The organism is Streptomyces sp. NPDC096079, assembly GCF_040303145.1.
Classification (GTDB): Bacteria; Actinomycetota; Actinomycetes; order Streptomycetales; family Streptomycetaceae; genus Streptomyces.
This window is the reverse complement of sequence record NZ_JBEOST010000032.1, coordinates 1-57671: the sequence shown is the minus strand read 5'-3', so window position 1 is coordinate 57671 and position 57671 is coordinate 1. Positions and strand designations below refer to the sequence as shown.

General features: G+C 72.1%; 43 protein-coding genes and 4 pseudogenes (1 of these 47 running past the window's edge). 15 read left to right on the top strand and 32 right to left on the bottom strand.

Annotated elements, in window-relative coordinates:
* From lanKC to ABTY59_RS35240, 4 genes are all read left to right on the top strand, one after another.
* Nucleotides 1–1144, top strand: partial view of a class III lanthionine synthetase LanKC gene (gene lanKC, locus ABTY59_RS35255; protein WP_352023217.1) — the end only. It extends 1487 nt beyond the left edge of the window; only the last 1144 of its 2631 coding nucleotides appear in the window; its start codon lies off the left edge, out of view; its stop codon occupies nucleotides 1142–1144.
* A 45-nt stretch (nucleotides 1145–1189) separates the two neighbouring features.
* Nucleotides 1190–1318, top strand: a complete 129-nt coding sequence (gene ramS / locus ABTY59_RS35250) for a mycelium formation morphogenetic lantipeptide SapB (RefSeq protein WP_352023216.1) — start codon at nucleotides 1190–1192, stop codon at nucleotides 1316–1318.
* Between the two features lie 148 nt (nucleotides 1319–1466).
* Nucleotides 1467–3404, top strand: a complete 1938-nt coding sequence (locus tag ABTY59_RS35245; RefSeq protein WP_352023215.1) for an ABC transporter ATP-binding protein — start codon at nucleotides 1467–1469, stop codon at nucleotides 3402–3404.
* On the top strand, nucleotides 3401–5185 hold the full coding sequence (locus tag ABTY59_RS35240) for an ATP-binding cassette domain-containing protein (RefSeq protein WP_352023214.1): 1785 nt from the start codon (nucleotides 3401–3403) through the stop codon (nucleotides 5183–5185). The genes ABTY59_RS35245 and ABTY59_RS35240 overlap by 4 nt, the downstream gene beginning before the upstream one ends.
* A gap of 35 nt (nucleotides 5186–5220) precedes the next feature.
* On the opposite strand, the gene ABTY59_RS35235 is transcribed toward ABTY59_RS35240, so the two are convergent.
* From ABTY59_RS35235 to murG, 3 genes are all read right to left on the bottom strand, one after another.
* Nucleotides 5221–5835, bottom strand: a complete 615-nt coding sequence (locus ABTY59_RS35235) for a helix-turn-helix transcriptional regulator (RefSeq protein WP_352023213.1) — start codon at nucleotides 5833–5835, stop codon at nucleotides 5221–5223.
* A gap of 308 nt (nucleotides 5836–6143) precedes the next feature.
* Nucleotides 6144–7151, bottom strand: a complete 1008-nt coding sequence (locus ABTY59_RS35230; protein WP_352023212.1) for a GDP-mannose 4,6-dehydratase — start codon at nucleotides 7149–7151, stop codon at nucleotides 6144–6146.
* Nucleotides 7148–8299, bottom strand: a complete 1152-nt coding sequence (murG, locus tag ABTY59_RS35225) for an undecaprenyldiphospho-muramoylpentapeptide beta-N-acetylglucosaminyltransferase (RefSeq protein WP_352023211.1) — start codon at nucleotides 8297–8299, stop codon at nucleotides 7148–7150. Before murG ends, ABTY59_RS35230 begins: the two co-directional genes overlap by 4 nt.
* A gap of 277 nt (nucleotides 8300–8576) precedes the next feature.
* Here murG and ABTY59_RS35220 point away from each other — a divergent pair, with 277 nt between their 5' ends.
* The gene (locus ABTY59_RS35220; RefSeq protein WP_352023224.1) at nucleotides 8577–9239 is read left to right on the top strand and encodes a response regulator transcription factor; all 663 of its coding nucleotides are present in this window, start codon (nucleotides 8577–8579) and stop codon (nucleotides 9237–9239) included.
* Nucleotides 9236–10693, top strand: coding sequence for a sensor histidine kinase (locus ABTY59_RS35215; RefSeq protein ID WP_352023210.1), 1458 nt, complete (start codon nucleotides 9236–9238; stop codon nucleotides 10691–10693). The genes ABTY59_RS35220 and ABTY59_RS35215 overlap by 4 nt, the downstream gene beginning before the upstream one ends.
* Nucleotides 10694–10818: 125 nt before the next feature.
* Here the strand turns inward: ABTY59_RS35215 and ABTY59_RS35210 are convergent, their stop codons facing one another.
* Both ABTY59_RS35210 and ABTY59_RS35205 read right to left on the bottom strand, forming a co-directional pair.
* Nucleotides 10819–11352 (bottom strand): DUF7822 domain-containing protein, encoded by a 534-nt coding sequence (locus tag ABTY59_RS35210; RefSeq protein WP_352023209.1) that lies wholly within the window; start codon nucleotides 11350–11352, stop codon nucleotides 10819–10821.
* 219 nt (nucleotides 11353–11571) lie between these two features.
* On the bottom strand, nucleotides 11572–12153 hold the full coding sequence (locus tag ABTY59_RS35205; RefSeq protein ID WP_352023208.1) for a hypothetical protein: 582 nt from the start codon (nucleotides 12151–12153) through the stop codon (nucleotides 11572–11574).
* A 202-nt stretch (nucleotides 12154–12355) separates the two neighbouring features.
* On the opposite strand from ABTY59_RS35205, the gene ABTY59_RS35200 reads away from it, so the two are divergent.
* Complete coding sequence (locus ABTY59_RS35200) at nucleotides 12356–12934, top strand: hypothetical protein (protein ID WP_352023207.1); 579 nt, start codon at nucleotides 12356–12358, stop codon at nucleotides 12932–12934.
* Between the two features lie 168 nt (nucleotides 12935–13102).
* On the opposite strand, the gene ABTY59_RS35195 is transcribed toward ABTY59_RS35200, so the two are convergent.
* Complete coding sequence (locus ABTY59_RS35195; protein WP_352023223.1) at nucleotides 13103–16570, bottom strand: M28 family peptidase; 3468 nt, start codon at nucleotides 16568–16570, stop codon at nucleotides 13103–13105.
* Between the two features lie 664 nt (nucleotides 16571–17234).
* On the opposite strand from ABTY59_RS35195, the gene ABTY59_RS35190 reads away from it, so the two are divergent.
* Nucleotides 17235–18086, top strand: coding sequence for a sulfurtransferase (locus ABTY59_RS35190; protein ID WP_352023206.1), 852 nt, complete (start codon nucleotides 17235–17237; stop codon nucleotides 18084–18086).
* 70 nt (nucleotides 18087–18156) lie between these two features.
* Here ABTY59_RS35190 and ABTY59_RS35185 read toward each other — a convergent pair whose 3' ends face one another.
* Nucleotides 18157–18960: a CPBP family intramembrane glutamic endopeptidase gene (locus ABTY59_RS35185; protein WP_352023205.1), complete on the bottom strand. Its 804-nt coding sequence runs from the start codon at nucleotides 18958–18960 to the stop codon at nucleotides 18157–18159.
* 1590 nt (nucleotides 18961–20550) lie between these two features.
* Between ABTY59_RS35185 and ABTY59_RS35180 the strand changes: the two genes are divergently transcribed.
* From ABTY59_RS35180 to ABTY59_RS35170, 3 genes and pseudogenes are all read left to right on the top strand, one after another.
* On the top strand, nucleotides 20551–21228 hold the full coding sequence (locus ABTY59_RS35180) for an SMI1/KNR4 family protein (RefSeq protein ID WP_352023204.1): 678 nt from the start codon (nucleotides 20551–20553) through the stop codon (nucleotides 21226–21228).
* 287 nt (nucleotides 21229–21515) lie between these two features.
* A pseudogene (locus tag ABTY59_RS35175) lies at nucleotides 21516–21929 on the top strand (transposase); the annotation flags it as partial.
* Nucleotides 21930–21939: 10 nt separating this feature from the next.
* The gene (locus ABTY59_RS35170) at nucleotides 21940–22287 is read left to right on the top strand and encodes a transposase (RefSeq protein WP_352023203.1); all 348 of its coding nucleotides are present in this window, start codon (nucleotides 21940–21942) and stop codon (nucleotides 22285–22287) included.
* Here the strand turns inward: ABTY59_RS35170 and ABTY59_RS35165 are convergent.
* From ABTY59_RS35165 to ABTY59_RS35130, 8 genes and pseudogenes are all read right to left on the bottom strand, one after another.
* A pseudogene (locus tag ABTY59_RS35165) lies at nucleotides 22244–22543 on the bottom strand (hypothetical protein); the annotation flags it as partial. The gene ABTY59_RS35170 and the pseudogene ABTY59_RS35165 sit on opposite strands and share 44 nt — an antisense overlap.
* Before the next feature lie 680 nt (nucleotides 22544–23223).
* On the bottom strand, nucleotides 23224–23529 hold the full coding sequence (locus ABTY59_RS35160) for a hypothetical protein (RefSeq protein WP_352023202.1): 306 nt from the start codon (nucleotides 23527–23529) through the stop codon (nucleotides 23224–23226).
* 573 nt (nucleotides 23530–24102) lie between these two features.
* A pseudogene (locus ABTY59_RS37740) lies at nucleotides 24103–24411 on the bottom strand (helix-turn-helix domain-containing protein); the annotation flags it as partial.
* A 22-nt stretch (nucleotides 24412–24433) separates the two neighbouring features.
* Nucleotides 24434–24556: pseudogene (locus ABTY59_RS35150) on the bottom strand (IS5/IS1182 family transposase); the annotation flags it as partial.
* A gap of 101 nt (nucleotides 24557–24657) precedes the next feature.
* Nucleotides 24658–25506: a methyltransferase domain-containing protein gene (locus tag ABTY59_RS35145; RefSeq protein ID WP_352023201.1), complete on the bottom strand. Its 849-nt coding sequence runs from the start codon at nucleotides 25504–25506 to the stop codon at nucleotides 24658–24660.
* 747 nt (nucleotides 25507–26253) lie between these two features.
* Nucleotides 26254–27501 (bottom strand): glycosyltransferase, encoded by a 1248-nt coding sequence (locus ABTY59_RS35140; protein ID WP_352023200.1) that lies wholly within the window; start codon nucleotides 27499–27501, stop codon nucleotides 26254–26256.
* A 19-nt stretch (nucleotides 27502–27520) separates the two neighbouring features.
* Nucleotides 27521–28297, bottom strand: coding sequence for a MerR family transcriptional regulator (locus ABTY59_RS35135; RefSeq protein ID WP_352023199.1), 777 nt, complete (start codon nucleotides 28295–28297; stop codon nucleotides 27521–27523).
* An 86-nt stretch (nucleotides 28298–28383) separates the two neighbouring features.
* Nucleotides 28384–29640, bottom strand: a complete 1257-nt coding sequence (locus tag ABTY59_RS35130) for an MFS transporter (protein WP_352023198.1) — start codon at nucleotides 29638–29640, stop codon at nucleotides 28384–28386.
* A gap of 134 nt (nucleotides 29641–29774) precedes the next feature.
* Here ABTY59_RS35130 and ABTY59_RS35125 point away from each other — a divergent pair, with 134 nt between their 5' ends.
* Nucleotides 29775–30656 carry a winged helix-turn-helix transcriptional regulator gene (locus ABTY59_RS35125; RefSeq protein WP_352023222.1) on the top strand — a complete coding sequence of 294 codons (882 nt, stop codon included), beginning with the start codon at nucleotides 29775–29777 and terminating at the stop codon, nucleotides 30654–30656.
* 66 nt (nucleotides 30657–30722) lie between these two features.
* Complete coding sequence (locus ABTY59_RS35120) at nucleotides 30723–31148, top strand: type II toxin-antitoxin system Phd/YefM family antitoxin (RefSeq protein WP_352023197.1); 426 nt, start codon at nucleotides 30723–30725, stop codon at nucleotides 31146–31148.
* 46 nt (nucleotides 31149–31194) lie between these two features.
* On the opposite strand, the gene ABTY59_RS35115 is transcribed toward ABTY59_RS35120, so the two are convergent.
* From ABTY59_RS35115 to ABTY59_RS35105, 3 genes are all read right to left on the bottom strand, one after another.
* The gene (locus ABTY59_RS35115; protein ID WP_352023196.1) at nucleotides 31195–31614 is read right to left on the bottom strand and encodes an MmcQ/YjbR family DNA-binding protein; all 420 of its coding nucleotides are present in this window, start codon (nucleotides 31612–31614) and stop codon (nucleotides 31195–31197) included.
* Between the two features lie 190 nt (nucleotides 31615–31804).
* On the bottom strand, nucleotides 31805–32332 hold the full coding sequence (locus ABTY59_RS35110) for a nucleoside deaminase (protein ID WP_352023195.1): 528 nt from the start codon (nucleotides 32330–32332) through the stop codon (nucleotides 31805–31807).
* Nucleotides 32329–33783 carry a purine-cytosine permease family protein gene (locus tag ABTY59_RS35105; protein WP_352023194.1) on the bottom strand — a complete coding sequence of 485 codons (1455 nt, stop codon included), beginning with the start codon at nucleotides 33781–33783 and terminating at the stop codon, nucleotides 32329–32331. The genes ABTY59_RS35110 and ABTY59_RS35105 overlap by 4 nt, the downstream gene beginning before the upstream one ends.
* A 173-nt stretch (nucleotides 33784–33956) precedes the next feature.
* Between ABTY59_RS35105 and ABTY59_RS35100 the strand changes: the two genes are divergently transcribed.
* Nucleotides 33957–35498: a PucR family transcriptional regulator gene (locus tag ABTY59_RS35100; protein WP_352023193.1), complete on the top strand. Its 1542-nt coding sequence runs from the start codon at nucleotides 33957–33959 to the stop codon at nucleotides 35496–35498.
* 12 nt (nucleotides 35499–35510) lie between these two features.
* Here the strand turns inward: ABTY59_RS35100 and ABTY59_RS35095 are convergent, their stop codons facing one another.
* Nucleotides 35511–39938, bottom strand: coding sequence for an nSTAND1 domain-containing NTPase (locus ABTY59_RS35095; RefSeq protein ID WP_352023192.1), 4428 nt, complete (start codon nucleotides 39936–39938; stop codon nucleotides 35511–35513).
* Between the two features lie 76 nt (nucleotides 39939–40014).
* The gene (locus ABTY59_RS35090; protein WP_352023191.1) at nucleotides 40015–40461 is read right to left on the bottom strand and encodes a CU044_2847 family protein; all 447 of its coding nucleotides are present in this window, start codon (nucleotides 40459–40461) and stop codon (nucleotides 40015–40017) included.
* 111 nt (nucleotides 40462–40572) lie between these two features.
* Between ABTY59_RS35090 and ABTY59_RS35085 the strand changes: the two genes are divergently transcribed.
* Nucleotides 40573–40839 carry a hypothetical protein gene (locus tag ABTY59_RS35085; RefSeq protein WP_352023190.1) on the top strand — a complete coding sequence of 89 codons (267 nt, stop codon included), beginning with the start codon at nucleotides 40573–40575 and terminating at the stop codon, nucleotides 40837–40839.
* A gap of 220 nt (nucleotides 40840–41059) precedes the next feature.
* On the opposite strand, the gene ABTY59_RS35080 is transcribed toward ABTY59_RS35085, so the two are convergent.
* From ABTY59_RS35080 to ABTY59_RS35025, 12 genes are all read right to left on the bottom strand, one after another.
* Nucleotides 41060–42736 (bottom strand): PucR family transcriptional regulator, encoded by a 1677-nt coding sequence (locus ABTY59_RS35080; protein WP_352023189.1) that lies wholly within the window; start codon nucleotides 42734–42736, stop codon nucleotides 41060–41062.
* Nucleotides 42733–43650, bottom strand: coding sequence for a serine hydrolase (locus tag ABTY59_RS35075; RefSeq protein ID WP_352023188.1), 918 nt, complete (start codon nucleotides 43648–43650; stop codon nucleotides 42733–42735). Before ABTY59_RS35075 ends, ABTY59_RS35080 begins: the two co-directional genes overlap by 4 nt.
* Entirely contained in the window at nucleotides 43647–44753 is a 1107-nt protein-coding gene (menC, locus tag ABTY59_RS35070; RefSeq protein WP_352023187.1) for an o-succinylbenzoate synthase, read from the bottom strand. Before menC ends, ABTY59_RS35075 begins: the two co-directional genes overlap by 4 nt.
* On the bottom strand, nucleotides 44750–45640 hold the full coding sequence (locus ABTY59_RS35065) for a GNAT family N-acetyltransferase (protein ID WP_352023186.1): 891 nt from the start codon (nucleotides 45638–45640) through the stop codon (nucleotides 44750–44752). The genes menC and ABTY59_RS35065 overlap by 4 nt, the downstream gene beginning before the upstream one ends.
* A complete protein-coding gene (locus ABTY59_RS35060) occupies nucleotides 45637–46716 on the bottom strand; it encodes a M20 family metallopeptidase (protein WP_352023221.1) in 1080 nt (359 codons plus the stop codon). Before ABTY59_RS35060 ends, ABTY59_RS35065 begins: the two co-directional genes overlap by 4 nt.
* Nucleotides 46717–46810: 94 nt before the next feature.
* Nucleotides 46811–48187 carry a serine hydrolase domain-containing protein gene (locus ABTY59_RS35055; RefSeq protein ID WP_352023185.1) on the bottom strand — a complete coding sequence of 459 codons (1377 nt, stop codon included), beginning with the start codon at nucleotides 48185–48187 and terminating at the stop codon, nucleotides 46811–46813.
* Between the two features lie 281 nt (nucleotides 48188–48468).
* Nucleotides 48469–50466, bottom strand: a complete 1998-nt coding sequence (locus ABTY59_RS35050; RefSeq protein ID WP_352023184.1) for a S9 family peptidase — start codon at nucleotides 50464–50466, stop codon at nucleotides 48469–48471.
* Nucleotides 50463–51221: an ABC transporter ATP-binding protein gene (locus ABTY59_RS35045; protein WP_352023183.1), complete on the bottom strand. Its 759-nt coding sequence runs from the start codon at nucleotides 51219–51221 to the stop codon at nucleotides 50463–50465. Before ABTY59_RS35045 ends, ABTY59_RS35050 begins: the two co-directional genes overlap by 4 nt.
* Nucleotides 51218–53116 carry a dipeptide/oligopeptide/nickel ABC transporter permease/ATP-binding protein gene (locus tag ABTY59_RS35040; protein ID WP_352023182.1) on the bottom strand — a complete coding sequence of 633 codons (1899 nt, stop codon included), beginning with the start codon at nucleotides 53114–53116 and terminating at the stop codon, nucleotides 51218–51220. Before ABTY59_RS35040 ends, ABTY59_RS35045 begins: the two co-directional genes overlap by 4 nt.
* A 2-nt stretch (nucleotides 53117–53118) precedes the next feature.
* Nucleotides 53119–54288 (bottom strand): ABC transporter permease, encoded by a 1170-nt coding sequence (locus ABTY59_RS35035; protein WP_352023181.1) that lies wholly within the window; start codon nucleotides 54286–54288, stop codon nucleotides 53119–53121.
* 4 nt (nucleotides 54289–54292) lie between these two features.
* Nucleotides 54293–55879: an ABC transporter substrate-binding protein gene (locus tag ABTY59_RS35030; protein WP_352023180.1), complete on the bottom strand. Its 1587-nt coding sequence runs from the start codon at nucleotides 55877–55879 to the stop codon at nucleotides 54293–54295.
* Between the two features lie 135 nt (nucleotides 55880–56014).
* Nucleotides 56015–57376 (bottom strand): serine hydrolase domain-containing protein, encoded by a 1362-nt coding sequence (locus ABTY59_RS35025; RefSeq protein ID WP_352023179.1) that lies wholly within the window; start codon nucleotides 57374–57376, stop codon nucleotides 56015–56017.
* Between the last annotated feature and the right edge of the window lie 295 nt (nucleotides 57377–57671).

Genomic DNA, 57671 nt, shown 5'->3' with positions numbered 1-57671 from the left:
GTTCCTGCCCATGGAGCCGGGCGACTGGCCGGACAGCCGTGACTCCATGGTGGGCGCGATCCTGGCGTCGGCGACGCCCGAGAGGGAGGATCGTTTCTTCCCCGGGGACATCGCGCAGTTCGCCACGGCCGGCGGGGGCATGACCGTCGGACACGGCACCGCGGGAGTGCTCCACGCCCTGCACGAGAGCGGGGCACCCCGATGTCCGGAGGCCGAGGACAGGCTCCTCCGGCACGCCAAACAGCCCGACTCCGGCACGCCGCTCGGCTTCTACGACGGGCTCACCGGTGTCGCGTGGACCCTCGAACGGCTCGGACACACCGCTGCCGCGCTCGAACTGGCCTCCCTCGTCGCCGAACAGGACCACGAGGGCCTCGCCCCCGACCTGTACGGAGGGACGGCCGGTGTCGGCCTCGCCCTGGACGCCCTGGCCACCGCCACCGGTGAGAGCGGCTTCCACACCGCGGCCCTGCGCTGCGCCGAGCTGTCGGCCCGCCCGCTCCGGTCCTCCGCCCGGCCGGCGGGAGCGGTGGGCAAGGCGCGCACGGGGCTCCTGTACGGCTCCGCCGGTCGGGCCCTGCTGTTCGTACGGCTCTACGAACGCACCCGGGACACCGCCCTGCTCGACCTCGCCGCCGAGGCGCTCCACGACGACCTGAGCCGCTGTGTCCGCGGCGCTTCGGGGACCCTGCAGGTCGACGAGGGCTGGCGCACGATGCCGTACCTCGGCGCGGGCAGCGTGGGCATCGGCATGGTGATCGACGACTACCTGCTCCACCGTAGCGACGACGACCTGGAGCGGGCGCGCCGCGAGATCGTGCGGGCGGCGCAGGCCACGTTCTACGCCCAACCAGGTCTCTTCCGGGGCGTTGCCGGGATGGTGCTCCACCTCGCCCGTACGAACGTCGGCGGGCCCGGCACGACGCCGGGAGACGTACGCCGCCAGGTCGGTTGCCTGAGCTGGCACGCGATGTCCTACCAGGGCCGGCTCGCCTTCCCCGGCGAGCAGATGATGCGCCTCTCCATGGACCTGTCCACCGGTACGGCGGGCGTCCTGCTCGCCCTCTCCGCGGCCCTGGGCGACCGCCCGGCCCACCTGCCCTTCCTTCCGCCGCTTCCGCGGCCCCACGAACCGGCCCCGTGACGGGGTCGTCCCGCACCACCCGTCCCCCAACGAAAGGAAACGATCATGAACCTCTTCGACCTTCAGTCGCTGGAGACCCCCAAGGACGAGGCCATGGGCGACGTCGAGACCGGCAGCCGCGCGAGCCTCCTGCTCTGCGGTGACAGCAGCCTCAGCGTCACGACCTGTAACTGAACCGATCCGGCTTCCCGCACGGCGCCCCGAGCGCCGGTGAGGAGTCACGGGGCCCCGGGAGCGCTGCTCCCGGGGCTCCGGCCGTCCGGGCCGGACACCGGAGGCCCGGCGGGAACGTTGCTCCCGAAGGGGAAAGAGAGGAGGTCGGATGGGCACGCCGACCGGTTCCGACCGGTTGCTCCGCGGCGCCGTACGGCACACGGCGGGCACCACCGCGGCGCTGCTGCTCTGCTCGGTCGCCGGCGCGGCCTGCTCACTCGCCGTACCCGCGCTCGCCGGCAGGACCCTGGACCTCCTGCTGCGTCACCAGCCGGCGGCGGAGTCGTGGTTGCTGTGGACCGCCGTACTGCTCGCGGCCGAAGTGCTCCTGGAGACCGGCTCGGTGCTGCTGACACAGCTCGCCAACGCCCGCGCCACCGCCTGGATCCGGTTGCGCGCCCTGGGCGGTCTCCTCGACACCGCGCCCCACCGGGCAGCACCTCACTCCGGTGGCGACGTCGCCGCCCGGCTGTGCGTCAACGCCACCGACAGCGGCACGGCCCCGGCGGCACTCGCGACCTCCGTGTCGTCCGTGCTCATACCGGTCGGCGCACTCGTGGCCCTGGCACTCGTCCACCTCTGGACCGCCGCCGTCTTCGTGGCCGGTGTGCCCCTGCTCCTGCTGCTGCTCCGCGCGTTCGCCACCCAGTCCTCCGACTCGGTCGGCCACTACCAGCGGGCACAGGGCGCCGTCGCCGCCCGGCTGGCCGAAGCGCTGGGCGGCGCCCGTACCATCGCCGCCGCCGACACGGCACGGCACGAGGAGGAGCGCGTCCTCGCCCCGCTGCCGGAGATGACACGGCACGGCACCCGCATGTGGCTCGTCCACGGCCGCGCCGTGGCCCGCAGCGGCGTCCTCCTGCCGCTGCTCACCACGGCGGTCGTCGCGGTCGCGGGGGTCGGTCTCGCCGCGGGCGAGGTCAGCGTGGGCGGTCTGCTCGCCGCCTCGCGGTACGCGGCGCTCGCCGCCGGGATCGGAGGCATCGCGGCACCGCTCGGCACCCTGGTCCGCGCACGCAGCGCAGGACGCCGCACCGCCGAACTCGCCGACCTGGCACCGATGTCGTACGGCTCCGCGGCCCTGCCGCCCGACGCCCCCGGGACCCTGGAACTGCGGGGAGTGCGGGTGACGCGGGGCGGCGTCACCCTGATCACGGACGTGACGCTCTCGATCGGCGGCGGATCGACGGTGGCCGTCGTGGGCCGCTCCGGAGCGGGCAAGTCGACCCTCGCCGCCGTCGCGGGCCGGCTGACCGACCCCGACGCCGGGGCGGTCCTCCTGGACGGAGTGGACCTGGCGGAACTGTCCCGCTCGGAGCTGCGCGGGGCCACTGCGTACGCCTTCGCGCGTCCCGTCTTCGACGGCGGGGCCACCCCCACGGTGGGCGCCGCGCTGGCCGCCGGGGCCGGGCCCGCCAGGAGCCCGGCCCCGCCGACGAGCGTCCGGGACGCCGCGACGGATGCCTGCGCCGACACCTTCGTCCGACTGCTGCCGCTGGGCTACGACACCCCCGTGGACGACGCCCCGCTCTCCGGCGGCGAGGCCCAACGCCTGGGTCTGGCACGGGCGTTCGTCAGCCGGGGTCGCCTGATGATCCTCGACGACGCGACGTCGAGCCTCGACACGGCCACCGAACGACAGGTGGAGGCCGCCCTCGCCACGCCCTCACGGGCGTGCACCAGGCTGATCGTGGCCCACCGGGTGTCCACGGCCGCCCGGGCGGACCAGGTCGTCTGGATGGAGGCGGGCCGCGTGCGCAGGTCCGGACCGCACAGCCTGCTCTGGGAGGAACCGGAGTACCGGGCGGTGTTCATGGCGGAGGCCGGGCCCGTGGACACCCCGGGCCGGTCGACGGGGCTGCCGGATGTTCCGTCGGAGATCGCGGGGGCCGGCGCCGCGCCGGAGACCGCGCGGACCGGCGCCGTGCCGAAGACCGCGCGGACCGGCGCCGTGCCGAAGACCGCGCGGACCGGCGCTCCGTCGAAGACCGCGCGGACCGGCGCCGTGCCGTCGTCGGCCGTCCCGAGGGCCGGAGCGGGCGAGTGACGCCCGCTCCGGCCCCGCACGTCACCCGTCCGGCACCGGCCGCCGCCGGCCACCCGGAATCGGCCCGGCGCGTCACGGCCTTGCTCCGGTCCCTCCTCGTGCGTCGCAAGGGCGTCCTGGTGAAGCTGGCGGCCTGGTCGGCCGCCGAGTCCGCGCAGACGTTCCTCGGCGGGTTCTGCGTGGCCCGCTCCCTCGACGACGGCTTCCTGAGGGGCGCGGCCTCGACCGGGCTCCTGTGGCTCGCCGGGGCCGCCGTGGCCATCCTGCTGGGCGCTCCCGTCGTCCGGGGCGTCTTCGCCCAGCTCCCCCATCTCACGGAACCGCTGCGCGATCAGCTCGTACGGGGCTCGGTGGTACGCGCCCTGCGCACCGCCACGACCACGGGCGGGAGCGTGGACGCCACAGCGGTGTCCCGGCTGACGAGTCAGACCGAGATCGCCAGGGACAGCTTCGCCGGACTGGTCCTCGCCGCGCGCTCGTTCGTCTTCGTCTCCGTGGGAGCCCTCGTCGGCCTGCTGTCGCTCGCCCCGCAGTTCCTCCTCGTCGTCCTGCCTCCCCTGGGCCTCGGGCTCGTCCTGTTCACGGCCTCCCTGCGCCCCATGGCACGGGCCCAGCACCGGTACCTCGACGCGGACGAGGCCGTCGGCCGGCGCGCCGAGATCACCCGCACCGCCCTGCGGGACACCGTGGCCTGCGGCGCCCAGGAGGCGACCGCCGCGCAGAACCGCCGTGCCGTCGACGAGGCGGCCGCCGCCCAGCGCGCCCTGGCCCGCTGGGCGTCCGTCCGTACGTTCTCGGTGGCGACGGCCGGGCAGCTGCCGGTACTCCTGCTGCTCGCCGCGGCGCCGTGGATTCTCCGTCAGGGCGTCACGGCCGGGGCCGTGGTAGGCGCGCTCACCTACGTCCTCCAGTCACTGCTCCCGGCGCTGCACACGCTGATGACCGTCCTGGGCGCCGCGGGCGCGCGACTCTTCGTCGTGCTCGACCGACTCACCCAGCCGCTGCCCCCAACCCCTCCCCTTGCCGCCTCCTCACCCGGCCCGAGCGACCCGGGCAGGGCGGCCACGGCCCTGGAGCTGCGCCGCGTGCGCGCCGCCTACGGCCCCGGGGCGCGCCCCGTACTGGACGCGCTGGATCTGACCGTCGAGCAGGGGGAACACATCGCCGTGGTCGGCCCGAGCGGCATCGGCAAGTCGACGCTGCTGCACGTCGCGGCGGGCCTGCACAGCCCCGATCGGGGCGACGTACTGCTCTTCGGCCGCGCCGTCGCGGTCTGCCCGCCCTCGGAGCTGACCGCCCTGCGCGTCCTGCTCCCCCAGGAGGCGTACGTCTTCACGGGCACCCTGCGGGACAACCTGCGCTACCTGCGGCCCGGCGCCGATCGGTCCGCCGTCGACCGGACCGTGGACGCGCTCGCCCTGGAACCGCTGATCGACCGGGTGGGCGGGCTCGACCGTACGCTGACGCCCGACGCCCTGTCCCTCGGCGAACGCCAGCTGATCGCCCTGGGACGCGCCCATCTGGCCCCCGCCCCGCTACTGCTGCTCGACGAGGCGACCTGCCACCTGGACCCCGTCGCCGAGGCCACGGCCGAGAGGGCTCTGAGCGCGCGGCCGGGAGCCCTGGTCGTGGTCGCCCACCGGTTGTCGTCAGCGCTCCGAGCCGACAGGGTCCTCGTCCTCGACGGCACCCAGGCCCAGTACGGAACGCACGACGAGCTGCTCGCGCGTTCCGCTCTCTACCGCGATCTGGTGGGGCACTGGAGCCAGGTCCAAGGATGAGCGGACCATGCCGGCGAGGACGTCGGGGGCGGTGCTCAGGTCCACCCGGCGCCCTGGGCTATCCGGATGGCGTCCACGCGGTTGCGTGCGCCGACCTTGCGGATGACGCTCGCCATGTAGTTGCGGACGGTTCCCTTGGTCAGGAACAGCGTCGCGGCGATCTCGGCGACCGGCGCTCCGTCGGCGGCCAGCGAGAGGACGCTCAGCTCTCGCCGCGTCAGGGGCATCTCCGCGGCCTGGAGGAACCCGAGCGCGAGCGTGTCGTCGATGAAGCGCTCCCCCTTGGCCAGACGGTGCACGGCCTCCAGTAATCGGCCCTTGGGGGCGTCCTGGTCGACGAAGCCGGCCGCTCCCGCGGCATGAGCCCGTCGCAGTACCCCCGGCCGCTGCCCAGGGACGAGGGCCAGCAGCGGCGGACGGGCACCCGAGCCCTCCCTCGGGAGCGGTGCGGCAGCGGCCACGGGCGGCGTCGCCGAGGACGGCAGACACTCGGCGTCCGCGACGTACACGTCGGGTTCGGACTTCCCCGCCGCCGGGCCGTGCGGCCATCGGGGCAGCGAGGAGACCACCACGACCCCGCCCGATCTCAGCAGTTCGACCAGCGCGGTCCGCAGAAGCTGCGCCTCGTAGACCACCGTCACCCGTGTCATTCCCACCCCTTCGGTCCTCCGTCGTGCCAGGGGTGCACGACGTGAGCTGCCACCCCACCCCTCTGCCCTTGCCGCACCGGGCGGAACACAGCACGGGGTGCATGGGGGGGCGCACTCCGGAGCGCCTCGGCCGGATCCGGTTTGTCCCTTCGACGGCGAAGCAGGCCGACGGCGTGTGACGCGGGCCGCGCCGAACGAGGAATGTCCAGATCGAACCCGTACGCGGAAGGGGCGCACGCCGGCTCGTTCCGTCGACCCGCGCTCGTTGCACGAGGTTGCACATGCGTGCGCCGTTGGCGCGGGCTCGCTCAGACCTGGTAGCGCCCCGGGGCGAAGAGGTGCAGGTGATCCGCGACCCAGGCGGAGGTCCGTTCCAGGCCCTCCTCCAGGTCGACCTCCGGTTCCCAGCCCGCCCAGGTGCGGGCCCGTGTGTTGTCCGACAGCAGTCGGTGCACCTCGCTGCCGGAGGGCCGCAGCCGGGCCGGGTCCACGACGACCTCCGCTTCCCGGCCCGAGGCGGTGATGAGGGCCTTCGCGAGGTCTCCGATGGAGATCTCGCGCCCGGTGCCGAGGTTGACGCTCTCCCCCAGGGCCCGGTCGCAGCCTGCCAGTGCCAGGAAGCCGGCTGCCGTGTCGGTGACGTACGTGAAGTCGCGGGTCGGGGTGAGCGAGCCGAGGCGGATCTCCCGTGCCCCGGCGTGCAGCTGGGCGAGGATCGTGGGGATGACGGCGCGGGCCGACTGACGGGGCCCATAGGTGTTGAAGGGCCGTACGACGGTCACGGGCAGCTCGTAGGCGTGCCAGTGAGACAGGGCCATCATGTCCGCGCCGATCTTCGATGCGGAGTAGGGCGACTGCGGCTGGAGGGGATGGTCCTCTCCGATCGGGGCGGTGAGCGCGGTCCCGTACACCTCGCTGGTGGAGGTGTGCAGGAGGCGTCGCACCGAGTGGCGGCGGCACGCCTCGGCGATGTTCTCGGTGCCGACGACGTTCGTGCGGACGTAGGCGCCCGGGGAGTCGTAGCTGTAGGGGATGCCGATGAGCGCGGCGAGGTGGAAGACGGTGTCGCAGCCCTCGACGGCGTCCATGACCCGGCCCGCGTCGCCGACGTCCCCGGCGATGAACTCGACCGGCCCGTGCGGGTCGTCGAGGTAGCGGGCGAGGTGACCCTTGTCGGCGTACGGCTTGTAGTGGACGAAGGCCTTGACTCGGGCACCGCGCTGGACGAGCAGGTCGACGAGTGTGGAACCTATGAAGCCCTCGGCTCCGGTGACGAGGACGGTGCGGCCGGTCCAGTCGATGGTCGTGGCTGTCATGGGGTGAGCTCCTTTGTGGTGGTGGGCTGTCCGGCGAGGCGGATGACTGTCTGTGCCAGCAGGTCGGCGGCACGGGCGTGGTTCCCCGGGTCTGCGGCGCGCCCCATCACGGCGAGCCGGGAGGGGCGGCCGAGGAGGGGGTCGATCAGTTCGGCGAGCCGTCCGGGGGTGGTCTCGGCATCGGGGAGGAGGTGGGCGGCGCCCGCGTCGGAGAGGACCCGGGCGTTGTGGGTCTGGTGGTCGCCGGGTGCGTGCGGGTACGGCACGAGCACGGCGGGCACCCCGGTCGTGGCGAGCTCGGCGATCGTGGCGGAGCCGGCGCGGCAGACCACGAGGTCGGCGACCGCGTAGGCGAGGTCCATCCGGTCGAGGTACGGCACCGCTTGCGCGACGGCCCCCGCCCCCGCTTCGATGAGCTCGCGCCGGGCCTGTTCGAGGGCCGCCGGACCGGTCTTGATCAGGAGATGGACGTCCCTGCGGCCCTGCCAGCGGGCGGCGAGGCCCACGGCGGCGGCCGTGAGGCGGGCCGCGCCGAGGCTGCCCCCGTTGAAGAGGACGACCCGCGCGCCCTCGGGTATCGCGAAGGCGCGCCGTGCCTCCCCGCGCAGGGCCGGCCGGTCCAAGGCGGCCAGGGACTCGGCGATCGGCATGCCGACGGTCTGCGCCCGCTCACCGCCTGACAGGTGGGCGCGGCTGCCGTCGAAGGCGACGGTGAGGTGCGGGGTGAGACGGGCGGCGAACTGGTTGGCCCGGCCCGGGACCGCGTTGGACTCGTGGATCACGCTGGGCAACCCCGCCATCTTCGCCCCGACGATCGCCGGGGCGCTGGGGTAGCCGCCCATCCCGACGACGATGTGCGCCTTCTGCCTGCGCAGGACCTGGCGGGCCTGGGCCCCGGAGCGCAGGAGCGCAGCCGGGAGGAGGAAGCGTTTCGCGCCGAGCGCGGGGTCGAAGGGGATCATGTCGACGGTGTGAAGCCGGTATCCGGCCGCCGGGATCAGAGTCGTCTCCAAACCGCGTTCGGTGCCGATGAAGGAGATGACCGTCTCGGGATCGGCACGGCGCAGGGCCTCGGCCAGGGCGAGACCGGGGTAGATGTGGCCGCCGGTGCCGCCCGCACCGATCACGACGGAGAGTGGTGTGCGCATGGCCGCCACTCTCACGAAGCGGGTTAAGAGGGTTCTAAGAGTCCGGTTTGGCAGGCTTCACGCTATGAACGGCATGAGCGGCGTGGGCGGTGTGGGTGGCATGAGCGGTGTGGGTGGTGTGGATGGTGTGGGTGGTGTGGATGGTGTGGGTGGCATGAGTCCGGTTGGCGGGAGCGGCCCGGGCGACGGGAGCCGCTCAAGCAGCGCGGGCGACGGCACCAGCAGCAGGAGCGCCACCGGCGGCGCGAGCGGTCTGTGGAGTACGGGCAGGATCCTGGTGGCCGAAGACGAGCCGGACGTACGGGCTGCCGTCGAGGACGGGCTGAGCATGGAGGGGTACGAGGTCCGGAGTGTCGGCGATGGCCTGGCGGCGCTGTCGGCGGTGGCCTCCTGGCAGCCGGACGCGCTGGTCCTGGACGTGATGATGCCGGTACTGGACGGGCTTGCCGTCTGCCGGAGGCTGCGGGCGGTGGAGGACCGTACGCCGGTGCTGGTGTTGACCGCACTGTCGTCGGTGAGCGAGCGGGTGGACGGGCTGGAGGCCGGCGCTGACGACTACCTGGTGAAACCGTTCGCCTTGGACGAGCTGGTGGCACGCGTGCGGGCGTTGCTGCGACGGGCCGCACCGCCCGCGCCGGGCGGGGACCTGGCCTTCGCGGACCTGACGCTGGACCCCGTGACGCGCACCGGGCGGCGGGGCAGCCGCCCGCTGGAGTTCTCCCGCACCGAAGCCGCTCTTCTGGAGCTCCTGCTGCGCCACCCGGGCCAGGTCCTGCCGCGCGAGGTGATCCTGCAGCGGGTCTGGGGCCAGGACTTCGGCCCCGACTCCAACTCGCTCGCGGTCTATGTGGGATACCTGCGGCGGAAGCTGGAGGCGGGCGGCGAGCCGCGCCTCGTCCACACCGTGCACGGTCTCGGCTACCGGCTGGATGTGGCATGAGCGGGGTACGCAGACTGGGCGCCCGCTGGCGGCGCAGACGACCGCTCCGTACCCGGCTGGCGCTCGCGACGTCGGCGGCGGTGGCGCTGGTCGCCGTCGGGGTGTGCACGGCGGCGTTCCTCGTCATCCGCTACGAACTGCTGCACCAGCTCGACCTGTCCCTCACCCAGTCCGCGACCCGTCTCATCCAGGCCAACCGGGACGAGGGCCCGCAGACCCTGGCGGGCGAGTGCCGCTACCTCTCTGCTCCCCCCTGCGCCCAGATCGTCCCCGCCGACCCGGCCGCGGACCCCGACGACCCCTACCTGCTGCCCGTCACCACCCCCGTACGCGACGTCGCGGCGGGCAAGCGCGCCCCGTACTACAGCAACGTCGAAGGGTTCGGGCAGCCGCTGCGGATGCTGACCACCCCGTTCGGCAACGGGCAGGCGCTCCAGGTGGCGCTGCGGGCGGACCCGGTGGACAAGGGCGTGCGGCAGGCGGCCGTACTGCTGGCCGGGGTCGGAGCGGTGGGGGTGCTGCTGGCCGGGCTGCTCGGCTACGCCGTCTCCCGCACAGGTCTCGCCCCCGTGGCAAGGCTGACCGCGACCGCCGAACGGATCGCGGCAACCCGCGACCCGCGCCATCGCATCGAGCTTCCGCCCGGCCCACCGGGCCGGCAGGACGAGGTGACCCGGCTGGCAGCTGCCTTCAACGCCATGCTCGGCGAACTCGAGCAGTCGGTGGCCTCCCAGCGTCGGCTGGTCGCGGACGCCTCCCACGAACTACGGACCCCGCTGACCGCGCTACGCACCAACGCAGAGCTCCTGGCCCGCGGCGACCGACTGGCACCCGCCCAACGCGATCGGGCCGCGGGGGCGCTGGAGCGGGGCATCCGGGAAGTGACCGGGCTCGTCAACGACCTGATCGAGCTCGCCCGGGACGAGGAACCGCTACCGCTCCTGGAAGACGTGCGCATCGCCGAGTTGGCCGAGCACGTGGTGGGCACAGCCCGGACACACTGGCCCCGGACCCCCTTCGTCCTGGAAGTGGAGGCGGGCGCGGCGCACGCGGTCCGGCCGGGAGTCCCGGCGCGGCTCGCGCGGCTGCTGACGAACCTCCTCGACAACGCAGCCAAGTTCAGCCCGCCCGGCACCCCGGTCGAGGTGACGCTGAGCACGTACCGGAGCGGCAGGAGCACGGGCGACAGCGGGACCACCACGGGCGGACTGACACTGACGGTCCGGGACCACGGCCCGGGGATCCCCGCCGTCGACCTCCCCCATGTCTTCGACCGCTTCTACCGCGCCGAAACCGCGCGTGCCCTGCCCGGCTCCGGCCTCGGTCTGGCCATGGCCAGGCAGATCGCCCACGCACACGGGGCGGAGCTGACGGCCGGGGCGGCGCCGGGCGGCGGAGCGCTGTTCACGCTGACGTTCGCCCCGACGACCCCACCCCGTGGCGGCAGGCCGTGACCGGCAGCTCCGAAACCGGTTCCGGGTGGATGACCCCGATCCGCGCGACCAGGTGAAATCCGCGCCCGCACGGCTCGACCTGCCGGCCGCGCCACGCGTACCCGCACCCGCACCCGCAAGCCGGGTCAGCCGGGAAAGGAGAAGTAGAGCGCGTCGCTGTAGAAGGATGCGAAGTGCTGCTGCCAGTCGGCCCGGACCGCGACCAGCCAGTCGTCGTTGCGGCCGGCGATCGCCGCCTCGGCTTGGGCGACGGCGTCGGGGATGTCCCCGGACACCAGACGCCGCACACTCGCTGCCGGATCGTCGTCCGTCATCGAGACGATCTCCCCTGTCTCGAGGACGAAGTACTTCGCCTGCTGTTTCTCCAGGTGAGCCTGAGTCCTGGCAACGCATTCGGCGAACTCGACGTTATCCGCCAGGCCCTCGCCGACCACGCGCATGAGGTCGCGGAGCAGGGCCGCCCCGTCGGTGTAGTCCGCGGCGATGCCGATCGGAGGATTCCAGATCATGGACGGGACGACCGTGGTCCCGCGTCCCACCAGGAGCTTGTGCGCAAGCGGGATGTCCCAGTTGTGCTCAGATATGCACCGGATCTGCTGAGGAATCTCCGCCTCGCTCGGTATCGAGTCCGCAGCGTAGAGATATGAACGGTTTGCCATGACGGCGACGCTAACACCGGCCACCGACAACACCGGCGCCATCTGTCCGCGCACTGCGCAGAGCGCGGAGCCCTTCGGGCCCGGCAGGTTCGAGAGCTTCCTCGGAGCCGATGTCCTTCGCCGTGTGGGCCCACACGGCGTGCGGGTCCGAAAGCCGAGCGGTCACGCGTGCCTCGCCGGGGCGTCGTTACTGTCGTCTGCCAGGCTACGCGGCCGCCGTCAGGCCGAGGGCGTGGTGTGGGTACGGGGGCGTTCGGTGGACAGCACCGCCCACACACGTCGCCCCTCGTCGGACGTGTCGGTGCCGCAGCTCGCAGTACCGGGAACGGCGGCGAGGTCGGCGAGGACCTTGTCGTCGGCGACGGCGGCGGTGTGGCTGAGGACGACGATGAGCAGCATGCCGTCCTGGTCGGCGAGATGGACGCTGATCCGCCTGCCTTCGTCGGAGGCGGCCGTGTCGACGAGGAGCCGTACCGCCCGCTCGAGGGCCTGGTCGTCGGGGTGGACGTACCCCCAGCCGCGGACCGTTTCGGTGAGCTTCCGGACCGCCTGGGCCGCAGTCCAGGGGTAGGCACGCAGCGCCCAGTTCGCGGCCCGCCGGTCCTTGATGGCCATCCGGGGCCGACGGGTGGCAAGTCGAGCCTGCTGAGGTCCGGGAAGCGGGAGCGCGGAGGAGACGGGCTTCGTCGACGGCTGCGGCCGCGGCACCTCGACGGGCTTCTTCTGCGGCGGCGGGGTCCGGGGCGGGTAGGTCGGCGGCACCTTCGGGCCGTTGTCGTCCCTCGGCAGCGGATCAGTCACGGCAGCCTCCTCGCGCTCCCAACCATGCTGCCAGCACAGTTCGGTGCGGCAAGGCTGATTCCCCCGTTTGCCGATGAGAGTGATCCCCCGACGGGCTGGCCCGCTCTTCTGGGCAGCGCGGTGGCGCTGAACCGGTGGGCGCGGCCGCCGCGCTAGTCCGCGAGGCAGGGACGTTGTCAGTGGTGGTCGGTACGTTGCCGTCATGGGTGTCTATCTGGTGAGTGTCACCGCACAGGACTGGTCACAGGACGGGGAGGACGGCTACGGGGAGGTCGCTGCCGCGCTGAACACCGAGCTGGAACGGCGCGGGCTGCCCCCGTACGAGCTGCCGCAGACCGCACAGGAGGCGCCGGGCTGGTTCGAAGAAAAGGTCAGCCCGCCCATGGACGGCTTCGTGGCGCTGTGCAGGGCGCAACTGACCGATGCGGAGTTGTCGACCCTCCTCGACTGGAGCGTACTGATACCCCTCACGCTGGAGGAGCAGATCGTGCTCCCCCTCGGCACCGCCTATTCCGGCGACGAGACAGTGGTCGCCGGAGCTCCGCAGGTGCTCGCCCTGGCCGAGCGGCTTGCCGGTTCCGTCGAACTGCCCGTGGACGCGATCCCGGCGGGCGAGAACCTCGCAGTGAGCCTGTGGTTCCTGGAGGGCGGGGCGGAGCGGACCGTCCCGGCGCGGCCCGGACCGTGGGCCGAGGACCTGGACGCGGCCTTCTACGTGGCTCTCTACCTGCGCGCCGCGCAGTACTCCCTACGGCACGGCTGCCCCATGACCTATTCCTGATCCGTATCCGCGACATAGGGCCGGGGGTGGTTTCCTCCGTCCGCCCGGGACACGTGGTCTACGGGACATCGCCACGTTGCAGCGCTTCCGGAAACCCGCACTGCCGGAGGCCCGGCCCCCGCCTCCGGGGGCCGGGCCGGGCTCACTGGGTCGGATGGGCGTCGGGTCTCAGCTCACCTGGATCGAGACGTCGTCCAGGACGAACGAGGTCTGCAGGGACTGGTCCTCCACCGAAGTGAAGGCGAGGGTGACGGTCTGGCCGGCGAAGGGCGAGAGGTCGTACGACTTCTCGACGTAGCCGGCGGCCGCGTTCAGGTTGGAGTAGGACGCCAGCTGTTGGCCGCCCACCTTGACCGTGGCCACGTCGTAGGCGACGTTCTCGGTCTCGTCCGTGTCGATGTGGACGAAGAAGGAGAGCCGGTACGAGGTGCAGCCCGAGGGGATGGACACGGACTGTGCGGCGTTCTCCGTGTAGCTGGAGCCCCTTCCGCCCAGCCACGCCTTGTAGCTGCCCGCGTGTGCCGCCTGCCGCGAGTCGTTGGTGATCACGCCCGCGCTCGCGGTCCACGGACTGCTGCCGTTCTCGAAGCCGCCGTTCACGATGAGCTGGCGCGGCGTGCAGGATCCGCCGCCGCCCGTCACGGTCAGCGTGTACGTGGTGGTGTGGCTGACGGTGCCCGAGCCGGTGACGGTCAGGGTGTAGGTCCCGGGCGTGGTGCTCGCGCCGACCTGCACGGACAGGGACGAGGAGCTGCCGGACTGGACGGACGTCGGGCTGAGCGTGGCGGTCACGCCGGCCGGCGCGCCGGAGACGGAGAGGCTCACGGTCTGGGCGGCGCCGCTCACCGTGGCGGTGTTCACCGTCGCCGAGAGGGACCCGCCGGGGGCCGTGCTGCCCGCGGACGGGCTGACGCCGACCGAGAAGTCCTGTGCCGGGGTGGTGGTGCCGACGGCCTGCTTCCAGAGGGCGTAGGCGATCCCGTCGGCGCTGCGGTTCAGGACCGTCGCGTTGATGTTGCTCGTGGTGTCACAGGCGCTGTGGTAGCAGGAGTCGTAGGCGGTGTTGGCGGAGCCGCCCCACTTCTGCGCCTGAGCCGAGGTCTTGCGGGCGCTCGCTCCGGCCGCGTATCCGGAGGTGGGGATGCCGCCCTGCTGGAAGGAGTAGTCGTCGCTGCGGCCCTGGCCCTCGGTGTTCTCCTCGGGCGCCAGGTTGAGGGAGGTCCAGTACGCCTTGAGGGGCGCGGCGGCGGTGGAGTTGAGGTTGTTGATGAAGTAGCCGCCGTTGGTGGAGCCGACCATGTCGAAGTTGTAGTAGGCCTTGACGGCCGCGCGCTGCGTGGCGGTGAGCCGGTTGACGTAGAACGCGGAGCCGTTGAGGCCCTGCTCCTCGTCGGTCCACCAGGCGAAGCGCACGTGCTTGGTCATCGTCGGGTTCTTCTGGGCGAGGACGAGGGCGTTCTCCAGAAGGGCCGCGGATCCCGAGCCGTTGTCGTTGATGCCGGGGCCCGCCGAGACGCCGTCCAGGTGCGCGCCGAACATGACGACCTGGTCGTCGGGGCCGCCGGGCCAGTCGGCGATCAGGTTGTTCGAGGGGTAGGTGCAGGACGTGCAGTTCTGCTCGGTCACCGTGTATCCGGCGGCCTGCAGCTTGCCCTTCACGTAGGCCAGCGACTGGGTGTATCCGGCGCTGCCCGCGCGGCGGTTGCCGCCGTTCTGGCCGGCGATCGTGTTGAACTGGGTCAGGTGTGCCTGCACGTTGGCGACGTTGACGTCCGGCGGGTCGTTGCCGGGCTGGGTTCCGCCGATGTTGAGCGTGTAGTCGGTGGTGTGCGACAGCGTGGTGCCCTGTCCCCTGACGACGACCGTGGACGTGCCGGGTGCCGCGTTGGAGGTGGCGGTCAGCGTCAGTACCGAGGACTGTCCGGCCTGTACCGTCGCGGGGTTGAAGGAGGCGGTTACGCCGGAGGGCAGGCCGGTGGCGGTCAGCGTCACCGACTGGGAGCCGCCGGTCGTGACGGCGGTGCCGACGGTGGTGGTCACGGAGCCGCCCTGCTGGACGGTGCCGGACGCGGGGTTGAGCGACATCGAGAAGTCGTCGTTCTGGCCGCTCGGGGTGCAGGTCGGGTCGGCGGACTGGGCGGGCACGCTGATCGCGTCCCAGGCCGCCTTCGTCTTGAGGAAGAGGCCGCAGGTCGCGTCGAGCGACTTCGCGGAGCTGAGCGTCGCGGTGCGGTACTTCTTGTAGCTCATGCTGCTGGTCTTGAGCAGCATGCCGCCGTAGAAGATCTTGCCGGCGGTCTGTATCCCCACGCCCGTGAGGGTGCTCTGGTTGCAGGTGCTGCTGCTGGGCTTGCCGCCACTGGGGTTGGTGCCCTCGGAGAGCAGGTAGAACCAGTGGTTCAGCGGGCCTGCTGCGGCGTGCACCTCGGTGCCGGGGATCGCCGAGCTGTAGCAGGCCGGGTCGTTGTTGACGGCGGGCGGGTTGTACATGTTGCGGATCGGGCCCCGGCCCTGGAGGTTGATGACCTCGCCCACCGTGAAGTCGGGGACGTCGTAGGGAGCGGGCTGGTTGATGTACGCCTCGGTCAGCGCGCCGAAGATGTCGCCGGTGCTCTCGCCGAGTCCGGCCTCCTGACCGCTGGTGCCGCCGGGGGTGTTGGAGTCGATGGCGTGCCCGTACTCGTGGGCCACCACGTCCACGCCGGCGATCCACTCGTTGGCGCTGTTGCGCCCGATGGTCACCGAGCTGCCGTCCCAGTAGGCGTTGAGATCGCTCAGCCCGACCTTGCCGGGGAAGCTGCGGCCGTTGCCGTTGACGCCGTTGCGGCCCAGCCACTGGCCGAGCATGTCCCACTGCTTCTGCGCGGCGAACATCAGGTCGACGCAGCCGGTCTCCTTGCTCGTGGGGTTGCCGGTGCCCCAGGAGTCGGAGGACTTCGAGAAGACCGCGTTGGTGCTGTAGTCGGCGCAGCTCAGGCCGGTACGGTTCGGGTCGCGGAGGGAGTAGGTGGAGCCCGAGGCGGTGGTGTCGATGGTGATCGGGCCCGGACCGTTCCACTTGCTGTTGCCGGTGCCCGCGACCACGTCGTCGTAGCTGTCGACGACGGCACCGGTACGGGCATCGACGAAGACGTGCAGCTTGCTCGGCGCGGTCTCGGTACGGCCGCGCAGCACGGTCTCCCAGGCCAGGACCGGCTTGTCGTCCTTGAGGCGGACGACAAGTCGGCTGCTCTCGACCTTGTCGACCGAGGCCAGTCTCTTCCGCGAGGCGGCCTCGGCCTTCTTCGCGTGGACCGACGGCCGCGTCGCCACGTCGATGCGCACGGAGGAGGCGGACTGGAGGGCGCGGATCCTGCCGGAACCGTCGGCAAGGACGACGGCGTCACCGCCGACGACCGGCAGGCCTCGATAGCTGCGCTCGTACGAAACCGAGTAGAGGTCCTTCAGCCAAGGAGTGACGAGACGTCGCTCGTACTGTTCCTGGGCCGAGTTGACCAATGTGTCGAGACCGCTGTCGACTGCCAGGTCCGCGGCCGCGACCGCGCGGGTCACGGGGCTGTCCGTCTGGGCCGGTGCCGGCTGCGCCGCCGACGCCGTTCCGGCGAGGGTTCCGGCGAGGCTCGCGGACAGCGCCATCGCTGTCACGGCCGCCGTCCATCTGGTGGGCTGCACAATCCACTCCGATCGTGGGGGAGCTCGGGTGTCGTCGCCGCCGAGTATGGGCGTGGACATGACGAGCGAGAGCCATCCCTTCGGGCATAAGACCCGCGTTATGACCCGCCGACAGCCCCCGCGCGCGCCGGAAGCGGCCGGTTCCGGTCTGCCTGGCCGTCGAGAGCCCGCCATGCCGGTCAGGGAAGGCCCTGTCATCCCCTGATCTCCCGTGCGCCCAGCCGGCCGGCTTAGCCATGCCGTTTGACGACACCCTGGGAGGGGTGATCTGAGTGCTGCCGAGTGGGACGGGATCCGACTATTGCTGCCGGTCAGCAACGGGCGTTGTGGCGGATGGTGGCACCACCGTCAAGTGGTCGAAGGGGTTCTGCACTGGTACGGACCGGGAGCCCTCGGCGAGACTGCCCGAGTTGTGTCCTCAGGCGGGGCGTGCCGGGACTCGTGAAGCTCGGTACCGGAGCGCCGGGGTAGACGTAGCCGCACCTGCCGGAGGCGGGTGGCGGGCCCCCGTACTGCTTCGTGAATGTCGTTACCGGCTCCCAGTCCAAGGTCACAGAACCCGCGGGATCGGAGTAGCCTGGCCGGAAAAGACCAGCCATGCTGCGCCAACGACCGGGAGAAGGCTCTGATGGACTTGCAGCCTCCCGGTAGCTCGCTGGTCACGCCCGACTGGCTTGCCGAGCGGCTCCATCACCCCGATCTGGTCGTCCTGGACGCGAGCGTCGGAGCGCACCGGGGTGCGGCGGAACGGATTCCGGGCGCGCGGGTCTTCGACATCGACGGAACGATGTCGGACACGACGAGTCCGCTCCCGCACACCATGCCTGACCTGAATGCCTTCGCCCGCTCCCTGCGGGCGCTGGGCCTGCACGACCACAGCGTCGTGGTGGCCTACGACGCCGCCGGCCTCTACTCCAGCGCTCGCGCGTGGTGGATGCTGCGCGTGGCCGGTTTCGACCGGGCTGCCGTCCTCGATGGCGGCCTGCCTGCCTGGAAGGCCGGCGGCCTCGGTTGCGAGCCCGCCTCGGCGTCGACGGTGCCCACGGCGGCTGGGGACTTCATCGCGAAGCCGCGGCCCGAGCTCCTCGCGGACAGCGTGACCGTGACAGCCGCACTCTCCGACGGCGCCTCGGCCGTGCTCGACGCCCGCAGCCGCGAGCGCTACGCCGGCCAGGTAACGGAGCCCCGGCCGGGACTGCGGCGCGGCCACATGCCCGGCGCGGTGAACCTGCCCTTCACCGACCTCCAGGTAGATGGCCGGATGCGCGCATCGGACGAGCTTCATGCCTTGTTCAGCGCCGCCGCCGGCCCCCGCGAACGCCTGGTGTTCAGCTGCGGATCCGGTGTCACCGCCTGCGTTCTCGCCCTCGGCGCTGATCTGGCCGGCTACCACGACCTGGCCGTGTACGACGGCTCATGGAGCGAGTGGGGCCTGCCGTCTGACTTCCCGGTCGAAACGACAGACCTGGCCATCAGCTGACCGGGCCCGAGGCTGACGGGACCGCCCGGCGGGAGGTCTCAGTGGCTCGGACAACACCGGTAGATCACAGTCAGGGTGTCGGGCTCGGTGTACGAGTGGGGATTCCGCGTCGGTCGGCGAGTCGAGCAGCTATCAGGCAGAACGCCGGCGCGAACAGCAGCTCGGCCACGAGGGCTTCCCAGGGTGCATCCGCAGCGGTGCTCTCATCGGCCAGCTCTCCGAAGACTGCGGAGAAGGAGAAGGCAATCAAGTTGTTCACCGTATGGACAGCGATGACCGCCTCCAAACCGCCCGTGCGAATGGTGAGCCATCCCCACCAGGCCGCCGAGTAGCACAGCAGCAGGAACCCAGACATCTGCCCGAAGCCGTGGGCCAAGGCAAACAGCAGGGAGGCCACAGCCACCCCAGGCCAGGGCGAGCGAAGAAATCCGCCGAAGAACTGGACCAGCCAACCGCGGAAGACGAACTCCTCTGCAGCAGCCTGGAAGGGAACGAGCGCCCACAGCACCAACAGACTCAGCAGAAGTTCGGACCAGCCGGGCATCTCCCCGGTCGCGGACTCAGGACCATCCTGGAACAGGCCCCAAACGATCAGCACGACGTTCTGGATGACGAGCACGACCGCAGCCAGTCCGAAGCACCATCCCAGCCACCCCCACCGCAGCCGTCCGGTGACGGACGCGAGCGTGCCTGCGGGCCGTTTCCCGCATACGCGGACGGCAAAGAGCACGGCCGGAATCCACAAGGCGAGGCCCACCAGCAGGATGGCGGCGTCCAGCAGCGGATCGGCGAAGAAACTGTCACTGTCGGCTGGAGCCGATTCCAGTCCCAGTAGCGTGCCGGCGACGGCAGCGCCGACGAACACAAGAATCATCCCGGCCACCATGAGTGCAAGGACCAGGAAGAACTCCCCTATTCGCGCCCAGGTACGCTGGCGCCCATTGCGCCCTTGCTCGTGGTAAGCGGATCCTGGTGGTGGGGTCGTCAGTCCAAGTGGACGGGGCGGCAGCATGAGACCCTGTGGGCCCCACACGCCCGGTGGCATGGGCCATGGCTGTGCAGGGGGCACTCCATCCTGCGACGGAGGCGCCCAGGAATGCGGGTCGCGGTGCGGAGGCCCTGGTATCGGATCGGACATCGTCTGCTTTCTCAAGGTACGCGTGGACGGAACACTTCCCTGAAGTCTGTCACTCCGCTCCCGACCATGAAGTCTCTGTCATGCGCCACGCGATTCAGTCGACCGCTCAGGAACCCGTGGCAACGGGGGTGATCGGCTGTGCCCGCCTTTGTGCGCACTACGACCTGGTCGAGCGGGGGTTGGTCCGTAGCGCAGGTCACGTCGCACACGAAGAGGGAAATCGGATCCCACCTCGGGCAGCCCGCTCTTCCGTGGGTCCCGGAGCCTGATCCGCTCCGCACTGCACGTGCCTCTCCCTGCTGCACCGGCTCAAGCCGGTCTGCAGAACGTCTGGGCTCGCAGATCGTCCTCAGCACGCTCGGTGCCCAACGGCACGTGCAGCTGCTGCGCGGCCGGTCCTCTGTGTGGCCGGTCGGCTCCCTCCGGAGTCGGCTCTCCTGCTCAGGACGCCGGGGCGGTCACGTCCCACACGATGTAGTGGAACTGCCGTTGGCCGTTCTCAGCGGGACCGAGATATTGCAGGGCCGCCACGTGCCCGGCACTGGTCGGCAAGCAGAACCAGGAGCCCATCGGGGCCATCGACTCCGAGCCTGCGGAATAGTTGCGGATGAGCTTCGCGCAGTGGGTGGGAGTTGCCCCCTCCAAGGAGCGGGCGACCCGTCCGTTCATCGCTGCGAAGCTGTCGTCCCCGCCCCACGATATGTCCGGGCTTACTACCGTCTTTCCTGCAGTGCCGTGCTCGAGATCGGCGCTGTCCATTGGGCTGAGAGCGACGTTGCCTGATCTGAGAACGACTGGGGCCGCGCTCGTGGAAGGCGACGGCGAGGCAGCATCCGAGGTCTGTCCGGCCGAGGCGGGCGGTGGTGTCGCCGGTGTAGTGGTCGACGAGACAGGGACTGATGTGTGCCCGGCCGGTGGCCCTCCATTCGGCGGGGCGGATCGTTGCTGGGTAAGCACCGTGACGACGAGGCCCAGGACCGGGATCAGGATGCCGACTACCCACCACGCCCAACGTGGCGGCCCACTGTGGACGGCCGAGGGGGCATGCGGCGGCGGCTGAGAGGGCTGTGGAGGAACGGGCGGCAGCGCACCGTTCGAGTCGTTCGTCATCCAAAGTCCCCCGACTGCGAGCCGACCTGCCTTTCCGCGGGCAAGATCTGCACCGTATCCCGTACGTCGAGTACATGCCACCGATCTTTCTCCGGTGAGTGGCTGTTGTTCTACCGATCTTGATGGTCGCGAGTTCGACGGCGGCGCTTCCGTTCGTCGTCGGTGTCACCACCCCAGGCAGGCTGAGCGCCTGGGTCGCCGGTAGGGTCGGACTCCATGACCGACTGGACCGGGGTGCGCGATCGGGTTCTGGCTCTGGCCGCAGTGCCAGGCGGCGACAAGGTGTTCGGGGCGAGGGCGCACGGCTTGGCCCTCGATGCGCCTCTGACTGCCACCGAGGTGGCGGACCTCGAGGCATGGCTGGATGTTGACCTGCCCGAGGACTATCGCTCGTTCCTCTTGCATGTCGGAGCGGGAGGGGCCGGGCCGGCTTACGGCATTCTCCCGGTCATGCGGCGTGAGGGTTCCGCAGGCTGGCACTGGGTCGGAGAGCTCATTGAGGAGGTCGAGCCGGGCATGTTCGCTGAGCTGTTCCCGGGAGGGGCGGATCCAGCGGCGACGGTGAGGATCCTCGCTGAGCGGCCGGTGGAGGAGGAGTTCGACGACCTCGCCGATCTCGCCGCGGCCGTTGAGGAGTGGGAGGAGCGTCTGGGAGAGGTGCAGTACGATCCGCGCCGCACGGCCGGGGCGCTTTGCCTGTGCGATGAGGGCTGCGGGATGGTGGTCTGGCTGGTCGTTACCGGGCCGGAGCGAGGCCGGATGTGGCGTGACGATCGCATCAATGGCACGGATCTTCAGCCGATGCGCGACGCCGACGGCTCTCCTCTGGACTTCGCCAGTTGGTACCTCGGCTGGCTCGCAGACGCCGAAGCTGCCTGCAACCAGGCCCGATAGCAAGAAGTCCGCTGCCGATCACGGCAACGCAGGACACTGCGCTTGTCGCCCGGTTGGGGGATCTGCAGCCCGTGCGCGCATGAAGACAGGGCCTCCTGAACAGCTCGCGGGTGTCGAAGTCCACGTGCAACAGGAGGCCCTGTGCCGCAGTCTTCCGTGTCTCCCTCAAATCCGTCCAACTCGGGTGCCCGACGGTGTGATTGCCGTGGTCGGCCGCGTACGGGAACGCGGCCGACCACGGGTCACGTGTGCGACGCTACCCCTCCGACATGACCGACGCCGAGTGAGTGGCGGTCCGGCCGCTGCTGCCGGTGCCGCGCTGGCTTCAGGGCCGAGGCGTCCAGCCGGAGGCGTACTGTCACCGAGCGCTACTGGACGCGATCCGCTACCTGGTCGACAACGGCACGAAGTGGCGGGCCAGGCCGGTCGACTTCCCGCCGTGGGACCGGGTCTACGCGTTCTTCCGACGTTGGCGCGACCACGGCCTGGTCCGCGAGTTCCACGACCGCCTCCGCCGCCAGGTCCGTGAGCAGGCCGGGCGGGATCCGGAGCCGAGCGCCGGCGTGATCGACTCCCAGTCGGTCAAGGCGGGCGCCGTGGTCGGATCCGACAGCCGGGGCTTCGACGGCGGCACGCTGAACAACGGCCGCAAGCGGCACGTCGTGGTCGACACGCTCGGCCTGCTGCTCACTGTAATGGTCACCGCCGCGGATGTCGGCGACCGTGCCGCCGCCCAGGTGCTGCTCGCCCAGGTCGCCGCCGAACCACCTCCTCGCTCTGGTCTGGGCCGACGGCGGCTACGCCGGAAGCCTCGTCGAGTACAGCCTCGCTGTGCTCGCCGTGGTCCTTGCCATCGTCAAGCGCAGCGACGACATGCGCGGCTTCGTCGTGCTGCCGAAGCGGTGGACCGTGGAACGGTTCTTCGCCCAGCTGATGCGAAGCCGCCGATTGGTACGCGACTTCGAGCGCTCCACCAGCAGCGCGGAAGCGATGATCTACTGGTCGATGACGACGCTCATGACCCGCCGCCTTGCCCGGTCACGTTCTTCGCGAGCGTGAACCGACCCGGCGCCGACTCGACCAACCAACCCCGGGCCACCAGTCGCTTCGCCTTCGACCGCAAGGCTTCCACCTTCCCCGGCACCGGGTCCAGGCCGAAGCAGGCTGCCATCTCCTGGCACGTCAATGGGCCTTGACCGAGCCGGTTCCGGTCCGCGAGGGATTGCAGAATGCGCCGGTAATCCGCCGACAGGACCGACCAGGCCAGTCCCGCCCGCCACATCGGCACCACCTACTTCGGCTTCGCCGCTCCCTCCGGCCCGGACCGCACCGGTTGTCCACTGGGAGCCGGCAGACCCGCGGATGCGGCGGGGCCAACCACGGCATCGTCGCCGGGGGCCAGCACCTCACCGACACACCACTGCCACAGGCCCGCCGACCCTGTTCCTGACCAGCGGAAACAGAGCCATCAAGACCGGAAGGACAACAACCACTGAGACGAGCGCGAAGGTCACCACTGCCGGCGCCTGCCTCCGATCCCGCATCCGTGACGGACGCGGAGCGAGCGATCCGGTCGACGGTGCCGTGAGCCTCGGCCCCGTCGAGGCGACCGGCGCGCAGTCTGCGCGAACTCCTGAGGTCGGCGACTGCCATCGTTCCGCTTTGGGGCCAGGGGGCCCAAGAGCCCGCCGCCCGTCGCCCTTGCCCTGTGAGGCGACTCCGAGCGGCGGGCCCTGCACCGCCAGAGCGCCATAGCGTGTCGCCGCGTCGAGGGCGTCAGCCGCTATCGGGTCTGCCAGGACCCGCACCATCAGCGGCCGCGCCCTCAGTTCCGCGTCTTCTTCGATCGCGCCAACGCCGTTGCGACCGGCTCGTACTCGCATCGCGGTTTCGCCAGATTCACGCCCGGATCTGGCGGAGACAGCGGAGGCTCCCTCATGCCTGTCTCGAACCTCGCGCAGGATCTTCACACTTTCAACAAAATGCGTATCTTGATCACGAGTCAGATCTTCTCAGCATCAAGGAGTTCTCCATGGCCAGATCGCTCGGCAACCAGATGAAGGCCCTGAAGAGGCGCCACATAGGTGTCGTCACCGTCATCGCCGCCGTCCTGTCGCTCGCCGCTTGCGAACCGGCCACGCCCGCCAACACCCCCAGCGCCCCAGCCACCGCCAGCGCGAGCACCAGCCCCTCGGTAACACAGAGCCCGGGTCCCAGCGTCACCCCCACCCCGGCGACGCCGACCTCCTCAGCCCCCTCCGTCGCGCCCACCACCCATGCCCCCGCCCCGGCCACCACCAAGCCCGCCCCTGCCCCTCCGGCTCCTACCCGCACGCGCACCCAGGCCCCCGCGCCCGAGCCCACCCAAGAGGCCAGCAGCTGCTATCCCGTGTCCAACGCCGGCAACTGCTACCGGGCCGGCCAGATATGCCGGAAGGCCGACGTCGGCACCTCCGGACGCGACGCCAAAGGCCGCGCGATTCACTGCCGCGACGACGACAGCGTGGGTCAGCGCTGGGGCTACTAAAGGGTGTTGCAGAACGTCGGATTTCGGCGGGCCGAGGTGAGGTCTGAGCTGCTGGTTCACCGGTTCATGGCGAGGGCTCTCTTGCGGTGCGGGACGACCAGGCCGGTGCCGAGGTAGGCGCCGTCCGATGACCGTCGTCCCGGCCGCCAGGGTCGTCGGCAGATCCGACTCCCGCCAGACGTGCGCGTCGGCCTTGTCGCCCGGTGCCGGCCCGGCCGCCGCGATGACCAGGCGGGTGTCCGCGTCGATGACGACCTGCACGTTCGCCGAGAACCGGTAGTTGCGGGAGGAGGCGCCGACCTTGCGGTCGCGGACCGGAATGTGTCGGCCACCGGCCGCGGAGCCCGCTCAAGCGCCAGCAGCGAACCAAGCCGCTGGATGACCCGGCACACCGTCGCCGGCGACATTCCGAACAGCGGGCCCAGCTCCCGCATGGTGAGGTTCGTGCGGGAGTACACCGCCACCAGCAGCACCCGGTCCGGCAGCGGCAGACACCACGGCCAGCCGCCACCGGGACCGTTCCCGCCCCGCTCCTTGACTACTGTCACCAGCTTCGCGAACCGGTCGATCCGCAAGCCCGTGAACGTCTCCACGCACACCGGCTCAGCCCGCAGCACCCCACCCTTACAGGAGAAATGCCTGGGACTGAGCCTCAGGTCGTGTCTCTCAATTCCGTAATCAGGCGATGATCGCCGCCCGTACAGCTGCGGAGCGGTGGACGATCGCGGGTCTGTCGTAATGGGTGGCCAGGCCCCGCCACTGCTTGAGCAGGTCGAATGATCGTTCCGCGCGAGGTCGTCGCGGACCTTTGCCCAGCAGGAGAGGGAGTACCTGCACGTCAGGTCGCCACGCGATCTGTCTCCATTGCTCGTCGGTCAGCAGGCGCATGCGCCCGCTCGTGGTCACCGGGGTCGGTAGGCGGTGGCCAGCACGGAGACGGTGATCTGATCGGGCAGGACGCCGTCGTTGAGGTCTGCGCGGCTCACATGGCGTGCGCTCGGTGTCATCCCCACCAGATCCAGGACATCCAACTTGGTCAAGGGAACGGAGTACTCCACCCGCTCGGTGACGACGGCCTCGAAGAAGGGGTTGAGCGCCCGGTGCAGGCGCTGTTCCTTGGCCGGGTCGATCATGACCATCGCAGGCACCTGGCCACGCAGCTCGGCCAAGTGCCGCCCGGAGGGGCGGACCACGATCAACCGACCGGTCGGACGCAGCACGCGGTGGAACTCGGCCGGGTTGCGTGGGGCGAACACGTCCAGCACGACATCGGCCGCCCCGTCGGCCAGCGGGAAGGGACGGAACACGTCCCAGGCCACCGCAGCAGCTCGGTCGTGGGCACGGGCCACCAAGCGCAGCGCGCGCACCGATGTCTCCAGCCCCAGACCACGGGCGCCGGGCAACTGGTCGAGTACGCCGGCCAAGTAGTAGCCCGTGCCGCACCCCACATCCACCACCGTGCCCTGCTCAGGCACTGCTTCAACCGCCAGGCGGGCCCCGACCTCGCGGATGGGCGCGTAGGCGCCGGTGGACAGAAACCGGTCCCGGGCCTCAACCATGGCCGCGTCGTCGCCGCTGGTGGCGCGGGTGCCCGTCAGCAGGCTGGCACAGCCGTGACGGGCGATGTCGAAGGTGTGGCCCACCGGGCAACGCAATGCACCGCGGCCGGGGTGCAGGCGGCGCGTACGGCACGTCGGGCAACGCAGCAGGTCGAGGGACAGATCGAGGGCAGGGGGAAGCGACACGGGCACGAGGCACTCCTGGCAAGGGGTGAAGGGAAGGGATCGTGCCTGCGCGGTCAGAGCGTCACTGCCTCAGATAGACGGGCAGCATCGGGACGGGACTCTCGCGGCAGGCACACCGAGGAGGGCGACGCCGTCCGGCATCGCCCTCAGCGGCTTCCCATCACAGGAAGCAGCAGTGCGGGGTGCTCATGAATGCCACGTCATAAGTCTACGAGCACGGCGGAGACCCTCATGCCTCAGTACGCAAGCGCGTCTGAGTGGTCCAAGGGCATGGCCGTCCGGCTAGCCGGAGCACCTTCCGGACGGTGCAGACCGTCTCCCAGGTACCGTCAGCAGCGGCCCCGGACGCGGATGCAGCCGTGGGACGACTGTCGCACCAGCGGCGCCGAGCGCGCCCCCTACGCGCGGACAGCTTTCACGCCCCCGGCCGCCGGAGTGCGGTCGTGCTACGTCCGTCGCCCTCGTGCCTGCCCGCGAGCGCCGGGGCAGCGTCGCGGCCCTGCATCTCCCGGGATCCCCAGACAAGGTCGCCACCGGCTCTCTCGGGAGCGGAAGGACCAGAGCAAACAGCTGATTCTTTGGCGGAGTTCCTTGTCTACCTTCGTTTGGAAGACACGGGGGCGCGAGGGCACCTTCGATCACGCACGACGTCGGCGTCACCGCCCGCACTCGGCGGACGCGGGGCGTCCCCCTCAAGCAGGTCCCCATGCCCACGCACCCTGGTCACCGCCAGCGCACCGCGCCGCGACGAAGTCAGTCCCGCGGCGTCGGGCGTTGCCGCGTCTCGCCCTGGTCCGCGAGTCGTTTCACGGCCGCGACGACGGCTGCCGCCGACTTCTCCGTGGCCATGTGGCGCTGAGCCGCCGTCGCGGCCCTCGTGTACGACGGGTCGCGGGTCGCCGCGGACAGTGCGGCGGCGAGGTTGTCGCCGGTCAGCGTGGAGAAAGGGAGGGGGGAAGGCGCCGCGCCCATCATGGCGAGGCGTGCCGCCCAGAACGGCTGGTCCGCGGTGACGGGCACGGTGACGGAAGGCAGCGCGGCGCGCAGTGCCGCGGCGGAGGTGCCCGCTCCGGCGTGGTGGACGACGGCCGCCAGACGCGGGAACAGCGCGCTGTGCGGTACGTCGCCGATGGTCAGGATGTCGTCTCCTGCGGCGGCGAGTGAGGCGGCGCCGGACTGCAGCACACCCCTCAGCCCGGCCTGCCGCAGGGCCTGTACCGCGAGGGCGCTGAGCCTGGGTCCGTGTCCGGTCGCCATGCTGCCGAAGCCGACCAGTACGGGGGCGGGGCCCGCGGCCAGAAAGGCTTCCAGCTCAGCGGGCAGCGGGAGCGCCGGATCGGTGTGCGGCCACCAGGAGCCGGTCACCGTCAGATGGCTCTCCCAGTCGGACGGGCGCGGCACCAGCGCCGTACTGAAGCCGTGGAAGACGGGCCAGCGGGCTTCGTTCTGCCGTCGGCGCATCTGCCCGGGGGTCAGGGCGGGCAGGCCCAGCCGGGCCCGCAGACGTGTGACAGCGGGCGCGTACACCCGGTCGGTCATGCGCAGCGTCAGCTGTCCGGCGGCCCGGTTGCCGAGCCTTCCCAGCGAGCGGGCGGCGCCGACGGGTGGAGCGAAGTCGGCGGTCGGTGTGGTGGGTTGGAGGTACACGCCCATGCTCGGTATTCCTCTCGCCTCCGCCACGTGCCAGCCGAGCGGAGCGGTGGTCGTCGACAGAAGCAGCAGATCGGTGTCCTCGTCCACAGCAGCCGCGAACCCCTCGCCAAGCTGGGCGAGGAAAGCGGAGGCGGCCCGCAGCAGGTGCCGGTTGCCGCGGGCGTCACCATGCGCGCCGGGGTCAGCCGGCAGCGGCCGGAAGTCCAGCCCGGCCGACGCCGCCATCGCCGCGAAGGAAGGGGTGGCGGCGAGGACGACCTCGTGTCCGGCGTCGCGCAAGGAAGCGCCAAGTCCCGTGTACGGGGCGACGTCACCGCGTGATCCGGCCGTCGCGATCAGCACCTTCATGGTCCTCCGTTCGTGGTGGTCATGCGTCGGTGCGGCGGGCCGCGTTCGCGTCCACGGCACGGGCCAGGTACGACGCGAGGCCGGGACGCTGCTGCGACGGCGGCACGAGCAGCGCGAAGGCGCGCGGGTCGGCGGCGAAGTCCTCTGTGATACGGCGGTGCATGGACGGGGGGCACGGCGTGAACCAACGGCTGACATGAAGCCGGTGCCACTCGGCCAGGTCCATCGCCCGCCCGCCGTCGGCCGGCTCGCCGTCGTCGAAGGCGGCGAGCAGTTCCTCCCGCCACACGGCCGCCTCTCCCATGAGGCGGCTCCAGTCCTCCTTGGAATGGCCCGCGGCCCGCGCCATCGCCTGCTGATGCCCAGGACTGTCCTGCCACTTCGCTTGCGTCTGCGTGGCATAGGTGAGGTCGAACGTGATCTCGCCGAACACCTCGAAACGTTCCTCGGGCGTCAGCTGCACACCGGTCCGCTGGACCTCCACCGCCCGCTCCGCCACCGCGGCCAGTCCCTGCAGCCGGCGTATCTCCTCCTCCAGCCGCCGCTGCCGCGCCCGCAGGAACTCCACGGCATTGGCTTCCGGATCCCGAAGGATCTCGGCGATCTCCTCCAGGGGGAATCCCAGCTCGCGGTAGAAGAGAATCTGCTGCAGGCGAGCGAGGTCTGCATCGTCATAGCGCCGGTATCCCGACCCGCTGCGGCCGCTGGGTGACAGCAGCCCTTCGCGGTCGTAGTGGTGCAGTGTCCGCACCGTCACCCCGGCGAAAGCCGCGACCTCGCCCACCGAATACCCCATGTCCCTGCCCCTCGTTCATCGGCATCCTCAACCCTGACGCAACGTCAGGGTCAACCGGGACGTGCCCGTCCCCCGGTGCCGACGCGTCAGACGAGGTCGCGGTGGCGGCCCACCGCGGTGGACAGGAGGTAGAGCGGGGGCACGAAGGCGGCGGCGCAGACGGCCCACAGGGCGGTGTGGGCGCCGATGTGGGTGGCGAGGAGGCCGGCGGTGAGGGCGCCGAGCGGCAGCGCGCCCCAGGAGACGAAGCGGACCGTGGCCATCACGCGGGACAGCAGCCGCGGGGGCGACTGGGTCTGCCGGTAGGTGCGGGTGGTGATCGAGCCGATGACGGTGCCGAACGCGAAGCCGGCGTTGCCCAGGGCGAACCAGTAGGCGTCGCCCGCCGACGTGGTCAGCGGGGCGAGCAGGAGCAGCGTGCCGCCGGCCAGGTCGGCGGCGATGATGCCCCACGCGGTGCCCAGTCGCGTGGTCACCCGGACCGCGACGGCGGCGCCGGCGAGCGCGCCGACGCCGTCCATGGCCAGGACGAGGCCGAGCTGCACGGCGTCCAGGCCGGCCTCGCGGACCAGGTAGAGGGGGGTGAGGGCGACGAGGGCCGCGTTGAGGAAGTTGGCGGCGGTCGCCCAGATCATGCAGGGGCGCATGACCGGGTGCCGGGTGACGTACTGCCAGCCCTCGCGCATCAGCCGCAGCGGGCTCTCACCGGTGCGGGGTGCGGGCCGGGTCTCGGGGAGGGTGCGCAGGAGGACGGCTGAGGCCAGGTAGCTGGCGGAGTCCACGACGAGCGCGCCGACGGGGCCGGTCACGCCGATCAGGACTCCGCCGAGTGAGGGACCGCCCGTGTCGGTGACGGCGTGGGTGCCGGACATGACGCTGTTGCGGGCGGCCAGCTGCCGGGAGGGGACGACAGCGGGCAGGAAGGTCGAGTTGCCGATGTCGAACAGCACCGTCGCCGCGCCGGTGACGAGCGCCGAGAACAGCAGGTGCGCATACGTGAGGGTGCCGAGCCACCAAGCCAGGGGCAGCGATCCGAGCGCCGCGAACCGTACGAGGTCGAGTGTGACCTGGAGCCGGCGCAGCGGCACACGCTGCGCGACGACGCCTGCCGGAAGGCTGAGCAGCAGCCAGGAGACCTGTCCGGCCGCGGCAAGCAGGGCCACTTCGAGAGCGGTGGAATCGAGGACGGTGAGGGCGACCAGCGGCAGGGCCAGAGCGGTGACGGCGCTGCCCGCGCCGCTGACGGTGGCGGCGCTCCAGTAGCGCCAGAAGACGCCCGGCGGAGAGGTCTCCTGTTCGTCGTCACGCTGCTCCTGGCCCTGGATCGCTCGTGCCCCGCTCATGCGGCATCCCCCTGAATTGGTTAGTCTCTTTTCGGAACCCACTCGCTCCGAGTGAGTTTCTATCGGGAACTAACCTCATGGCGCAAGATGGACCCCATGCGCGCCGCCGTGCGCGCAGGAGTGGAGACATGGTGATGAGGTCGGTGCCCGAGCGGGACGCCGCCTGCGCGATCGCGCAGGCCGCGGCGGTGATCGGCGACTGGTGGAGCCTGCTCCTCATCCGGGAGACCGCGCGCGGGCACCACCGGTTCGACGCCCTCCAAGAGGAGCTCGGCATCTCCCGCAAGGTGCTCACCGAACGCCTGGCGCACCTGGTGGAGACAGGAGTCCTGGAGAAGGTCCCCTACCAGGACCGGCCGGTGCGCCACGAGTACCGGCTGACCGAGAGCGGCCGGGCGCTGCTGCCGGTGCTGCTGTCGATGCAGGACTGGGCGGACCGCTGGATCTTCGGCGACGGCTCGCTCAGCGGCACCGCCGACGAAGCGAGCGCGGAGGCCCGGCGCGTCGCGGGCCTGGCGGGCGAGCGGCTGCCGGACCTGAAGCTGCCCGGCCACCGCGACGGCGCACCGGTGGACCCGGTCGCCGACACCGCAGCCACCGTCCTGTTCTGCTACCCGGCCACCGGACGCCCCAGCCCCCTGCCCGACAGCTGGTCCACCATCCCGGGCGCCCTCGGCTGCACCCTGGAGAACCGGCTCTTCAAGAACGCCTACGAGGACATCCGCGCGGCCGGCGCCGAAGTCCGCGGAATCAGCACTCAACGCCCCGAAGAACAGAGAGCGTTCGCAGTCGAGGAGAACATCCCGTTCACCCTCCTGTCCGACGTCGACCTCCACCTCGCCGCCGCCCTGCGACTGCCCACGTTCCGCGCCGGACAACTCCTGCGACTCAAACGAGCCATCCTGGTCGTGGACCACAACCGCACCGTCCGGCACACACACTTTCCCGTCACAGACATCCCTGCCGCGGTCGACGAAGCGCTGACGCACGTACGACGCCTGACAGCACAGAACTGACGCCCCTGCCCCACCGCCCGCCGGGCCAGGGCCGCCACCGACGGGCACGACACGTACGGTGGTGACATGAAAGGCAGCGAATTACCGGAGCCCACCCCTGATTTCGGGCCGCTGGTCGCCCTGGTCGAAGAGACCGGCGAGCGTGTGACCATCACCGAGGACGGGGCGCCGGCGCACGTGCTGATCGCGGCCGCCGACCTCGCCGAAACCGAGCACTTCGCCCAGCGCTACCACGGGCCTCTGCCGGTACCGGTAGCCGCCGAGGAACGGCCGCCCGGCCCCGAACAGCACGGCGACTACACCCGCTACATCCACGCGGACGGCCACCGCGCCACCTTCACCCGCGGGCACCTGGTCGTCGCCGAGCTGCGTCCGGCCGCTCACGTCGCCTGGCTGGACGAGCAGGCCATGTACGGCCGGCAGGAATACATGGACCCGAAGCAGGCCGCGGCATTCGCCGAGTTCCTTGCCCGGCAACCTCCGGTGAACTGACCGGAGCCCCGGGCGGTCCAATGTTGCGTAGCCGAGCACCCACAGGTCAGCGGAGCGGTGGGAGGAGAGGGAGTTGGGCGGCGAGGAACTTCGGAGCCATACCGCGGTAGCTGTCGGTGATCAGCTCGGCGAGCTCCGTCCAGTCGGTGTGCTCACCGAGAACGGCGACGACGGCGTTGTGGCCCCAGCCGGCCCGGAAGAACGGAAACCCGGGGGCGGTCAGGCCGAGCAGGTCGTCGGCGGGCACCCGGAACGTCATCACGACCAGCTCCTGGCCCTCGGTCGCGTACGGGGCGTAGAACGGGGAGCGGTCCACGTCCGGTGCGTAGACGTGCGCGAACGTGCGCGTACGGATCCGCCAGCGCACGCCGATCCAGGCTGGTTCCTCGTAGGACTCGGGCAGCTGCCGACAGATCGACCGCAATGCGTCGAGGATCTCCGGGGGCACGTCTCCTGGACTGGACATGCACCGACACTACCGATCCGCCCCCTCCCCCGCGAACCCCGCACGGCCCCCTCCCGGGAGTCCCTGACGGCTCCCGGGAGGGGGTTGGGCGGGCCCTATCGGAAGGTGCCAAGCTTCCGATAGGACCCGCCGATGGCCCTCCCGGAGGTCCCTGACGCCTCCGGGAGGGAGCATGGTGGGCTTGCGGAGGTCAGTTCCAGAAGCCGTTGTGGATCTCGCGCGCCTCGGGGAGGTCGACCGGGCCGATGACCGGGAGGTCGCGCTGGCCGGCCTTGAAGACCTCGCGGCACGGGAGGGACATCGTGGGGTTCTCCTCGTTGGCGCCGGTCAGGGCGAGGAGTTCGTCCTCGCCGAGCGCGTAGACGACACGGCCGATGTTGCCCCAGTAGATGGCGCCGGAGCACATCGCACACGGCTCGGTGCTGGTGTAGAGCGTGCAGGTGCGCAGGAAGTCGGCGTCGTACTTCTGGGTGGAGAGGCGGACGAGGTTGGTCTCGGCGTGGCCGGTGGCGTTGCGGTCGGTGGTGACCGTGTTCTCCGCCTCGAGCAGGATCTCTCCGTCGGGGCCGGCGAGGAGGGCACCGAAGGGGTGGTTACCGGCCGCGCGTGAGCGGCGGGCGATGTCGACCGAGGCGCGCAGACGGGCGAGGTCGGTGTCGGTCGCGGAGGTCGTGGGGGTCGTGGCGGTCGCGGGGGTCGTGGCCGGGACGGTGGTCATGCGGGGATCTCCTTGGGAGTGTCGGTGTCGGTGTCGGTGTCGGTGTCGGTGTCGGTGTCGGTGGGGTTCTGGGTGGAGTGGGTGGTGGCTCGTGCCCTGGAGTTGCGGGTGAGCGCGTAGTGCAGGAGCCCGGCCGTCAAAAAGGCGACGGCCGCGGCGCACGCGCCGAGGGCGGGGTGGCTCTCGGCGATCGGGCCCACGAAGACGCCCGGCTGGCTCATGAAGGGGACCGCGGCGAGCAGTCCGAGGAGCCAGGCGGCGAATCCGGGCCCGACGTTGCGGGGTGCCTCCTCGTCGGGGGTGGCCCGGACGAGGAAGCGCTGGACGAGCATCACGGCGAGCCAGGGGGCGATCCAGTTGCCGAGGATGATCAGGAAGTTCTCGAACGACTTCCAGTAGTCGCCCTGGCCGGCGAACCAGCCCATGGCGCTGCCGAGTCCGCCGACGACCAGGACCGCCTGCCAGCGGGCCATCCGCACCCCGGCGATCAGCCAGGCCAGGGCGCCGGAGTAGCAGTCCAGGCAGCTGGAGGTGATCGTGGAGACGCCGAGGGCGAGCATGGTGACGGTGGCGAGCGCGCCGGGCAGGACCTGGCCGACGAGATCGGTGGGGGTGCCGATGAAGGCGATCGTGCCGATGGCGGCGCCGAGACTCGCGATCCACACCGAGCCGAGCCAGGTGCCGGTGAAGGCGTACAGGAACAGTGTGCGGGGCGGGGTGTCGACGGGCATGTAGCGGGTGTAGTCGGCGGCGTACGAGGAGAAGCTCAGCGCCCGTGCCGCCTGGATGGCCACCACCAGGGCGAAGGCGCCGGCGAAGCCGAGCGGGCCGGCCTTGGCCGGGTCGAAGCCGGAGCCGAGGTCGCTCTCGGTGTATCCGTACAGGGAGACGCCGATGAAGAGCAGCGGCAGGACGAGCGCCATCGCCTTCTGCACCAGGTGGATGAAGCCGTAGCCGACGAGCGCGATCGCCACCTGCGCGAGGGTGACGACAGCGAAGGCCGGTCCGAAGCCGGTGCCGATCAGGGTCTGGACGGCGAAGGCCCCGAGGATCGAGTTGACCGCGAACCACGCGCACGCCTTGAAGAACACCAGCACCGCCGGGACCGCGGCGCCGCGCCGGCCCAGGGGGAGCCGGGTCTGCACGAGCAGCCCGACGCCCTGGGGCGGGCCGAAGGTGGACGTGATCCCGATGGCCGCCGCACCCACGGCGCTGCCGAGCACGATCGCGAGCAGGGCCTGCGCCCAGCCCAGGCCGAAGGCGGCGGTGGCGAGCATGCCGCCGGTGAGGCTGGAGAACTGCACGTTGGAGCTGAACCAGAGCGTGAACGAAGAGCCCGGTCCGCCTTCGCGGTCGTCGGCGGGTATCGGTTCGACGCCCGAGGTCTCCACTGTTGTGGCGGAGCGCACCGCGGCGGTGAGCCGCTGTGCGAGAGGGCCTGATGAGATCATGGTGTGCCCCCTTCCATCATTCGTAGGAAGTCAGGGATGCCGGAGTGCTGCAGCAACGGCAGTACACACCCGTCGGCCAGGTCACCGACAGCGTCCATCGGTGCGAAGCGGTGGCCAAAATCCGTCCTCGTTTCCTACGATCGTCGGAAACCAGGACCGGAAGGCGGAGCGCCGTGCGCGTACAGGACCTGCTCGGGGAACAGGGGCTGCGGCTGAAGCTGCTGACCCCGGATGTGCCGCTCGACCGTGAGCTGCGCTGGGTCTACACCACCGACCTGCTGGAGCCGAACGCCTTCCTCACCGGCGGCGAACTCGTCCTGACCAGCGAAGGCTGGTACCGCACACCCGCCGACTGCGAGACCTTCGCCGCCTCACTCGCCCACGGTGGGGCCGCCGCCCTCGTGGCCGGCGACCTCCTGCTCGGTGAGGTGCCGGCGCTTCTGGTCGAGGCGTGCGCGCGCCGCGGCATCCCGGTCCTGGCGGCCGGGCCCGAGATCTCGTACGGGGCGCTGTCCCGCACCGTGATCGAGCGGATCAACCGCGAGCGCGGCCGGGAGCTCGCCGAGGTGCTGGGCCGTCACCGGCGGCTCGTCGCCGCGCTCGTCGAGGGCGCCGACCTGGGCGGCCTCGTCGCGATGCTCGCCACCGAACTCGACACCGACTGCTGGGCACTGTCCGTCGCCGGGCGCCTCCTCGCGGGTCCCGACGACGCGCTGCCCTCGGCCCTGCGCGCACAGCTGGCGGTGCAGGCGCTGCGTGCGCAGCAGCAGCCCGCCTCCACCAACGGATACACCGTGCTGCCGATAGGACGGCACGGCGCCGGCGGCGGCCACCTCGTCATCCGCGGCACACCGGCCGGCCTCGGCCCGGACGGCCTCGGCACCGCCGAACAGACAGCCGAACTCCTCGCCCTCGGCGGCGCACGGCGCGACGAACGCCGCCGCACCGAACAACGCTTCCACGCCGACCTGATCGCCCTCGTCGACGGCGGCGCTCCCCCGGGAACCGTCCACGCGCGCCTGCTCACCGCAGGCATTTCGCCGGACCGTCCACTGCTCGCCCTCACCGCCCTCACCCGCGGCGCCCTGCGCCCCTGGGACCTCGCCGCCGACCTCGCCGAGAGCGTCGTCGACGAGACGTCCCGTGCCAAGGCGGTCGTCGCCGGCGGCCAGCACGGGCTCACCCTCCTCGTCTCCCTGGACCAGACGGACGACGGCGAACACCTGGCGGAGCTCCTGCGCATCCGCCTCGCCCTGTTCGAACCCGCCGCCGACGGCGGCCGGATCGCCTTCGGCCTCAGCGCCGCCGCCTCCCCCGCGTCCGGTCTGGAGCGCGCCCTGGAAGAGTCCCGTCACGCCGCCCGCCTCGCCGCCCTGCGCCCCCAACGCCTCGCCCTGGTCACCGCGGCCGAACTCGACTCCCACCTGCTGCTCCTCGCCGGCGTCCCGGCCGAGATCCGTGCCTCCTACCGCCACCGACTGCTCGGCCCCCTGGAGGCGTACGACTCCGAGCACGGCGCCGAACTCGTACACACCCTGACGGCGTTCCTGGGCGAGAACGGCGCCTGGCGCACGACCGCGGCCGCCCTCCACATCCACGTCAGCACCCTCCATTACCGCATCGGGCGCATCGAACGCCTCACCGGCCGCGACCTGTCCACCGCCCGCGACCGCGTCGACCTCTACCTCGCGTGCACCATCGGCCAGAACCCCTGAGCCCTGTACGGATCAGTCGGTGCAGATCTTGTCGGGCAGCCGGCCGGGCAGGCTGCGGCGTTCGTCGTCGGTGAGGTCACGGCCGATCACCTTGCACAGGTGTCGCTTCCACAGGGTGGGGTCCAGCCGGGTCAGGGAGAGGGGCGTTCTCCCGAACCCATCGAGTGAGGAACCGCCGGCCACGGGAGAGCCGAACAGGGCCATGCCGTCCCTGGTGGCAGAGATGACGCGCTGGCTCTCGGCGAACTCGTAGGTCTCCCGATACGACGGATCGTCGGCTTTCAGGAAGGTCACGGAACTGTCGGCAGCCAGGAAGTACTGTGCTCCGCTGGGGTTGCCCACTGCCCATTCGCCGGGGCGCAGCGGCTTGGGGAAGGCAGCCACTCGGTGTGTCCGTTCCTCCGGACCGACGGACCACAGCTCCAGGATGCGTCCCGAGGTCAGTACGGCCATGTAGCGCGTGTCCTTGAGGAAGTACGCGGTGAGGAAGTTGTCGGCGAATCGAATGCGGAGGTCCTCCCTCACCCGGCCTGTCCGCAGGTCGACGGCGTGCAGGTCCGGCTCGTCGTCCACGCTGACCGCCAGCAGGTCCGGGTCGCGGTGGGGAGTCACGTGGTACTCCGGCCGGTTCCGGGATGTGAGCCGGAGGTCGTTCAGGTCGATCGAGGAGAGGCGACGCCCCGTGCGGGCGTCCCACAGTTCGACGCGGGAGCCGACGACCGTCACGAGCCGGTCACCGGGGAGGAAGACGAGGTCGATGGGTTCCAGCTCACCGTCGTCGCCGGGCGGGGAGAAGAGGTCGTGGGGATCCCAGTCGACGACGGGCGGTTCGGCGGCCGTGCTGAACTCTGACAGGACGCGCAGGGAGGGTAGTCGGCGGACCGTCACCCGGTTCTTGTCCGCCACGTCCGCCATCAGTGTCTCGGCGCCGTTGACGGCGATGACCTGCTCCTTGGCCGGCGGTACCTTGGCCTTGACGGACACTTCGGCCCGGGCGCGATTGTCGCCCTCGGTCTCCATGACGCGCAGGGTCTCGCCTCTCTTCCCGAGGCGGACCACCATCGTGCGTCCGTCGCCGAGCAGTCTCGGCACACCATAGGCGGTGGCTCCATCGGCGCTCACCAGGGTTCGTCCGGAGACCGAACTGTCGTCCTTGAAGGCCAGGACGGGCTCCCGTTCGGAGCCGAGCAAGGGCAGCTCAGGAGTGATGTCGAAGAGGGATACGCCAGAAGGAGCCACGACTCTTCGCGGTCGATCGTCGCCGTCGGTGTCGACGATGTCCCAGGTGCCTCCGTAGCCGGTCAGGGCGAACCGGTCGCCCTCGGCGTCGAGAATCGCAGGTTCACACACGGTGGTGTCGGGTCGGTAACCGCGCAGGATCCGCCGGTCCGCCACTCGTACCGTCTGGTACAGGGCATTGGTCGAGGACGCGCTGTCCCCCGCATGGCAGGTGATGACCACGGTTCCGTCCTTCGACACGCTGCTGTGGTCGCCCTCTGTGACCAAACGCCGCCTCGTACCGCTCCGGATGTCGACGGCGTCCATCGCCTCTCTCTGGGACGAGGTGGTCCCCGTGGCCACCAGCGTGGTGTCGTCAGGGCCGAACGAGATGGACTTGATCCCTGGGATGTCCTTCGGCAGGTCGTGCCGACGCCCCGTCTCCAGATCCCAGACACGCACCGGGAACGTCGTGGAATCGGCCGCTGCCTCGACGAGGTAGCGGGACGTGCGCGAGAAGTCGATCAGCTTGCGCAGGTTGCCCCCGTCATCCGGCTTCGCCTTCACCGGTGGGGCTTTGAGGAGATGCGCAGGTCCCACCGCGTACGGCGCCGTGGGCGTGACGTCGTGCCAGACGACTGCTCGGTCCTCGTCGCGCACGTAGGCGATGCGCCGCCCGTCCAGGCTGACCGTGGGCGACAGGACGTTGGGACGGAGCCGGAGGTTGACCTGCCGTACCTTGCCCTGCTCCGTACGCAGGAACAGGGTCGCGCGCCGGGTGTCGGAGGTCGCCAGAGTCACCTCGCCGTTCGCGCTCATCGCGACGCTGTCGATCTTTCCTTCGACGCCCGACAGGATCCATGCCCTTTCCCTGGCCGAGGCGTAGCGGCGCAGCAGCGCGTTGCGGGCCTCCTGAGTCGGGGAGATGTCGTAGCCCGCCATCGCGGCCAGGGCGGCCTGGGCGGGGTTGGTCTCGGCCAGCTCGTCCGCCTGCACTGCCAGCGTCCTGGACCGGCCTTCCGCTGCCCTCTCCCTGCTCACCCGGGACTCCTGGACGGAGAACACGCTCAAGGCGGCGATGAGCACCATCGCGAGGCTGCCGGCGGTCCAGGCCAGTCGGAAGTTCCGCTGCCGGGCACGGTGCAGTTGCCGGATTGCCCGGCGCTGCCGGTCTGCGAGGTCGAGGAAGTCGGTCTCGGCTGCCGTCAGTTCGTCCCTGCGCCCGGCGATACGGTCCTCGAGAGAGACGAGCTGCGCCCCCCGCGGCAGGAGCTCGTCGGCGCGGGCTTCTCTCTCCCAGCGTTCCCTGTCGTTCTGCAACTCGGCGCGCGCCGCGAGGAAATCCCGGTCCTCGCGCACCACTTCGGACAGGGTCGGCCAGGCTGTGATGAGGGCTTCGTGGGCGAGTTCCACACTCTCCGGCACGCCGGCCCCGCCGTGGAGCACCAGCAGACGCTCGTCCTTCCCGGCGAACAGCACGGCCAGGCGCCACCGCTGCTCGCCGGCTTCCGCCCGGGTCAGCACCCGCCGCAGTGCCGGTGAACCGCTGCCCGGCACCACGCGCACCAGTCCGGCGAGCAGCCGCCGCGCTTGCGTGACGGCTTCCCTGGGGTCAGGAGTCTGCGGGGCGCCTGCGGAGCCCCGGGGGCCGGTCACGGACGGGACGTATTTCCGCCACGCCTCCTCCGCGTGCCTGCGCAGCGCGCCGGAGACGCCACCGGCCCTCTCGTACGCGTCGGCCCTCAGACGGCCGCCCGACTGTTCCTCCCACAGGTGTCGCAGGACGAAGGAGAGGAGGGGAAGGGCGCCGGGCTCACCGCCGGCGTCCTCGAGGATGCGGCGGACCAGACCCGGTTCGTACGAGACACCGGGGACGCGGTCCACGGGACGGGTGATGACGGCGTGCAACTGCTCCCGGGTCATCGGGGTCAGCGGCAGGACGGCTCCCCGTTTCAGCACCGGGCCGAGGTCCTCGTGGCTCAGGACCGCGTCGACGAAGTCGGCGCGCAAGGTGAGCAGCACCCGCATCCCGGCGGTGCGCCGGGCGGGGAAGAGCACCGACAGGAGGGCCGTGAGGTTCTCCTGGGGCAGGTCGAGCAGGGCCTCTGCCTGGTCCAGTACGACGAGGAGGTCGGTGGTGGCGCTGCCGGTGAGCCGGTGGACGGTGTCCGCGAGACCCGCCCCGGTCAGCCAGGTGGCGACCCGATCGACGCCGACGGCGCGCGACGGCCCGAACCGTTCCTGCCTTGCCAGTTCGAGGAGTTCGACCGCGAGGGCGCTCACGGGGCTGGAGGTGCGCCCGCAGTGGACGACCACCACCTCGTGTCCGGCACGGCGCATCGCGGGCGCCACCCCCGCGAGGGCGAGAGAGGACTTTCCGCATCCCGAGGGCCCGCACAACGTCACCGCGGCACGGTCACCGCGCAGTGCCGTGACCACGGACTCGGTGTCCTCCTCGCGGCCGAAGAAGACGTCGGCGTCCTCCTCGCGGAAGGGCTCCAGGCCACGGAAGGGTGTCGGGGCCAGGAACGCCTCCGCGAGAGCGGGGATCTCATCGGCGAGCGCCCCGAGGTGCAGCATGTACGCCTGCTGGTCGTCCCGTACGGGCTCTGCGGCCACGATCATGCCGACGGCGGCGCCGAGGGCGTTGTCCCAGACGGGGCCGCCGCTGAAACCGCCGGTGATACGGACCGTCTGCCCGTCCGCCCGGGACAGCTGCACCCAACCCTTCCCCACCGGGCCGAGGAGACTGCCCCGCTGCCACACGGGCAGGTCGGAGGCCCCGGTGAAGCCGACGAGGCGGGACCCGTGTTCCCACAGACGCCGTGACAGGCTGATCGGCAGGGGCCGCGCGCCCGGTGCCGGTGAGAGCAGTCGGATCACGGCCACATCGCCGCTCCGGTCCTCCCGGATCGGCACCCAGTGCGCCACCTCCGCTTCGATGCCATGCCCTGCGGCTCCCGGCCCGGCGAGGAGCGGCATGTCGAGGGTGACACGGGTTCCGGGGAGCACCTCGGTGTCGCGGGGTGTCCCGAGCGCGTCGCACACCACGTGGGCGCAGGTGAGGACGAGCCCGTCGCCGACGAGGAATCCGGTACCGGCGGAGTCGCCGTTCCCGTCTCTGAGGCGGACCGTGCCGGAGGCGAGGACGGTTTCGGCGTCCTCGTGTTCACCGTGCCCGGCTCCGGCCGCAGAGCGGCCGGCTTCGTCCTGGTCGTGCACAGGGTCTCCTCGGAGGGTTAGGAGAGCGGGAGGGCGCTGACGGTGCGCGGACGGATCCCGGCCTGACGCGGACGCCTCAGCCGCTGGAGGCGGGGCCCGCCGGGCCTTGGTCCGTGGACTGCGGGCCGGGTTCCGTGGACTGCGGGCCGGGTGGGGTTTCCGGCGCCACGTCCCCATCGGCGGGGATGCTGTTCCAGGTGAGGCTGACGGAGAAGTTGGCCTCCGCGGAGGAGCCCGCGATGAGAACCTTCGCGTCGGCGGAGAGCGACATCCCGAATTCGAGGGTCGCCTCGTCCGGCGACCGGAGCATGCCACGGCAGCGGCCGACGAAGGCGTCCGCGACCGGCCGTACGACATCCAGCATCTGCTCCAGGGACTGCTCGGCGCGGGTGATCGTACGGCTGCCGCGCCCGACGCGCACGACGTCCTCTCCGCGGTCGTTCACCTGCACTCGTACCATCTCGCCGCCGCTCCCCAGCGGCACTTCGACTGTGTAGAGGGCGTGGCCTTCCGACAGCGTCATGACGTTCCCCGATCGTGAACTGAGCCTCCAGACGCCAGAGTTAGGCGTCTCGCAAAGTGCCCGGAGAGGATATCCGGATGTGTGCGGAGAGTCACAGGGCCGGTCGGGGCGGTGTGTCGGCGTCCCGCCCTCCTGGTCTTCCTCACCGGGCTGCGCCCTCTGATCCGCACCGCGGGCACCGGCTACGAGTGGCTCGCGCGCCTGGTGTTCGGCTCCGGCCCTGCCTACGCCATCCTGCGCAGCGGGGTGCTGCCACGCTGGACCGGGCGCCTCGCCTACGCCGTCGCGCTCGTCAACCTCGCCTTCGTCCCGTCCCTGTTCTTCGGCACCGACGCCGCCGACTTCTACAGCGCCGTCGGCTGGGCAACACCGCCCTGACCGCCGCACTGGTCGTCTACTGGGCCCTGGCCGTCGGCATCACCGTCAGACCGCGCACCGCCCACCACCGGCCGCCGCAGCCACGACACGGCACACCTCTCGCCTGAGGACCCGCCTGCACGGCTAATCGGGTAAGCACAAGTCCCCCGCCAAAGCGGGGGACTTCCGCATTCCTCTCTCTTTCGTCGCCGTGCGCTCCGGGTGACTCTGTTACGCCAAGTCATGGCCCCGTGTCCCACGTTTCCCCCTGGTCCTTTCGTTGGTGGCGTGCCTGTGGGGAGGGGCGGGACTGGGCCGTTCCGGGACGGGTGGGTGGTGTGAGGCGGAGGTGAAGCATGGCCTCGAAGCGGGCCGTTGGGTCTGCGGGGTCGAAGCCCGATACCTGCGCGAGGCGTTTGAGCCGGTAGCGGAAGGTGTTGGAGTGGACGTGGATCGCCGCGGAGGCGGCGATGACGTCGCCGAAGTTGTCGAGCCAGGCGGCGAGCGTCTCGGTGAGCGCGCTGTGGTGTTCGGCGTCGTAGGCGCGCAGACGGGTGACGGGGTCGTCGGACGGATGGGCGTCGATGTGGACCTGGTCGGCGAGGTCGAGGAGCAGCGAGGGCAGGTAGACGTCCTTGAGGGCGGCGGCGCGGTGGGGTGAGCCGTTGGCGGTGAGCACCCGCAGGGCGCGGTCGGCGTCGGCGCGTGAGCGGGGCAGGTCGCTCGGGTCGGCGGCGGGTCGGCCGATGCCGATGACGGCCGGGGCTCTGCCGCCCGCCCGGGAGAGGAACGCCTCGGCCACGCGTGCGGCCGTCTCGTCGGAGCTGCCCGGCAGCACGGCGTACGTCACGTCGCCGAGGTACGCCGTGGCGGCCCGTGGATGGACCGCGGAGAGGTGAAGCGCGAGTGCCTCCGCGGTGCGACGGCCCGTGGCCAGCAGGTCGGGGGCGACGTCGTCGCCCAGCACGGCGAGTGCCAGGACGCAGGCGGACTGGTGCGTCAGTCCGAGTCGGGCCGCGGCCCGGGGCGCGGCGGCGCCCCCTTCGAGGACGGTGGCCACGAGGTCGGCGCGCAACCGGTGGCCGACGTCCTCGCCGGCCCGGCGGCGCAGCAGGTGCAGCGCGGCGACGTTCGCGGCCTCGGCGAGGGCGCGTTCGCCGTCCGGGCCCAGGCGGTCCCGGATGATCACCCAGATGGAGCCGAGGATCTCCCCGCCGGCCCGGACGGCGATCGCCGCCCGTGGCTTGTCGTGCGGGCCGGCGACGTACAGCACGCCCTCGTTGCGGTAGAGGGCGTGGAACGCGCCGCGTGCCTCCAGGTCGCGCAGCTTGTCGGCCGGCACCTGGCGGTCGAGGACGGTCGTGATCCGGGCCGGGTCGCCCTCGTCCTGACGACTGGAGAAGGCGAGTACCTTCCCGCCGCGGTCCTCCACCGTGACCGGGCCGTCGAGGAGTGCGGCGATCGCGTTGGCCAGGGCGAACAGGTCGCCCGAGAGGGGGTTGTCCCACGCCGCGCCGCCCGGGTCCTCGTCCGCGAAGTCGTCCACGGCCAGCAGGCCGCGGAGCAGTGCGGCCGCCTGGGCCCAGGAGGCGCCCGGGGTGAGACCGAGGACGGGTACGCCGGTGCGGTGCGAGGCCGCCGAGACCGTGTCGTCGACGGCTACCGGGGACCGGACGACGACCGCCGCCGCGCCGAGCCCGGCCGCCCGCTCCGTGAGCGCGGCGACCGAGGGAGCGCCGGCGACGCCGACGCCGAGGACGACGGCACCCGGCCACCGCGCGGGCTCCTCCAGAGGATCGTGGATGAGCACGCCGGTCACCGGGCGGGTCAGGTCCGGTGTGCCGGCGGCGAGTTCCACGAGGGTCGACCCGAGATCGGCCAGGACCCGCCCGAGGACGACCGGGGCCGCCGGGGTCATCGTCCCGCCGCCACGGGGGCACGGAGCGCGTCGACCGCGATCCGGGCCGCCCGTCCGATGGCCCGGTCCGCCTCGGGATCGTGCTCGCGTGGTGTCGCGGCCCTGGTGAACACCGCGACCGCGTAGCGGCCGCCGTCGCGGTGCTCGACGACTCCGGCCTCGTTCCGCCAGCCCGGCAGGGTGCCCGTCTTGCCCGCGATCCGGTAGCCGTCGCCGAATCCGGATGCCAGCCGGTGCGGCCAGATCTGGCGGGCCATCACCTCCCTCACCTCGCGGCAGGCGGCGGCGGGGCCCGCCTCGTCCCGCCAGATCTGGGCGAGGAGGGCGGCCGTGTCACGGGCGGTGGACCGGGTCGTGCGCGCCGGCACGCACACGGAGAGCCGCATGATCTCCTCGGCGGGCAGAGCGGCGAGGACGGGCTGGGCCTCGGCCAGGGAGGTGGCGCCGAGTTCGGCGAGCAACGCCCCGATGAGGTCGGAGCAGCCGCCCACCAGATGGGTGTGGGGGCGGCCGAGACCGGCGAGGAGCGCGTTGACCCGGGCGAGGCCCACCCGGCGCAGGACGACGTCGGTGGCGGCGTTGTCGCTCATCGTCAGCATCATGCCGACGAGGTCGCGCAGGCTCATCTCCACCCGGTCCGCGCAGCCGGAGATGCCGATGCCGCCGTCCCGCAGCCCCAGCGGCACGGGGTGGCGCTCGGTGCGGTCGAGCCGCCCGGCCTCCGCCTCGCACGCGTACGCCAGGGCGATCGGGATCTTGAAGACCGAGGCCAGTGCGACGGGGGCGTCCTCGTCGAGTCCGACGGCCGACCGGCCGTCGATGTCCTGGGCGAAGAGGTGTCCCTGGACGCCGGCTTCCGCGAACACCGTCTCCAGGGCCCGCCGCGCGGTGGCGGTCGTGACGGCGGTGTTCACGGCGTGATCCATTCGGTCGAGACGGTGATGTCGGCCAGGAGACCGGGATCGGGCGTCACCCCGAGCCCCGGGCCGTGGGGCACGTCGAGGTGCCCGTCGCGCAGGACGAACGGCTCGGTGATGTCCGTGCGGTAGTAGCGGCCCGACGCCGAGACGTCGCCGGGGAGGGTGAAGCCGGGGAGGGCGGCCAGCGCGACGTTGGCGGCCCGGCCGAGTCCCGTCTCCAGCATGCCGCCGCACCACACGGGCACACCGTGCGCGGCGCTGACGTCGTGGATCCGACGGGCCTCCAGGTAGCCGCCGACCCGGCCGGGCTTGATGTTGACGACGGCGCACGCGCCCATGGCGATGGCGTCGGCCGCCGAGCGGGCGGACAGGACCGACTCGTCGAGGCAGACCGGGGTGCGCAGTTGCCGCGCGAGGAGGGCGTGAGCACGCATGTCCTCCTCGTCGAGCGGCTGCTCGATGAGCAGCAGGTCGAACTCGTCCAGCTGGGCCAGGTGGCGTGCGTCGGCCAGGGTGTACGCCGTGTTGGCGTCGACCTGGAGCGGTACGTCGGCGCCGAAGCGCTCCCGTACGCCGCGCACGGGCTCGACGTCCCAGCCCGGCTGGATCTTGAGCTTGATCCGGCGGTAGCCGTCCTCCAGGTATCCGTCGACCGCGTCGAGCAGCTCGGGGACCGAGTCCATGATTCCCACCGAGACGCCGGCCGCGACCCGGTCCGTGGTGGCGCCGAGCCACTCGGCGAAGGAGAGCGAGCGGGCCCGCAGCCAGGCGTCCAGGACGGCCATCTCCACCGCGCTCTTGGCCATCCGGTGTCCCTTGAAGGAGGCGAGTGCCGGGGCGACCGTCCACGGCGTCACCTCCGGCCGGGTGAACAGGGCGGGCAGCAGATGGCGGCGGAGCATGTCGGCGGCGGCGGCGGTGTACTCGGAGGAGTACACCGGGGAGGTCATGGTGGCGCATTCGCCCCAGCCGTCCCCTTCGGTGGTCTCGATCCTCAGCAGTAGCAGGTCGCGTGTGGTCTGTGTGCCGAAGGACGTCCGGAACGGCGAGACCAGGGGCATCGCGATCCGGCGCAGTTCCGTTCCGAGGATCTTCATGCGTCAAACTCCAGACGTGGTGAGAGGACGTACCAGCCGTCCCGGGTGAAGGTGGTGACGGTGTGTCGCCCGTCGGCCATCAGGCCGCCGAGGACGTCGCGTACGGCCAGACGCCAGGCGGCGGCCGCGGCGCGGTCGCTCCTGCGCAGCGCCTCGATGTCGGGGGGAACGCGGACCAGGACGGTCCTGCGGGACACGTCGCCGGGCCGCTCGCCGCGGACGGGGCGGCCGTCGGGGCCGGTGTCGAGGGCGACCACGGCGGGCGGGCACGGCGCGGCGGACTCTCCGGCGCGCCCGGTGTCCGGCGTGGGGCGGGCCGCCGGTCCGGCGGTGAGGTCCCAGCGCACGAGCAGCCGGTCGGAGTCGGTTCCCGCGTTGACGCCGTCCCGCATGGCGCCGTAGAAGTTCGGCAGGTACTCCGTGGGTACGGCTCCTAGCTTGCGGAGGTTGAAGTAGGCGTTGCGGCTGATCAGCGGGTCGTACGTCCACGTGATCGTGGTGATGCCGCGGCCGAGCGACCAGGCGCGCTGGTGGAGTTTGAGCGCGAAGCCGATGCTGCGGCCCCGAGCGCCGTCGTCGACGGCGGCGATGTGGGAGTGGAGCCCGGCCGTGGACAGCAGCCCGAGGCAGGTGCCGATCATCCGGCCGTCCTGCTGGACGCCGACGACGTAGCTGCCGGAGTGGGCCAGTACCAGGAGCAGTTCCGGAGTCATCACGGGGTTGTCCGGTGCCGGGCGCCACACCCGGTGGAGCAGGTCGCGCGCCTCGCGCATGGCGTCGAGGTCGTGCAGCTCGCGGAGGGTGACCCCGGCGGTCAGCGCGGCGCGCTCGGCCGACAGCAGGGCGGAGCCCAGCTCCTTCGAGGGAGCGGTGCGCGGGCCGGTCATCGTGACCGCCCGCAGAGCGCGTCGACGAGCGCGGCCACCAGAGCGGCTCGTGCCGGGAGTTCGGCGACGACGACGTGCTCGTCGTCGGCGTGCGCGCCGCCGCCGACCGCGCCCAGGCCGTCCAGGGTGGGGGCGCCGACACCGGCGGCGAAGTTGCCGTCGGAGCCGCCTCCGACGGCCGCGCCGCGCAAGGGGCCGAGGCCGAGGGCCGTGTTCAGCTCCTTGGCCAGGGCGAACAGTCCGGCCGAGGAAGCGGCGGCGAGCGGTGGCCGGTTGGGGCCGCCGGCCAGGGTGAGTTCCGCGCCGTCCAGCGCGCTGGTCAGGCCGCGCAGGGCGGCGTCGACCCTCCCCTGTTCCCGTTCCGTCCGGGCTCGGACGTCGATCTGGAGGGACGCCGTGTGGGGCACGGTGTTGCGGGTCGTGCCGGCGACGGCGACCGTGGGCGTCACGGTGGTGCCGGCGGTCCGGTCGGTCAGGGCGTCGACGGCGAGGACCTGATGGGCCAGCTCCGTGGTGGCGTTGACCCCTCGCTCCGGCTCCAGGCCGGCGTGCGCGGCGCGTCCGGTGATCGTCAGGTCGTACAGCGAGGCGCCCTTGCGCTCCGTCTTCAGGGCCCCGTTCTCGGCGGCCTCCAGGACCAGGACCGCCCCCGTGCGGCGGGCCTCGTCCTCGATCAGGGCGCGGGAGTCGGCGGACCCCGCCTCCTCGTCGGAGGTCACGAGGACGGTGACTCCGTCCAGGTCGTCGAGGCTCGCCAGGGCGTGGAAGAGCTGGACGAGTCCGGCCTTCATGTCGAAGCAGCCGGGCCCGGTGAGGATGCCGTCCTTGACGGCGAAGGGGTGGGTGGCCAGGGAGCCGACCGGCCAGACGGTGTCGAGGTGGCCGAGGAGCAGGACGCGGTCGCCGCTGCCGAACCGCCAGCGCAGGTGCGGTCTGCCGGTGTCCCGGAGCCACTCGGGGGACTGACCGGTGAGCCGGGTGCCGAGCGTGGCGAGGACCGTGGCGCAGTGGTCGACGGCGGCCGGGTCCGACGTCGGGGACTCCGCGGTGACGAGGGCCTCGACGTCGTCGATCATCTCGGGGAGCCGGGTCCGCAGCCGGTCGACGGCGGACGGTGCGGCGGATCGCGGGCGGGCGGGGGTGCGTGGGCGGGCGGTGGAGGGGTTCATCTCAGCTCACCTTCGGAGTGGCACGGCCGGCGTGGTGTACGAAGCGCGAGCCGTCGGGCAGGGTGAAGAAGGCGACCGGCATCCAGCTGCCGTCGTCGGGGCGCCGGGCCACGAAGGTCCCGGGTGACAGTGGCCGCAGGCGGAGTTCGGTCTCGGGCTGCTCGGCGAGACCGGCCAGGATCCCGGTGAAGCGGTGCCTCAGGAGCAGTTCTCCGTCCTGTTCGGCCACCTCGATCCGGGTGGAGCTGCGCTCGTACACGCCCGTCACGTCGGCCGGGTCCGCGCCGGACTGGTCTTCGGCGGGGAGCAGGGGGGCCGGCATGGACACGCCTGCGAGTTCCTCGGCGATCTCCCGGAACAGCTCCGCGTACAGGGCGCCGGTGCTGCCGCCGTTCGCGAACAGGCAGATCGCGAGATCGGCCTCGGGCAGCACCCGCAGGTACGCGTGCTGTCCGATGGTGCTGCCGTCGTGGCCGTACATCGCGAGTCCGTCCCACTCGTCGAGCGCCCAGCCGAGGCCCCAGGCACGGCTGCTCGGGTAGGGGCCGGGCAGCTCGACCTGCGGGGTCTGCATCGCCCGCACGGAGTCGGGGCTGAGCAGCCGGGTGCCGTTCCCCGTGGAGCCCCCGTCCAGGTGGAGGCGGACGAAGGCCAGGACGTCGGCGGTGGTGGAGCAGATCAGGCCGGTCGGGCCGCTGGAGCGGGCCATCGCCCACTCCGCGACCACCTGGGGCGGGTCGCCGTAGTGGCCCGTCGCGGCGCGGTGGCGCAGGACGTCGTCGGGCAGGGTCGCGGTGTGGGTGAGGCCGAGCGGCCGGAAGAGCCGGTCCCGCATCAGCGCGTCCCAGGGGGTTCCGGTGACCCGTTCCATCACCCGGCCGATCAGGGTGTATCCGGCGTTGCAGTACGACATGGTGGCGCCGAGCGGATGGCAGGCCGGCAGGTCGGCGAGTAGTTCCGCGTACCGCTCCAGACAGTCGTCGCCCCGTCCGGCGTCCGGGAAGAAGTCGCCGTCGATGCCGCTGGTGTGGGAGAGGAGGTGACGCAGCGTCACGTGTCGGGTCAGGTGCTCGTCGGCGAGGCGGAGCTCGGGCATGACGTCGACGAGGGGGTCGTCCAGGGTCAGCGCCCCCTCGTCCACGAGACCCATCGCGGCCGTGGCGGTCCACACCTTGGTGACGGAACCGATCTGCCACAGCGTGTCGGTGGTCGCCTCGATCCGGGCGCCGGCGTTGGCGAGGCCGGCGGCGGCCTCGATCTGCCGTCCCTGGTACCAGATGCCCAGACCTGCTCCGGGCACCGAATGTCGGGTGGTGAGTGCGGCCAGACGCGCGGTCCAGTGGGCCGTGTCGGGTGGGATGGTCGGTTTCGCGGTCACGATGGACTCCTGAGGGGCGCGCAGATCGTGTGGAGGGCGCAAATCGTCTGGAGGGCGCCGATGGTGCGGGCGGCGCCGATGGTGGGTGCCGGTCGCGGGTCCTCGTGCCCGGTGGGGCGGTGGGCCGCGACCGGCGGTGCGGGTGCCGGCCGGGTGGGGCGGGGTGCCGTACGGGGGTGGAGCCGGTGGCCCTTGTGGGGGCGGCTCCGGGCTCGGCGGGGTCGAGGTCGGTGCGACTCGAGGCGCCGAGGGTCAGGGGCCGGGTGCCGGTGAGACGGAGGTCAGCGGGATCCGGCGAGTTCGGGTGCCGACGCGGCGTGCGGGACCGGGCCGCCGAAGGGGCTGAGGGTGTGCCTGGTGACCCAGTCGACGACACGGCGGGAGTAGTCGGCGCGCTGCGACGGCCGGCCGTTGAGGACGAACAGGTGCGAGCCGCCGGGGTAGAGGACCATCCGGACCGGCACCCCGCGGGTGCGCAGCGCGTGGAACCACTGCTCGGCCTGGCCCGCGGGGCAGACGTCGTCGGCCAGGCCGTGGAGGATCAGCGTCGGGGCCCGCACCTCGTCCACGTGGGTGAGCGGGGAGAGCTCCCGCCGCCGTTCGGGATCCGCGATCTCCTCGTGCGCGATCTCCAGGCCCTCGACGGAGGTGGCGACGAGCGACGGCAGGTCGGCGATCAGACCGCCCGGCACGACCGCGGCGAAGACGTCGCTGCGGGCGGAGAGCCAGCAGCTGAGGTAGCCGCCGTAGCTGTAGCCGGTGAGGGCGATCCGCTCCGGATCGACGAGCCCTTCGGCGACCAGCGTCGCCACCGGTTCCAGCACGTCCCGCTCGTCGCCCTCGCCCCAGGCGTCGACGGCGGCGGTGAGGAAGTCCTCGCCGTACCCGTCGCTGCCGCGGATGTTGAGGGCGAGGATCGTCCAGCCGCGGCCGGCCAGCTCCTGGTGGTAGAGGTGGACGGGGTCGGCGTGCGGAGCCCAGCAGTTGTGCGGGCCGCCGTGGAGGTCGACGAGCAGCGGTCCGCCGACGGGTGTCCGGGGGTCGCGGGTGACCAGACCGTGCACCCGCGTGCCGTCCGAGATCGCGAACTCGCGTTCGGTGACGGGTGCGAGCGTCACATCGGGGAGCGCCTCGGCCATGTGCGCGGTGAGCCGGGTCAGTTCGCCGGTCTTCAGGTCGAGCAGCTCGATCTCGCCGTACGAGACGCCGTCGGCCACGGCGAGCGCGGCTTTCCCCGCCGCGACGGAGCAGCCCGAGACCCCGCTGCCCTCGGGAAGCGGAAGCTCCACCGCCGGGGCGCTCCCAAGGCCGGACCGGTCGTCCGCGAGGAGCCGGTACAGCCGGGTGGCGCCCCGGTCCCGGGCGCAGAAGACGACGCTTTCGCCCTGCACGCGGTCGAACTGTGGGAGGGCGCCCGGGTAGCCCGAGCCGCCGGGCATGACGTTGCGGTCCAGTCCGGCCGCGAGCGCCGTGGGCGCCGAGCCGTCCAGCGGCTGGAGCCACAGCGACTCGTGGCCTGCCCCGTGGGCGGTGCGGCCGCTCAGCAGCAGGGCGTCGCCGTCCGGGTGCCAGGCGACCGCGCGGACCGGCCCGGCGGCGGGCCCGACGGGGGTCGGCAGGGCCGTCGGGCCGAGGGCGTCGACGACGTGGGCGGCGGTGGCGCCCGTGAGGTCGTAGTCCGTGCCGACGACGGCCGGAAAGGCCAGTCGGGTGCCGTCCGGCGACCAGGCGGGCGTGCCGGTGACGTGGAAGTCGCCGAGGGTCAGCTGAGTGACCCGGCCCGAGGCGGTCTCCAGCACGAACAGCTGGGTGCGGCCGGTGCCGCGCATGCCCCGCCCGTCCACCTTGCCGAGTCGGTCCACGACGACGGGTTCGTCAGGGGCCGGGCGGTGTACCTCGGCGGTGACGGCGATCCGCGAGCCGTCAGGACTCCACACGGGTGTCGCCGCGCCGTGGTCGAACTCCGTCAGCCGGCGGACCTCGCCGTCGTCGCCACGGAGCAGATGGAGCTGCCCGTCGCGCAGGAACGCCAGCGTCGTGCCGTCCGGGGACCAGCTCGGGGTGTGGTCGTCCGGCCCGGAAGTGAGGCGGCGGGGGGCGGGAGCCGCAGGACCGCCACCGGTGGCGACGAGCCACAGCGAACGCACCGGCCGGTCGAGCCCGGCGTCCTGGGTCGTCAGTGTGTACGCGACACGGCCGCCGTCCGGCGCCAGTGCCGGCTGGTCGGGAATCGCGAACCGGTACAGGTCGTCGACGTGCAGGGGCCTGGTCGTGGTCACGAGGTCTCCTCCAGTGTGGGGACGCAGGACAGCAGGGACGCGGTCACCGCGTGGCCGGGGGCGTGCAGGACACGGTCGGCGGGCCCGTGCTCGACGAGCCGGCCGCGGTCCATCACGGCCACCTGGTCGGCCAGGTAGCGGACGACCGCGAGGTCGTGGGAGATGAAGAGCAGGGAGAAGCGGAGTTCCCGCTGGAGACGGCGCAGCAGGTTGAGCACGGCCCCCTGGACGGAGACGTCGAGCGCCGAGGTGATCTCGTCGGCGATCAGGACGCCGGGCCGCGCCGCCAATGCACGGGCCAGCGCGACACGCTGGCGCTGGCCGCCGGAGAGCTCTCCCGGGGTGAGCGGTGCCCGCCCTGGATCGAGTCCGACGAGTTCCAGGTAGTGCGCCGCCTCCTGCGCCCGGGCTCGCGTGGCCGCCCCGGGCCGGAGCGACCACCGCGACGGCGGCAGCGCTTCCGCGACGGACGCGCCGACGGGCATCCTCGGGTCGAGCGAGGCGTACGGGCTCTGGAAGACGAGCTGCACCGGGCCTCGGCGTGGCCCACGGGCGACGGGCGTGCCGTCGACCAGGATCCGGCCGCCCGTCACGGGCGCCAGTCCCACCGCGGCGCGGCCGAGCGAGGACTTGCCGCACCCCGAGCCGCCGACCAGGCCGGTGATCCCGCCGTCGGGGACCAGGAGGTCGACGCCGTCGACGGCGGTGAAGCGGCCGTAGCGGATCCGCAGCTGCCGGAGTTCGAGGGAACTCATGCGGTGGCCTCCTCTGTGGTGGACGCGCCCCGGTGCTTCGGGAGCCTGGTCCCCGGGCCTGGCGCGGCCGGGGTCAGCGGGTGCCAGCAGGCGACACGGGCGGCCGTCCCGTGCGGGACGAGGTCCGGGGCGTCGCTGTGGCAGCGGTCGTCGGCGTGGGCGCAGCGGGGGGCGAAGGGACAGCCCGGGTGCGCGTCGTCGGGCTCCGGAGGCCGGCCCGGGATCGTGGCCAGTTCACGCTCCCGGTCGGTGGTCAGGGTCGGGACGGCACCGATCAGGGCGCGGGTGTACGGATGCGCGGCGCGTGCGGCGAGGTCGGCGACCGGCAGGTCCTCGACGATCCGGCCGGCGTACATCACCAGCACCCGCTCGCAGACCCCGGCGACGATCGCCAGGTCGTGGGAGATCAGGAGCAGGGCCGCCCCGGACTCGCGGCGGACCTCGCCCAGCAGGTCGAGCACCTGTCGCTGGACCGTCACGTCCAGCGCGGTGGTGGGCTCGTCCGCGACGATCAGCCGTGGCGTGCCCATCAGCCCCATGCCGATCACGGCCCGCTGGCGCATGCCGCCCGAGTAGGCGTGCGGCCGCTGCCGTGCCCGGTGCGCCGCGTCGGGGATCCGGACCGCGCGCAGCCGGTCGACGGCGCGGGCCCAGGCCGCGGAGCGGGCGGTCCGCTCGTGGACCTCGACGACCTCCGACAGCTGCCGACCGACGCTGAGCGCCGGGTTGAGCGCGGCCATCGGATCCTGGAAGACCATGGCCAAGGCCGTTCCGCGGGGCGGTTCGGCGAGCAGGTCACGGCCCTCGAAGCGGAGCGTGGCGGCCTCCACCAGGCCGGGGGACGGCAGCAGACCGGCCACGGCTTGCGCGGTCAGGCTCTTGCCCGAGCCGGACTCGCCGACCAGACCGACCGCCTCGCCCTCCAGGACGCTCAGGGAGACGCCGCGCACCGGCCGTCGTCCGCCGGGGAAGGTCACCCGCAGGTCGTGCACCTGGAGCAGGGCGCCGTCGGGGCGGGCCGGCCGCGGCGCGGGACCCGGTGCCGCCGCGACGCCGCCCGCGGCGGACCGTGCCGTCCGGCCGGCCTGGGCGAGCACCTCGCCGACCAGTGCGAAGACCGCCCCGGTGAGGATCACGGCCGCGCCCGGAGCGAGCGCGGCGACGGGGTTGAGGTAGAGCCGGTCCAGCTGGTCGTCGAGCAGCCGTCCCCAGTCGTACGACGGCGCCTGCACGCCCAGGCCGAGGAAGGACAGCCCGGAGAAGGCGACCAGGGTGCCGGCCGCGGCCTGGGCGGCGAACAGCAGGCAGGGTTCCGCGATGTTCGGCAGGAGGTGACGGGTGATCATGCGCAGTCGGCCGACTCCCAGGATCCGGGCCGCGGCGACGTACTCCGACCCGGCGACCGAAGCGGTCAGGTTCTGCACCAGCCGTGCCCCTGGCGGGACCAGGGCCAGCCCGACGGCCAGGACCGCGCCGGAGGCGCCGACGCCGAACACGGTGGCGAGGAAGAGGACGAAGAGCAGGCCGGGGAAGCTGATCAGGACACCCACCAGCGCCGTGACCAAGCGCCCCGCCCGACGGCCGAGCACCGCGGGCGCGACGCCGAGGAGCAGGCCGCCGAGCACGCCGATCGCGGTCGCGGCCAGGGTGAGTCCGAGCGTCAGCCGGGTCGCCACCACCACTCTGGCGGCGATGTCCCGGCCGAGGTTGTCGGTGCCGAGCAGATGGGCCGCACCGGGCCCCTGGAGCATGGCCCCGGTGTCCACCCGCTCGGCGGTGGGGCCCAGGACGGCCGGACCGAGGAGGGCGACCAGGGCGAGCGCCAGGACGCCGGTCAGGGCGGTCAGTCCGACGGGTGTGCGCAGGGCGTGCCGGAGTCGGCGGGCGTACGGCATCGTCAGCTCCCTCGGACGGTGGATCGGGGATCCGCGACGGCCACGGCCACGTCGACCGCGAAGGTGATCAGCAGCGCGGCCGTCCCGTAGACCAGGACCACGGCCTGGACCATCGGATAGTCCTTCTCGGTGATCGCCTGGACGATCGTGGTCCCGAGGCCGGGCCACGCGAAGACGTTCTCGACCAGGACCGTGCCGGTCAGCAGCGCCATCAGCGTCAGGCCGCCGACGGTCAGGGAGGAGGCCAGGAGATTGGGCAGGGCGTGCCTCAGATAGCGCAGCCGGGCGGGCAGCCGCTTGGCGGCCGCGGTGCGCATGTACTCCTCGCCCAGGACCCGCAGCGTCTCCACCCGGACGATCCGGGCGAGCGCGGCGGCGGGGACGACGGACAGCGCGACGACGGGCAGTACATAGGAGTCGGGGCCGCCGCGGGAGGCCACGGGAAAGAGGGGGAAGGTGACCGCGAAGCCGGCCACCAGCGCGACGGCGAGCAGGAATTCGGGCACCGCGGCGAGGGCGCCGGTCACCGACGCGAAGGCCACCTCTCCGCGGCGACGGCGTCCGTCGCGGGTGAGGACGGCGGCCCACATGCCGCCGGGGACGGCGGTCAGGAGCACCACGAGGAAGGCCGGCAGGGCGATGGACAGGGTGGCCGGCAGCCGGGCGGCGATGACATCGGAGACCGGGAGCCCGGCACCGATCGACTCGCCGAGCCGGCCCTGGAACAGCTCGGCGAGGTAGTGGCCGAACTGTTGCGGCACCGGGCGGTCCAGGCCGAGCGCCTGTCTGCGGGCCTCGACCAGGGCCGGGTCGGCGGTGGGGCCGAGTGCGGTACGGACGGGGTCGCCCGGTATCAGGTGGATCATGGCGAAGGAGGCGGTGACGAGGGCCGCGAGCGAAGCGACGAGCCGTCCCGTACGGCGCAGCGTGAACGCGGTCCACGGTCCCGGCGCCGTGCGGCGAGGGGAGGCGGCCGGGCTCGCCTCCGCGCCGCCCGGGGCCGTGTCTGCGCCGCCCCGGGCCGTGTGTGCGGTGTCTCGGGCTGTCTCGGCGCTGGCTCGGACCGTCTCGGCGGCGGCTTGGTTCGTCTCGGCGGTGGCTCGGATCGTCTCGGCGGTGGCTCGGGGGTCGGCGGGGTCGGCGGGGTCGTGGGGTGCAGGGGTCTTCCGCATGTCGTCACCCCCTGCGCAGACTGCCGGGGACGATGCCGCCGCCGTCGACCTCGAAGCGGATGCCCTTGCCGAACGTCCGGATCGTGCCGTCGACGAAGGGGGTGACGTCGGTGCGCCTGATCAGCGCGGCGTCGGCCCGGTCCCACAGCGGACATCCGGCCCGGCCGGGGAGGGCGGCGGCCTCGGCGGCCAGCCGACGGTAGTCCGGGTTGGCCACGGCGCCGAGGTTGCTGCCGGCCGGTGGCGGAGGACCGTCGAAGAAGCGGGTCAGCTGGTCCGGCAGCGGCACGCTGATCGGGCTCCAGGCCACGTCCCAGTCGCCGAGGGAGAGCGCGGCGATCAGGCCGGAGCCGTCGATCGGCTTGGCGGTGGCCTTCACCCCGAAGGCGTTCCACTCCTTGACGGCCAGCTCGACCGCCGCCGTGACCTGCGGCCCGGCGATGACGGGATGCACCAGGGTGACGGAGAGCGTCCGGCCGTCCTTCTCCCAGACGCCGCCGTTCTTCCTCCAGCCGGCACCGGTCAGTCCGGCCTCGGCCTTCGCCGGGTCGTGCGGCGGTACGTTCCCGGTCACGGTGTCGCCGCCGCAGGGGGTCGGAGGGGTCTCCCCGAGGTTCGTGGCGGGCGTTCCGGCGCCGCCGGTGGCGACGGAGCCGAGCCGCTCCAGGTCGAGGGCGCCGACCAGGGCCCGCCGGACGGCCTGCGCGGCGGTGGGCCGGGCCGGGGACTCGTTGAACAGGAACTGGCCGATCGGCGTCCGGGTGCCCTTCCACGGAACCCGCGCCGCAATCAGCCGTTCCGCGTCCGGCCCGCTGACCTGCCCTGCGTCGATCTGCCCGCCGAGCAGCAGGTTGGCCGTGGTCGACTCGTCCGCGACCACCTTGAAGACCAGCTTCGCCGGCCCGGCGTCCGCGGATGCCGGGCCGGTCCCGGCCGGATCCGTCCGGCGCACGTAGGTGTAGTGGTCGCCGGGGACGGCTTCCGCGAGCCGGTAGGCGCCCGTGGCGGCGGTCGCCCGGGAGAGCCGGGACGGATCGCTGAGGCTCTTCCGGCACACCAGGGGCAGCAGGCGGGCCATCTCCACGACGAACGGGGCGGAGCCCGAGGTGGTGACGGTGACCGTCCGGGTCGACTCGTCCGCCGTGGCCGTCGCCCGCGCGTTCGCGGGCACGGCGAGACCGAGCAGCGGTGACCGGTTCGCGGGGTCGGCGACGTGGTTGTATCCGGCGGCGACGTCGGTGGCCGTGAGCGGACTGCCGTCCTCACAGGTCAGCCCGGGCCTCAGGACGAAGCGTGCGCGGCCGTCGCGGACCGACCAGCTCTCGGCCGCCCCGGCGGTCGTCGACCCGTCGGCGGCGACGCGTACGAGGGTCGTGTAGGCGAACCTGTTCATCATCAGCGCCGTGCTGTCGACGGTGCCGAGGGGGCTGAGGCTGCCCGGGTCGGAGCGGATGGCGAGGGTGACCGTCCACGCCCCGTCGGCGGACGCCCCGCCGCCGCAGGCGGTGGACATCAGCGCTGTCGCCGTGACCACGGCGAGCGCACAGGCCGCCCGCTCGCGCCGTCCGGCGGCCCTCCTCGGTGAGGTCATGGTGTGTCTCCTTACTGATGACGGACCTGGAGCCCGTCGGCCGGGCGGGGCGGGGCAGGGTGAGGGATCCGGCGCGGTGGCCGGCCCGGGCGGCCACCGGCGGAAGGGCCGGTGGGCCGGGTGCGGTGCGGTCGTTCAGGCGCGGGGGATGGCACGCGTCCCGTGCAGGTACGCGGCCCGGTCGCCGTCCCCGAGGAAGGTGACCGTCGGGAACTCGCCGTTCTGCCGCGCCGTGCCGATGAGCGTGCGCGCGTCGAGCGGGACCATCGTCAGGTCGCTCAGCGGATCGGTCCCGTGCAGTTCCGCGCTCGGGCCGAGCGGCCACAGGACGACCCGGAGGCCGTCCTCGGTCTCGGTCACCTCGGCCCGCTGGGTGACGGACTCGTACCGTCCGGCGAAGTACCGCGGGTCGACCGCGGGAGGTTCGGCGGGCGGCGTGGGCATCGGGGGGACGGTGACCCCGGCGAGTTCGGCGAGGAGTTCCGTCACCAGCCCGTGCAGGCCGAAGAACTCGCCGCCGTTGATGAAGATCACCACCGCCACGTCCTTGCCGGGGACGGCGCGGAGCAAGGCGGTCTGGCCCATGGTGCCGCCGTCGTGGCCGATGACCGGACCGCCCTCCCAGTCGAAGATCTCCCAGCCGAGGCTCCAGTGGTCGCCCAGCCGTCCCGAGCCGGGGACCACGACCTCGGGGTGCCGCATCGCGGCGGCGGACGCCTCGCTCAACAGGCGGGTGCCGTCGGGGGCCAGGCCGTCGGCGAGGTGGAACCGGGCGAAACGCAGCTGGTCACGGGCGGTCAGCGTCAGGGTGGCGCCGGCCGGGGCGTTGGAGCGCGGCATCTCCCAGAACGGCGCCTTCACCGGCTCGCCGTCAGGTCCGGGGACGTGGCCCATCGCGACCCGGTGCCGGATCGCCCGGCCCGGAGAGGTGACGGCGTGGGTCATCCCGAGGGGCGCGGCGATCCGCTCGTGCAGGGCCGCCTCCCACGTCAGGCCCGTGAGCACCTCGATGATCCGTCCGAGGACCACGTAGCCGCTGTTGCAGTACGAGAACATCTCGCCGGACGGGAAGAGCTGCCGGGCGGGGGTGGGCAGCGCCGCCACGAACCGCTCGACGGCGTCGTCGCCCGGGCCGTGGTCGGAGAAGATGTCACCTTCGAACCCGCCGGTGTGACACAGCAGTTGACGTACCGTCACGGACTTCGAGGTGTGGGCGTCGGTGACTCGGAAGCCGGGCAGGTGGTCGGCGACCGGGGAGTCCAGGGTGAGCAGACCCTCGTCGACCAGCTGCATGATCAGGGTGGCCGTCCACACCTTGGTGATCGATCCGGTCTGGAAGACCGAGTCGGTGGTCACGGGGTAGCCGAAGTCCCGGTCGAGCACGCCGTAGGCGGCTTCGGTGATCTCGTCGCCGTGCAGGACGGCGATGCTCGCGCCCGGGATGCCGTGCCGCTCGGCCGCCTCGGCGAGCCGTTCGCGCAGATCCTCGGATTTCATGGGATTGCCTCCGATGGAGAGAGAGTCGCTCGTGGTCGAGCGGCGGGGAGAGGAAGGGTGGGGGCGGGTTCGCCGTGGGATCCCGCCGTGCCGCGTGAACCGTTCGGGGGTGATGGGTGAACGGTAGGAAGCGGGCACCCGGCCTGTGATCGTCGTGGAGCACGAAGGAACGGAGCCCTTGTGGTGCGCCCGTCCGAAGACGGGCAGCACCCGGGCCGAGGTCACCGTCTTCGCCGTCTTCACCTGACTGGTGAACTCCGCGCGTCCGTCGACCAGTTGCTGGTGCAGTTCGCCG

Bases quoted from the DNA above. Each gene is read 5' to 3' on its own strand.
- ABTY59_RS35105 (WP_352023194.1), bottom strand. From the start codon at position 33,783: ATGATCTCATCAGGCCCTCTCGCACAGCGGCTCACCGCCGCGGTGCGC.
- ABTY59_RS35080 (WP_352023189.1), bottom strand. From the start codon at position 42,736: ATGACCCCGGCGGCCCCGGTCGTCCTCGGGCGGGTCCTGGCCGATCTC.
- ABTY59_RS35230 (WP_352023212.1), bottom strand. From the start codon at position 7,151: ATGACAGCCACGACCATCGACTGGACCGGCCGCACCGTCCTCGTCACC.
- ABTY59_RS35140 (WP_352023200.1), bottom strand. From the start codon at position 27,501: ATGAAGGTGCTGATCGCGACGGCCGGATCACGCGGTGACGTCGCCCCG.
- murG (WP_352023211.1), bottom strand. From the start codon at position 8,299: ATGCGCACACCACTCTCCGTCGTGATCGGTGCGGGCGGCACCGGCGGC.
- ABTY59_RS35035 (WP_352023181.1), bottom strand. From the start codon at position 54,288: ATGCGGAAGACCCCTGCACCCCACGACCCCGCCGACCCCGCCGACCCC.
- ABTY59_RS35130 (WP_352023198.1), bottom strand. From the start codon at position 29,640: ATGAGCGGGGCACGAGCGATCCAGGGCCAGGAGCAGCGTGACGACGAA.
- ABTY59_RS35215 (WP_352023210.1), top strand. From the start codon at position 9,236: ATGAGCGGGGTACGCAGACTGGGCGCCCGCTGGCGGCGCAGACGACCG.
- ABTY59_RS35235 (WP_352023213.1), bottom strand. From the start codon at position 5,835: ATGACACGGGTGACGGTGGTCTACGAGGCGCAGCTTCTGCGGACCGCG.
- ABTY59_RS35190 (WP_352023206.1), top strand. From the start codon at position 17,235: ATGGACTTGCAGCCTCCCGGTAGCTCGCTGGTCACGCCCGACTGGCTT.
- ABTY59_RS35040 (WP_352023182.1), bottom strand. From the start codon at position 53,116: ATGCCGTACGCCCGCCGACTCCGGCACGCCCTGCGCACACCCGTCGGA.
- ABTY59_RS35065 (WP_352023186.1), bottom strand. From the start codon at position 45,640: ATGACCGGCCCGCGCACCGCTCCCTCGAAGGAGCTGGGCTCCGCCCTG.
- menC (WP_352023187.1), bottom strand. From the start codon at position 44,753: ATGAAGATCCTCGGAACGGAACTGCGCCGGATCGCGATGCCCCTGGTC.
- ABTY59_RS35200 (WP_352023207.1), top strand. From the start codon at position 12,356: ATGGGTGTCTATCTGGTGAGTGTCACCGCACAGGACTGGTCACAGGAC.
- ABTY59_RS35045 (WP_352023183.1), bottom strand. From the start codon at position 51,221: ATGAGTTCCCTCGAACTCCGGCAGCTGCGGATCCGCTACGGCCGCTTC.
- ABTY59_RS35180 (WP_352023204.1), top strand. From the start codon at position 20,551: ATGACCGACTGGACCGGGGTGCGCGATCGGGTTCTGGCTCTGGCCGCA.
- ABTY59_RS35120 (WP_352023197.1), top strand. From the start codon at position 30,723: ATGAAAGGCAGCGAATTACCGGAGCCCACCCCTGATTTCGGGCCGCTG.
- ABTY59_RS35060 (WP_352023221.1), bottom strand. From the start codon at position 46,716: ATGATCGACGACGTCGAGGCCCTCGTCACCGCGGAGTCCCCGACGTCG.
- ABTY59_RS35090 (WP_352023191.1), bottom strand. From the start codon at position 40,461: ATGACGCTGTCGGAAGGCCACGCCCTCTACACAGTCGAAGTGCCGCTG.
- ABTY59_RS35170 (WP_352023203.1), top strand. From the start codon at position 21,940: ATGTCGGCGACCGTGCCGCCGCCCAGGTGCTGCTCGCCCAGGTCGCCG.
- ABTY59_RS35025 (WP_352023179.1), bottom strand. From the start codon at position 57,376: ATGAAATCCGAGGATCTGCGCGAACGGCTCGCCGAGGCGGCCGAGCGG.
- ABTY59_RS35195 (WP_352023223.1), bottom strand. From the start codon at position 16,570: ATGGCGCTGTCCGCGAGCCTCGCCGGAACCCTCGCCGGAACGGCGTCG.
- ABTY59_RS35030 (WP_352023180.1), bottom strand. From the start codon at position 55,879: ATGACCTCACCGAGGAGGGCCGCCGGACGGCGCGAGCGGGCGGCCTGT.
- ABTY59_RS35185 (WP_352023205.1), bottom strand. From the start codon at position 18,960: ATGATTCTTGTGTTCGTCGGCGCTGCCGTCGCCGGCACGCTACTGGGA.
- ABTY59_RS35245 (WP_352023215.1), top strand. From the start codon at position 1,467: ATGGGCACGCCGACCGGTTCCGACCGGTTGCTCCGCGGCGCCGTACGG.
- ABTY59_RS35125 (WP_352023222.1), top strand. From the start codon at position 29,775: ATGAGGTCGGTGCCCGAGCGGGACGCCGCCTGCGCGATCGCGCAGGCC.
- ABTY59_RS35110 (WP_352023195.1), bottom strand. From the start codon at position 32,332: ATGACCACCGTCCCGGCCACGACCCCCGCGACCGCCACGACCCCCACG.
- ABTY59_RS35135 (WP_352023199.1), bottom strand. From the start codon at position 28,297: ATGGGGTATTCGGTGGGCGAGGTCGCGGCTTTCGCCGGGGTGACGGTG.
- ABTY59_RS35210 (WP_352023209.1), bottom strand. From the start codon at position 11,352: ATGGCAAACCGTTCATATCTCTACGCTGCGGACTCGATACCGAGCGAG.
- ABTY59_RS35115 (WP_352023196.1), bottom strand. From the start codon at position 31,614: ATGTCCAGTCCAGGAGACGTGCCCCCGGAGATCCTCGACGCATTGCGG.
- ramS (WP_352023216.1), top strand. From the start codon at position 1,190: ATGAACCTCTTCGACCTTCAGTCGCTGGAGACCCCCAAGGACGAGGCC.